At 75.4% G+C, this 57,671-nt stretch carries 34 protein-coding genes (2 of these 34 running past the window's edge); 18 read left to right on the forward strand and 16 right to left on the reverse strand.

Annotated elements, in window-relative coordinates:
• The 3 genes from ABZ576_RS09290 to ABZ576_RS09300 form a co-directional block, all read right to left on the reverse strand.
• A protein-coding gene (locus tag ABZ576_RS09290; protein WP_360737891.1) for a non-ribosomal peptide synthase/polyketide synthase crosses the window boundary here: on the reverse strand, nucleotides 1-16,459 show its 5' portion. Its footprint begins 2,480 nt before the window's first position; 16,459 of the gene's 18,939 nt are visible here — the first part of the coding sequence; it begins with the start codon at nucleotides 16,457-16,459; its stop codon lies off the left edge, out of view.
• A gap of 569 nt (nucleotides 16,460-17,028) precedes the next feature.
• Entirely contained in the window at nucleotides 17,029-18,381 is a 1,353-nt protein-coding gene (locus tag ABZ576_RS09295) for a serine hydrolase domain-containing protein (protein ID WP_360737894.1), read from the reverse strand.
• 101 nt (nucleotides 18,382-18,482) lie between these two features.
• Nucleotides 18,483-19,691 (reverse strand): cytochrome P450, encoded by a 1,209-nt coding sequence (locus tag ABZ576_RS09300; protein ID WP_360737896.1) that lies wholly within the window; start codon nucleotides 19,689-19,691, stop codon nucleotides 18,483-18,485.
• Nucleotides 19,692-21,164: 1,473 nt separating this feature from the next.
• Here ABZ576_RS09300 and ABZ576_RS09305 point away from each other — a divergent pair.
• On the forward strand, nucleotides 21,165-23,306 hold the full coding sequence (locus ABZ576_RS09305; protein WP_360737899.1) for a SpoIIE family protein phosphatase: 2,142 nt from the start codon (nucleotides 21,165-21,167) through the stop codon (nucleotides 23,304-23,306).
• 115 nt (nucleotides 23,307-23,421) lie between these two features.
• Here the strand turns inward: ABZ576_RS09305 and ABZ576_RS09310 are convergent, their stop codons facing one another.
• Nucleotides 23,422-24,945: a S1 family peptidase gene (locus ABZ576_RS09310; RefSeq protein ID WP_360738390.1), complete on the reverse strand. Its 1,524-nt coding sequence runs from the start codon at nucleotides 24,943-24,945 to the stop codon at nucleotides 23,422-23,424.
• Between the two features lie 210 nt (nucleotides 24,946-25,155).
• Here ABZ576_RS09310 and ABZ576_RS09315 point away from each other — a divergent pair, with 210 nt between their 5' ends.
• From ABZ576_RS09315 to ABZ576_RS09335, 5 genes are all read left to right on the forward strand, one after another.
• On the forward strand, nucleotides 25,156-25,569 hold the full coding sequence (locus ABZ576_RS09315; protein ID WP_360737901.1) for a PaaI family thioesterase: 414 nt from the start codon (nucleotides 25,156-25,158) through the stop codon (nucleotides 25,567-25,569).
• Nucleotides 25,570-26,020: 451 nt separating this feature from the next.
• Nucleotides 26,021-26,239 carry a type A2 lantipeptide gene (locus ABZ576_RS09320; protein ID WP_360737903.1) on the forward strand — a complete coding sequence of 73 codons (219 nt, stop codon included), beginning with the start codon at nucleotides 26,021-26,023 and terminating at the stop codon, nucleotides 26,237-26,239.
• 101 nt (nucleotides 26,240-26,340) lie between these two features.
• On the forward strand, nucleotides 26,341-27,147 hold the full coding sequence (locus ABZ576_RS09325; protein ID WP_360737905.1) for an HlyD family efflux transporter periplasmic adaptor subunit: 807 nt from the start codon (nucleotides 26,341-26,343) through the stop codon (nucleotides 27,145-27,147).
• The gene (locus ABZ576_RS09330; protein WP_360737908.1) at nucleotides 27,144-29,366 is read left to right on the forward strand and encodes an NHLP family bacteriocin export ABC transporter peptidase/permease/ATPase subunit; all 2,223 of its coding nucleotides are present in this window, start codon (nucleotides 27,144-27,146) and stop codon (nucleotides 29,364-29,366) included. Before ABZ576_RS09325 ends, ABZ576_RS09330 begins: the two co-directional genes overlap by 4 nt.
• Before the next feature lies 1 nt (nucleotide 29,367).
• Nucleotides 29,368-32,193: an NHLP bacteriocin export ABC transporter permease/ATPase subunit gene (locus tag ABZ576_RS09335; protein WP_360737911.1), complete on the forward strand. Its 2,826-nt coding sequence runs from the start codon at nucleotides 29,368-29,370 to the stop codon at nucleotides 32,191-32,193.
• A 29-nt stretch (nucleotides 32,194-32,222) separates the two neighbouring features.
• Here ABZ576_RS09335 and ABZ576_RS09340 read toward each other — a convergent pair whose 3' ends face one another.
• The gene (locus ABZ576_RS09340; protein WP_360738392.1) at nucleotides 32,223-33,071 is read right to left on the reverse strand and encodes a ribonuclease BN; all 849 of its coding nucleotides are present in this window, start codon (nucleotides 33,069-33,071) and stop codon (nucleotides 32,223-32,225) included.
• 275 nt (nucleotides 33,072-33,346) lie between these two features.
• On the opposite strand from ABZ576_RS09340, the gene ABZ576_RS09345 reads away from it, so the two are divergent.
• Nucleotides 33,347-34,393, forward strand: coding sequence for a galactosyldiacylglycerol synthase (locus tag ABZ576_RS09345; RefSeq protein ID WP_360738395.1), 1,047 nt, complete (start codon nucleotides 33,347-33,349; stop codon nucleotides 34,391-34,393).
• A 93-nt stretch (nucleotides 34,394-34,486) separates the two neighbouring features.
• On the opposite strand, the gene ABZ576_RS09350 is transcribed toward ABZ576_RS09345, so the two are convergent.
• From ABZ576_RS09350 to ABZ576_RS09360, 3 genes are read right to left on the reverse strand one after another with little or no spacing between them, the layout of a single operon-like run.
• Complete coding sequence (locus tag ABZ576_RS09350; RefSeq protein ID WP_360737913.1) at nucleotides 34,487-35,266, reverse strand: polysaccharide deacetylase family protein; 780 nt, start codon at nucleotides 35,264-35,266, stop codon at nucleotides 34,487-34,489.
• 7 nt (nucleotides 35,267-35,273) lie between these two features.
• Nucleotides 35,274-36,194, reverse strand: a complete 921-nt coding sequence (locus tag ABZ576_RS09355; protein WP_360737915.1) for a DMT family transporter — start codon at nucleotides 36,192-36,194, stop codon at nucleotides 35,274-35,276.
• Between the two features lie 6 nt (nucleotides 36,195-36,200).
• On the reverse strand, nucleotides 36,201-37,055 hold the full coding sequence (locus tag ABZ576_RS09360) for an SDR family NAD(P)-dependent oxidoreductase (RefSeq protein ID WP_360737917.1): 855 nt from the start codon (nucleotides 37,053-37,055) through the stop codon (nucleotides 36,201-36,203).
• A gap of 359 nt (nucleotides 37,056-37,414) precedes the next feature.
• Here ABZ576_RS09360 and ABZ576_RS09365 point away from each other — a divergent pair, with 359 nt between their 5' ends.
• The 5 genes from ABZ576_RS09365 (at nucleotide 37,415) to ABZ576_RS09385 (ending at nucleotide 41,487) form a co-directional block, all read left to right on the forward strand.
• Complete coding sequence (locus ABZ576_RS09365) at nucleotides 37,415-38,920, forward strand: MFS transporter (RefSeq protein ID WP_360737919.1); 1,506 nt, start codon at nucleotides 37,415-37,417, stop codon at nucleotides 38,918-38,920.
• Between the two features lie 147 nt (nucleotides 38,921-39,067).
• Nucleotides 39,068-39,253 carry a hypothetical protein gene (locus ABZ576_RS09370; protein WP_360737921.1) on the forward strand — a complete coding sequence of 62 codons (186 nt, stop codon included), beginning with the start codon at nucleotides 39,068-39,070 and terminating at the stop codon, nucleotides 39,251-39,253.
• 271 nt (nucleotides 39,254-39,524) lie between these two features.
• Nucleotides 39,525-40,538 carry an iron-containing redox enzyme family protein gene (locus ABZ576_RS09375; RefSeq protein ID WP_360737924.1) on the forward strand — a complete coding sequence of 338 codons (1,014 nt, stop codon included), beginning with the start codon at nucleotides 39,525-39,527 and terminating at the stop codon, nucleotides 40,536-40,538.
• Nucleotides 40,539-40,583: 45 nt separating this feature from the next.
• Nucleotides 40,584-41,213 carry a HemK2/MTQ2 family protein methyltransferase gene (locus tag ABZ576_RS09380; RefSeq protein WP_360737926.1) on the forward strand — a complete coding sequence of 210 codons (630 nt, stop codon included), beginning with the start codon at nucleotides 40,584-40,586 and terminating at the stop codon, nucleotides 41,211-41,213.
• Between the two features lie 109 nt (nucleotides 41,214-41,322).
• The gene (locus ABZ576_RS09385) at nucleotides 41,323-41,487 is read left to right on the forward strand and encodes a CDGSH iron-sulfur domain-containing protein (RefSeq protein WP_360738396.1); all 165 of its coding nucleotides are present in this window, start codon (nucleotides 41,323-41,325) and stop codon (nucleotides 41,485-41,487) included.
• 208 nt (nucleotides 41,488-41,695) lie between these two features.
• On the opposite strand, the gene ABZ576_RS09390 is transcribed toward ABZ576_RS09385, so the two are convergent.
• Entirely contained in the window at nucleotides 41,696-42,127 is a 432-nt protein-coding gene (locus ABZ576_RS09390) for a protease inhibitor (protein WP_360737928.1), read from the reverse strand.
• A gap of 488 nt (nucleotides 42,128-42,615) precedes the next feature.
• Between ABZ576_RS09390 and ABZ576_RS09395 the strand changes: the two genes are divergently transcribed.
• Nucleotides 42,616-43,785 carry a lactate 2-monooxygenase gene (locus ABZ576_RS09395; protein ID WP_360737930.1) on the forward strand — a complete coding sequence of 390 codons (1,170 nt, stop codon included), beginning with the start codon at nucleotides 42,616-42,618 and terminating at the stop codon, nucleotides 43,783-43,785.
• Here ABZ576_RS09395 and ABZ576_RS09400 read toward each other — a convergent pair.
• The 3 genes from ABZ576_RS09400 to ABZ576_RS09410 all read right to left on the reverse strand — a co-directional run bounded on the left by ABZ576_RS09400 (nucleotide 43,753) and on the right by ABZ576_RS09410 (nucleotide 46,445).
• A complete protein-coding gene (locus ABZ576_RS09400; RefSeq protein WP_360737933.1) occupies nucleotides 43,753-45,453 on the reverse strand; it encodes an RICIN domain-containing protein in 1,701 nt (566 codons plus the stop codon). The two genes, ABZ576_RS09395 and ABZ576_RS09400, sit on opposite strands and share 33 nt — an antisense overlap.
• Nucleotides 45,454-45,824: 371 nt before the next feature.
• A complete protein-coding gene (locus ABZ576_RS09405; protein WP_360737936.1) occupies nucleotides 45,825-46,202 on the reverse strand; it encodes a toxin Doc in 378 nt (125 codons plus the stop codon).
• Between the two features lie 3 nt (nucleotides 46,203-46,205).
• Nucleotides 46,206-46,445: a hypothetical protein gene (locus ABZ576_RS09410; protein ID WP_014676647.1), complete on the reverse strand. Its 240-nt coding sequence runs from the start codon at nucleotides 46,443-46,445 to the stop codon at nucleotides 46,206-46,208.
• 427 nt (nucleotides 46,446-46,872) lie between these two features.
• Between ABZ576_RS09410 and ABZ576_RS09415 the strand changes: the two genes are divergently transcribed.
• The 4 genes from ABZ576_RS09415 to ABZ576_RS09430 all read left to right on the forward strand — a co-directional run bounded on the left by ABZ576_RS09415 (nucleotide 46,873) and on the right by ABZ576_RS09430 (nucleotide 52,125).
• Entirely contained in the window at nucleotides 46,873-49,254 is a 2,382-nt protein-coding gene (locus ABZ576_RS09415; RefSeq protein ID WP_360737939.1) for a SpoIIE family protein phosphatase, read from the forward strand.
• Nucleotides 49,255-49,509: 255 nt separating this feature from the next.
• Nucleotides 49,510-50,199: a DUF4232 domain-containing protein gene (locus ABZ576_RS09420; RefSeq protein ID WP_360737941.1), complete on the forward strand. Its 690-nt coding sequence runs from the start codon at nucleotides 49,510-49,512 to the stop codon at nucleotides 50,197-50,199.
• Between the two features lie 127 nt (nucleotides 50,200-50,326).
• Entirely contained in the window at nucleotides 50,327-51,580 is a 1,254-nt protein-coding gene (locus tag ABZ576_RS09425; RefSeq protein WP_360738399.1) for an SLC13 family permease, read from the forward strand.
• A gap of 29 nt (nucleotides 51,581-51,609) precedes the next feature.
• Nucleotides 51,610-52,125 (forward strand): universal stress protein, encoded by a 516-nt coding sequence (locus ABZ576_RS09430; RefSeq protein WP_360737943.1) that lies wholly within the window; start codon nucleotides 51,610-51,612, stop codon nucleotides 52,123-52,125.
• 1 nt (nucleotide 52,126) lies between these two features.
• Here the strand turns inward: ABZ576_RS09430 and ABZ576_RS09435 are convergent, their stop codons facing one another.
• Nucleotides 52,127-54,040, reverse strand: a complete 1,914-nt coding sequence (locus ABZ576_RS09435) for a ricin-type beta-trefoil lectin domain protein (RefSeq protein WP_360737945.1) — start codon at nucleotides 54,038-54,040, stop codon at nucleotides 52,127-52,129.
• 264 nt (nucleotides 54,041-54,304) lie between these two features.
• On the reverse strand, nucleotides 54,305-55,273 hold the full coding sequence (locus ABZ576_RS09440) for an aldo/keto reductase (RefSeq protein WP_360737947.1): 969 nt from the start codon (nucleotides 55,271-55,273) through the stop codon (nucleotides 54,305-54,307).
• A gap of 140 nt (nucleotides 55,274-55,413) precedes the next feature.
• On the opposite strand from ABZ576_RS09440, the gene ABZ576_RS09445 reads away from it, so the two are divergent.
• Nucleotides 55,414-56,265, forward strand: coding sequence for an endo alpha-1,4 polygalactosaminidase (locus tag ABZ576_RS09445; RefSeq protein ID WP_360737950.1), 852 nt, complete (start codon nucleotides 55,414-55,416; stop codon nucleotides 56,263-56,265).
• 127 nt (nucleotides 56,266-56,392) lie between these two features.
• On the opposite strand, the gene ABZ576_RS09450 is transcribed toward ABZ576_RS09445, so the two are convergent.
• The gene (locus tag ABZ576_RS09450) at nucleotides 56,393-56,593 is read right to left on the reverse strand and encodes a ferredoxin (RefSeq protein ID WP_360737952.1); all 201 of its coding nucleotides are present in this window, start codon (nucleotides 56,591-56,593) and stop codon (nucleotides 56,393-56,395) included.
• 12 nt (nucleotides 56,594-56,605) lie between these two features.
• Nucleotides 56,606-57,671 carry the 3' portion of a cytochrome P450 gene (locus ABZ576_RS09455; protein WP_360737955.1) on the reverse strand. The gene runs 155 nt beyond the window's last position, so the window shows 1,066 of its 1,221 coding nt (coding positions 156-1,221); its start codon lies beyond the right edge, outside the window — the gene reads right to left on this strand; it ends in the stop codon at nucleotides 56,606-56,608.

Genomic DNA, 57,671 nt, shown 5'->3' on the forward strand with positions numbered 1-57,671 from the left:
TGTCGGCGCCGGGCAGATCGGCGGGCCGTCCGGAGACGGTGGTGCCGAAGCACACCTCCCGCTCCCCGCTCCACCGCGCGAGCAGCAGCGCCCAGGCGCCCTGCACCAGGGTGTTGAGGGTGAGGCGGTGGCGGCGGGCGAACTCCTGGAGCCGGTGTGTCCGCTCGCCGTCGAGCCGCTGTGACAGCCAGGTGCCGGAGCGGGACGTGGTGCCCGGGGCGGGCCTGCGGTCGTAGGGCAGCGGGGTGGGGGTGTCCAGGCCGGCCAGTCGCGTGCTCCAGTGCTCCCGGGCGGGGCCGGTGTCACGGGTGGCCAGCCAGGCGGCGTAGTCCGCGAACGGCCTGCGCTCGGGCAGCCGGGGCGGCTCGCCGCGGGTGAGTGCGGCGTGCGCGGCCATGACGTCGGACAGGACGTGGAAGACGCTCCAGCCGTCCAGCAGGACGTGGTGGAAGGTCCACACCACGCGGACGGCGTCCGGGCCGAGCCGGACCAGCGCGAGCCGCAGCAGCGGGGCCCGGTCCAGGGCGATGCCCCGGTCGCGTTCGCCGGCGAGCAGCCGTTCCAGCTCGGCGGCGTGCCGGTCCGCTGGCATCCCGCTCCAGTCGAACTCGGTGACCGGCGGGGTCGCGTCCCGGTGGACGACCTGCAGCGGCACGGGTACGCCGTGCAGGGCGACGGACGTGCGCAGCACCGGGGTGCGGGCGACGACGTGCCGCCAGGCGTCGGCCAGCGTCCGCAGGTCGCGGGCGCCGTCCGCCACGAAGGTGATCTGCTCGACGTACAGACCGTGTGCGGCCTCGTCCAGGCCGTGCATCACCATGCCGGTCTGGGTGGGGGTGAGCGGGTACACGTCGGTCACGTCCGCCGCGGCGCCGACGAGCCGGTCGACGGCCGCCTGGTCCAGCGGTGCGAGCGGGAAGTCGGAGGGGGTGCGGCCGCCGGCGCCGGGCTCGGCGCAGTGCCGGACGATCGCGCGGAGTTCGTCGGTGAGCTCGGCGGCCAGCCGGGCGACGGTCTCCCTGCGGTGCACCTCGCGGGAGTACGACCAGGTGAACTCCAGCCTGCCGTCGGTCACCCGGCCGAGGACGTCGAGGAGGTAGGGCCGGTCCGCCGAGCGGTCCATGCCGCCGGCGAGGCCGCCGTGCGGCGCGTGCAGCAGTCCGCCCGGGGTGGTGGCCCACTCCTGGCGGCCCAGGTAGTTGAAGCTGATCTGCGGCAGCGCGGGCAGATCGGCTCCGGCCGTGGGGTGCAGGTGGCGCAGCGCGCCGTAACCGAGGCCGCCGTACGGTACGGCCCGCAGGTTCTCCTTGACGGTCTTCAGCACGGTGCCGGTGTCCGCGTCCCGGGGGACGTCCAGGGCGACGGGGTGGACGGTGGTGAACCAGCCGACGGTGCGGGCGAGGTCGGTGCCGTCGAACAGGTCCTCGCGGCCGTGGCCCTCCAGGGTCACGGCCACCCGGTCGCGGCCGGTCCAGCGGGCCAGCACCCGGCCGAGCGCGCACAGCAGGACGTCGTTGACCCGGGTGCGGTACACGTCCGGGACGTCCTGGAGCAGGCGGCGGGTCTCCTCGGCGTCGAGTCCGGCGTCCAGGCTCTCCTCGTCGGCGACCGTGTTGCCGCCCGCGGGGTCGTCGGCGGGCAGCGCGGTGCCGGCGTCCAGGGCCCGCCAGTACGCGAGTTCGGTGTCGAAGCCGCCGGCCTCGGTGTGTGCGGCGAGCCGCCGGGCCCAGGCCCGGAAGGAGGTGCTCTTGGGTGCGAGGGCCGGCCGCTCGCCGTCCCGCAGGGCGCGGTAGGCGGTGTCCAGATCCTCCAGGATCAGCCGCCAGGACACGGCGTCCACGACGAGGTGGTGGGCGGCGAGCAGCAGGACGGGCCGGCCGCCGTCGCCCGGCCGGCACAGCGCGGCCCGCAGCAGCGGCCCGGCGGCCAGGTCGAACCCGGCGGCGAGGGCGCCGGCCACCTCGCCGGGAGCCGCCCGGTGGTGCACCTCCAGGTGCGGGTCGTCGGCGCCGGGCGCGGTGCCGTACTGCCGCCACCGCCCGTCGGCGGCCCGTTCGAAGCGCAGCCGCAGCGCGTCGTGGTGCTCCAGTACGGCGGCCAGCGCGGCCCGCAGCAGCGTCTCGTCGGGGTCGGCGGCCAGGTCGAAGGCGACCGTCTGGCTGAAGTGGGCGGGGTCGCCGGCGAGGGTGTCGAGCAGCCAGTGCTGGACGGGGGTGAGCGGGGTGTCGCCGGTCACCGGGCCCTGCTCGGCCGTGACGGCCGGGTCCGGCAACCGCTCGGCGGCGGCGGCCAGTTCGGCGAGGGTCTGGTGGGTGAACAGGTGGCGGGGGGTCAGCGCGAGACCGGCCCGGCGGGCGGCCGAGACGATCTGGATGCCGAGGATGGAGTCGCCGCCGAGGGTGAAGTAGTTGTCGTCGGCGCCGACTTCGGGCACGCCCAGCACCTCGCGCCAGATGTCCGCGAGGGTCTGCTCCGCCTCGGTGCGCGGCGGCCGGCCCGTCTCCCCGGCGGCCTGGGCGGCCCACCGCGGCGCGGGCAGCGCCCGCCGGTCGAGCTTGCCGGTGGCACCGAGCGGCAGCCGCTCCAGCGGGACGACGACGGCGGGGACCAGGTGGTCGGGGAGACTGCGGGCGAGGAAGGCGCGCAGTTCGGCGGGGTCCGGGAAACCGGCCGGGCGGGACACCTCCCGGCCGGCGGACTCCACGGGACCGCTCGCACGGGCCGCCGCGCCGCCGGCGGACCCCGGCGCGTCGGCGGCACCGTGCGTCGCCCCACCGGCCGGCTCCGGCGCGCCGCCCGTCCGGGGGACGACGTAGCCGATCAGGCGGCGGTGGCCGGACTGCTCGACCACCCGGGCCGCTGCCGCGGCCACGGCCGGGTGGCGGGCGAGTGCGGCCTCCACCTCACCGAGTTCGATGCGGAAGCCGCGCACCTTCACCTGGTCGTCACCGCGCCCGAGGTAGACGAGGTCGCCGTCGGCCGTCCAGCGGACCAGGTCGCCGGTGCGGTACATCCGGCTGCCGGGCGGGCCGAACGGGTCGGGCAGGAAGCGGGCGGCGGTCAGGCCGGGCCGGCGCAGGTAGCCGCGGGCGACACCGGTTCCGGCGAGGAACAGCTCGCCGGGTGCGCCGGCCGGCACCGGGCGCATCCGCTCGTCCAGGACGTAGGCGCGGGCACCGCCGAGCGGGCGGCCGATCGGCGGGTCGCGGTCGGGGTCGGCCGGGTCGCAGGTGAAGGCGGTGGCGTAGACGGTGGCCTCGGTGGGGCCGTAGATGTTGTGCACCCGGCAGCCGGGGACGGCCGCGCGGACCTGGCGCACGGTCCTGGCGGGCAGCCCCTCCCCCGCGAGGACGACGGTGTCGGCGGTGATCCGCACGGCGTCCTCGGCGAGCAGCCGGTCCAGGGCCGAGGGCACCGCGCTGAGCAGTCCGGCCCGCCAGGGGCCGGGGCGTTCGGCGAGCGCCAGCAGGTCGCGGACGAGTTCCACGCAGCCGCCGGACAGCAGCGGCGAGAAGATCTCGAAGACCGACACGTCGAAGTTGAGCGAGGTGGACGCGACGACGTGTTCCAGGCCCCGGCCGGTGAACTCGGCCGCCGCCCAGTCGGTGAGGGCCAGCACGGAGGCGTGGCTGACGACCACGCCCTTGGGGCGGCCGGTGGAGCCGGACGTGTGGATGACGTAGGCCGGGTGGCCGGGCAGCAGGGGGCCGGACCGTTCGGTGTCGGCGACGGGCGCGTCCGGCAGACCGGCGCCGGGGTCCTCGTCCAGCAGGATCCTGGTGTACGGGCCCTCGGGCAGCCGCCCGGCGGTCTCGGCGGCGGTGATCACGGCGTCGGGCCGTACGTCCTCGAAGAGGAACGCGACGCGCTCGGCCGGGTACTGGGGGTCGACCGGCAGGTAGCCGGCACCGCTCTTCAGCACCGCGAGGAGCGCCGTGATCAGGTCGGCGGTGCGCGGCAGGCAGAGGGCGACGAAGCGCTCGGGTCCGGCACCGGCGGCGATGAGCAGCCGGGCCAGCCGGCTGGAGCGCGCGTCGAGTTCCCGGTAGGTGAGGCAGGTGTCGCCGCAGCGCACGGCGGGGGCGTCCGGGGTGCGTGCGGCCTGCCGCCGGAACGCCTCGGGCAGGGTGCCGTGCGGTGGCCGGGTCACCCGCCCGCCGAACCGGTCCACCAGCGCCCGCGCCCCGGCCGGGTCGAGCAGCGGCAGGTCGGCCAGCCGGCGGTCCGGGTCGGCGGCGATGCCGGTGAGCAGGGTGCGCAGGCTCGCGCCGAGCGCTTCCACCGTCGTGGCGTCGAAGGCGGCCGGGTCGTAGTCCAGGTTCACGGTCAGGGCGTCCCCGGGGGCGACGACCACGCTGAGCGGGTAGTTGGTCGGCTCCAGGTCCCGTTCCTGCTCCATGGTGAGGCCGTGCCGGGCCAGTGAGCCCTCGTCGAAGGGGTAGTTCTCGAAGACCACGATGGAGTCGAACAGGCCGGTGCCACCCGGTACGTCGCTCCAGGACTGCACCTGGGCCAGTGACACGAAGTCGTGCCGCCGGGCCTCCGACTGGGCCGCCTGGAGCTCGCGCAGCCAGTCCTGCAGGGGGCGGTGCCCGTCGACGTGGACCCGGGTGGGCAGGGTGTTGATGAACAGGCCCACCATCGAGGTGACGCCCGGCAGTTCGGCGGGGCGGCCGGAGACGGTCGTACCGAACACCACGTCGGTTCCCCCGCCGTAGCGGGACAGCAGCAGCGCCCACGCGCCCTGGAGGACCGTGTTCAGGGTCAGCCCGGCCCGCTGGGCGGTCTCCCGCAGCCGTGCCGAGACGTCCGGGCCGAGCGTCATCCGCACCGATCCCGAGGAGGAGGCGCGGTGGGCGTCGGCGGGCCGGCGGTCGCGGGGCAGTTCGGTGGGGGCCTGGAAGCCGGCGAGGGTGGCGCGCCAGTACCGCTCGGCCCGGTCGGTGTCCCGTCCGGCCAGCCAGCGCAGGTAGTCGGCGAAGGGCCTGCGCTCGGGCAACCGCGGCCGGCGTCCCGAGGTCAGGGCGGCGTACCGCTCGCACACCTCGTCGAAGACCTGGGCCGCGCTCCAGCCGTCGAGCAGGACGTGGTGGAAGGTCCACACGAGCCGGACCCGGTCCGCGGCCAGCCGGATCAGCATCAGCCGCATCAGGGGCGCGGCGCCCAGGTCGATGCCCGCCGCCCGGTCCTCGGCCAGCAGCCGGTCCAGGTCGCGCGCGCGGTCGTCGGCGGGCCGGCCGGACCAGTCGTGGTGCGTGACGGGCACGGTGGCCCGGTGCCGGACGACCTGCAGCGGCTGCGGGGTCTCCTGCCACACCAGGCGGGTGCGCAGCACCGGGTTGGCGTCCGCGGTGTGCTGCCACGCCTCGGCGAGGGCGTACGGGTCGGTGACGCCGTTCAGCACCAGCTGCACCTGGTTGACGTAGGTGCGGCCGTCGGGGTCGAGGAGGCTGTGGAAGAGCATGCCCGACTGCATCGGGGTGAGCGGGTACACGTCCGCGACGTCCCGGCCGTCTCCGGCGACGCGGTCCACGGCGGCCTGGTCCAGGCGGGCCAGCGGGAAGTCCGACGGGGTGCGGCCGCCCGCGTCCGGCCGGGCGCAGTGCGCGACGAGGTCGGTCAGGGCGCGCAGCATGCCCTCGGCGAGCGCGGTGACGGTCTCCTCGCGGTGTCGTCCGGGGCTGAAGTACCAGGTGATCTCCAGCCGTTCGGCCTCGATCCGGGCCACGACGTCCAGCAGGTGCGGCCGTTCGCCCTCGGGTGCCTCGGCGCCGCCCAGTCCGCCGGGCACCGCCCCGATGAGGGCGCCGCCGCCGGCGGACCAGTCGAAGCGGCCCAGGTAGTTGAAGCTGATGCCGGGCGCGGGCGTGCCGGTGAGCCGGGGGTCGCGGGTGAGGTGGCGCAGCACGCCGTAGCCGAGGCCGCGGCCGGGTACGGCCCGCAGCTGTTCCTTGACCGCCTTCAGGGCGGTGCCCCAGTCCCCGGCCGGGACGGTCAGGGCGAGCGGGAAGAGCGAGGTGAACCAGCCGACCGTGCGGGACAGGTCGACGTCCTCGAACAGCTGGTCCTCGCGGCCGTGTCCCTCCAGGCCGACGGCGACGGTGTCGCGTCCGGTCCAGTCGGCGAGGACCCGGCCGAGCGCGGTGAGCAGGACGTCGTCGACGCGGGTGCGGTAGACGCCGGGGACGCGGCGCAGCAGGTCGTCGGTGCGGTCGCGGTCCAGCCGGACGGTGACCTCGCGGACGTCGGCCATGGTGCCGGTGCCGTCGCCGTCGACCGGCAGCGGTTCGGCGCAGTGCCGTGCGGCCCGCTCCCAGTGGGCGAGGTGCGGGGTGAAGCGGTCGTGGTCGCGCAGCCGGCGGGCCCACTCCGCCACGGAGGTGGTGCGGGCGGGCAGCCGTACGGGCTCCGCTGCGGCGGCCTGCCGGTAGGCGGTCTCCAGGTCCTCCAGCAGGATCCGCCAGGAGACGCCGTCGACGACCAAGTGGTGGACGACGAGCAGCAGCCGGGCGGGCCGGGTGCCGTCGGCGGTGAACAGCCGGGCGGCCAGCAGCGGGCCCGTGTCGAGGCGGAGGCCGGCGTGGGCCGCCGCCGTGACGCGCTCCTCCTCCCCGGGGCCGTGGACCTGGAGCAGTTCGGGGACCGGGCCGTCGGCGGCGGGCACGTCCTGGTGCCAGGTGCCGTCGCCGTCCGGGGCGAACCGGCCGCGCAGGGCGTCGTGGTGGGTCCACAGGGCGGTGAGGGCGCGGCGCAGGGCGTCCTCGTCGACGGCGCCGGCCGCCTCGATGACGACGGACTGGTTGAAGAATCCGGCGCGGGCCGGGCGCGGGTCCAGGAACCAGTGCTGGATCGGGGTGAGGTCCACCGGTCCGGAGACGGGTCCGGTGCCGGCGACGGCGGCCGCGGCACCGCCGGCGGCGGCGGCCAGCTCGGCCACCGTGGGGTGCCGGAAGAGGTCGCGCGGGGTGAGGGTGAGTCCGGCGGCGCGGGCGCGCGAGACCACCTGGATGCTGAGGATGGAGTCGCCGCCCAGCATGAAGAAGTTGTCGTCCACGCCGACCCGTGCCACGCCGAGCAGTTCGGCCCAGATGGCGGCGAGGATCCGCTCGGTGCCGGTGCGCGGGGCGCGGTGGGTCCGCTCGCCGCCCGCCGACCAGTCGGGGGCGGGCAGCCGGCGCCGGTCGACCTTGCCGTTGGCCGTCAGCGGCAGCTCGGGCACGGTGACGAACGCGGCGGGCAGCATGTAGTCGGGCAGCCCGGCCGACAGGTGGGCGCGCAGTTCGGCGGCGTCCGGCACCGCGGTGCCGCCGGCCGGTACGAGGTGCGCGGCCAGCCGTTTGCGTCCGGCCTCCTCGTACAGGGAGACGACGGCCTCGGCGACGGCGGGGTGGGCGGTGAGCCGGGCCTCGATCTCGGCGGGTTCCACGCGGAAGCCGCGGATCTTGATCTGGTCGTCCGCGCGGCCGACGAAGTGCAGCTCGCCGTCGGTGCTCCAGCGCACGATGTCGCCGGTGCGGTACATCCGGGTGCCGGGCGGGCCGAAGGGGTCGGCGAGATAGCGGGCGGCGGTCGCCCCGGGCCGGCCCGCGTAGCCCCGCGCGAGGCCGGCGCCGGCGATGTACAGCTCGCCGGGGATGCCCGGGGGCAGCGGCTGGAGGGCGTCGTCCAGGACGTACGCGCGGGTGTTGTCGAGCGGGCGGCCGATGGGCAGGACGGCGGGCAGCGGGTCACCGGCGCGGAAGGGGCGGCGGGTGGCGAACGTGGTGGTCTCGGTGGGGCCGTAGCCGTCCACGACGGTCAGGCCGGGGCAGGCGTCCAGGACGCGGCGCACGACCGCGCCCGGCACCGCCTCGCCGCCCGTCCACACCTCGCGGGCGCCGCGCAGGCAGCCGGGGTCCTCCTGGGCCAGCAGGCGGAACAGCCCGGCGGTCAGCCACAGGCAGCCGACCCGCTGTTCGGTGACGGCGCGCCGGACCTGGGCGGCGTCCAGGTCGGCGGGCGGGGCGAGCACGGCCGTGCCGCCGCGCAGCAGCGGCACCCACACCTCGTAGGTGGCGGCGTCGAAGGCGTGCGGTGAGTGCACGAGGACCCGGTCGTGCCCGGCGAACGCCCGGTCCAGGGCGAGCGCGACGACGTCCCGCTGGCGCACCGCGACCCCCTTGGGGGTGCCGGTGGAGCCCGAGGTGAACATGAGGTACTGAACGTTGTCGGGGTGGACGGCCGCCGCCGGCGCGGGGCCGTCGGCCTCGGCGGTGTCGTCGACGCGTACGACGCCGTCGCCGGGCAGCACCTCGCGGGCCGTCCCCGCCCACCCGGCGTCGGTGAGGAGCAGGCCGGCGCCGGCCTCGGCCAGCATCCGGCGCAGCCGCCCGGCCGGCGCCCTGCCGTCCAGCGGCACGTACACCCCGCCGGTGCGCACGAGTGCCAGCTGGACGACGATCAGCTGGGCGGAGCGGTCCATCAGCACGCCGACCGGGTGTTCGGGCCGCACGCCGAGCCCGGCCAGCCGGGCCGCCAGCCGGGCCGCGCGCGCGTCGAGTTCGCGGTAGGTGAGGCGCTCGTCCCCGGCTTCCAGGGCCACCGCGTCGGGGGTGCGGCGCACCTGTGCGGCGAAGAGGCCGGCGACGGTGGTGCCGGGCAGGTCGGTGGCGGTGCCGTGCCAGGCGTGCAGCACCTGCTCGCGGCGGTGCGGGGCGAGCAGCGGGAGCCGGGCGGGCGGGCGACCGGATCCGGCGGGCATGCCGGTGAGCAGGACGGTCAGGTACTCGGCCAGCCGCTCGGCGGTGCCGGTGTCGAACAGGTCCGGGTCGTAGCCGAGGCGCAGCGCCAGCTCGGTGCCGGGGTAGGCGGTCAGGCTCAGCGGGTAGTTGGTGGTCTCGACGCCCTCAAGGCCGCTCAGGCGCAGTCCGTGGGCGGCGGCGAGGTCGTCGTCCACCGGGTAGTTCTCGAAGACGACGATGCTGTCGAACAGGCCGACCCGCTCCGGGAGTTCCGTGAACGACCGCATCCGGGTGAGCGGCAGGTGGTCGTGGCGCCGGTCCTCGCTCTGGTCGTGCTGGAGCGCGCGCAGCCAGTCGAGCAGGGTGCCGTGGCCGGGGACGGCGACCCGGGTGGGCAGGGTGGTGATGAACAGGCCGGTCATGGCCTCGGCGCCGGGCAGCTCGGGCGGCCGGCCGGACACGGTGGTGCCGAAGACCACCTCGTCGCGGCCCGCCTGCCGGGCCAGCAGCAGCGCCCAGGCGCCCTGTACCAGCGTGTTCAGGGTCAGTCCGGAGGTCCGTGCCAGCTCCTCCAGCGCCCGGGTGGCGGCCGCGGGCAGCGTGACGCGGACCGCGTGCGTGGACTCGGCGCGGTGGGCCTCGCGCGGCTCCCGGTCGTAGGGCAGCGCGGTGGCCTCGGTCAGGCCGGACAGCCGGTGTCGCCAGTGCCGTTCGGCCGGGGCCGGGTCGCGCTGCCGCAGCCAGGCCACGTAGTCGCGGTGGGGCGGGCGGTGCGGGAGGGTGTCGGCGCCGCCGCCGGCGTGCCGGGCGAAGACGTCGGAGAGCACCTGGAACAGGCTCCAGCCGTCCAGGAGCAGGTGGTGGAAGGACCACACCACGCGCACCGCGGTGTCGGAGACGCGGGCGAGCAGCAGGCGCTGGAGCGGGGCCCGCCCGAGGTCGATGCCGGCCGCGCGGTCACGGGCGAGCACGTCGTCCAGCCGGGCGCGGTGCTCCTCGTCCGGCAGGTCGCGCCAGTCCAGGTGGGTGACCGGTACCCGCGCGTGGCGCTGCACCACCAGCAGCGGTTCGGGCACGTCCTGCCAGACGACCCGGCCGCGCAGCACCTCGCTGCGGTCGGTGACGTGCTGCCAGGCGGCGGCGAGGGCCTCGGGGTCGGGCACGCCGTCCAGGAGGAACGTCAGCTGCTGGACGTAGACGCCGCGGTCGTCCTGGGACAGGCCGTGGAAGAGCATGCCCGCCTGGGTGGGCGTGAGCGGCAGCACGTCGGCCACCGCCGCCGGGTCCGCGCCCGTGATCCGGTCGACGGCGGTCTGGTCGAGCGGGACCAGCGGGAAGTCGGAGGGGGTGCGCCCGGCGGCTCCGGGCCGGGTGGCGTACCGGGCCAGGTCCTCCAGCGCGTCGGCGTGGCGGCGGGCCAGGCCGTCGACCGTGTCCCGCCGGTGCAGCCGCTCCGAGTAGAACCAGGTGAACTCCAGGCGGTCGTCCGTGAGCCGGCCGACGACCTCCAGGACGTGCGGGCGCTCGGCCGCCGGATCGGCGTCGAGCTCCAGCGGCCGTACGGTGCCCCGGTAGAGGCCGTCGCCGTCCTCGGGCAGCCCCATCCGGCCCAGGTAGTTGAAGCTGATGTGGGCACTGGCGGTCCGCGGTGCCGCACCCGGGCCGGCCGTCCGGCGCAGCACGTCGTGGCCGAGGCCGTGCCGGGGTACGGCGCGCAGCTGCTCCTTGACCTGCTTCAGTACGGCGTCCCAGCCGGCGTCCTCGGGGACGGCCAGGGCGAGGGGGTACCGGGTGGTGAACCAGCCGACCGTGCGGCTGATGTCCAGCTCGGGGAAGAGCTCCTCGCGGCCGTGTCCCTCGACGTCGACCAGCACCCGGTCCCGTCCGCTCCAGGCGCACAGTGCCCGTCCGAGGGCGCTGAGCAGGACGTCGTTGGCCTGGGTGCGGTAGGTGTCGGGCAGGGTGCGCAGCAGGGCCGTGGTCGCCTCGGGGCTCAGCCGTACCGTGACCTCGCGCTGGGCGGCGTAGGTGTTGGCGCCGCCCGGCAGGTCGGCGGGGAGGGCGGGTTCGGTGCCGCCGGCCGCCCGGGCCCAGTACTCCCGCTCGTCGTCGAAGCCGCCGCCGGCCGCGTGGGCGTCCAGCCGGCGCGCCCACTGCCGCAGCGGTGACGACTTCGCGGGCAGGGCGGCGGCGCCGTCGGCGCCGGTGCGGCGGGCCCGGTAGGCGCGGTCCAGGTCCTCCAGCAGCACGCGCCAGGAGACCCCGTCGACCACCAGGTGGTGGACGGCGAGGTGCAGGACGTGCGGGCGGCCGGGTCCCCGGTCGTGCAGTACGGCCCGCAGCAGCGGTCCCCGGGCGAGGTCGAAGGGGCCGAAGTGGGGGGTGTCCCGGTCCGGGCCCGTGTGCCGGGTGAGCGGGACGCGGGGTGTCCGGCCGTCGACGAGCCAGCGGGTCCCGGGGGCGGTGCCGTCGCCGGTGAAACGGGAGCGCAGGGCGTCGTGGTGGGCGACCAGGTCGTTCAGCGCGTCCTCCAGCGCCGCCGGGTCCAGGTCGTCGGGGAGCGCGACGGACAGCGCCTGGGCGTAGTGGCCGGCGCGCTCGGCGGCGGTGGTGAACAGCCAGTGCTGGATGGGCGTCAGGGGGGCCGGGCCGGTGGCCGGCTCGGGTGCGGGCGCGGTCTCGCGCGGGCCGGCGGCGTCCGCGCAGCGGGCGAGGGCGGCGACCGTCTGGTGCCGGTAGACGTCCCGGGAGGTGAGCGGCAGGCCCTCCTGCCGGGCGCGGGCCACCACCTGGATGCTGAGGATCGAGTCGCCGCCGAGTTCGAAGAAGTTGTCGTCGACGCCGACCCGTTCGGCGCGCAGCACCTCGGCCCAGATCGCGGCGAGCGCGCGTTCGGTGGGGGTGCGGGGCGCGACGTGCCGTACGGCGCGCACGGCGGGGCCGGGGTCGGGCAGCCGGCCGCGGTCGAGTTTGCCGTTCGGGTTGAGCGGCAGGCCGTCCAGCACGACGACGGTCGACGGCACCATGTAGTCGGGCAGGGTACGGCCGAGTTCCCGGCGTACGGCCTCGGCTTCCACCCGCTGTCCGGCGGCCGGGACCACGTAGCCGACCAGGCGCCGGTGGCCGTCGTCCTCGGTGGTGGCGGTGGCCGCCGCCTCGGCCACGCCCGCGAGGCCGCGCAACGCCTCCTCCACCTCGCCCAGTTCGATGCGGAAGCCGCGCACCTTGACCTGCTGGTCGGTCCGTCCGACGTACTCCAGCAGGCCGTCGGCGCGGCGGCGCACCAGGTCGCCGGTGCGGTACATGCGCTCCCCCGGCGCGCCGTACGGGTCGGCGACGAACCGGGTGGCGGTGAGTCCGGGCCGGTTCAGGTAGCCGCGGGCCAGGCCCGCGCCGCCGAGGTACAACTCGCCGGTGACGCCGACGGGTTGCGGGCGCAGGGCGTGGTCCAGGACGTAGCCGCGGGTGTCCGCCACCGGTGCGCCGATGGGCGGGGCCTGCTCCGGCAGCCGGTCGTCGGCGAACCAGGCGGTGGCGTACACCGTGGCCTCGGTGGGGCCGTAGATGTTGGCGATCCGGCAGCCGGGCAGGGCGGCGCGCAGTTCGTGCAGCGTCTGCGCGGGCAGCGCCTCACCGGCCAGGACGACGGTGTCCGCGGTCACCGGTGCCGTACCGCCCGCGATGAGCCGGGAGACGACGGACGGGACGCCGCTGAGCAGCCCGGCGCGCCGTGGGCCGGTGCCGTCGGCGAGGGCCGGCAGGTCGGCGACCACCTCGACGGTGCCGCCCGCCAGGAGGGGGCAGAGCAGCTCGAAGACGGAGACGTCGAAGTTGAGGGAGGTGGCGGCGACGACATGGCCGAGCTCGGCGGCGCCGAACCGCTCCCCCGCCCAGGCGGCCAGCGCGGCGACGCTGCGGTGGGTGACCACGACACCCTTGGGGCGGCCGGTGGAGCCGGAGGTGTAGATGACGTAGGCGGGGTGGTCGGGCAGCAGCGGGCGGAGCCGGTCGGCGTCGGTCAGGTCCGTGTCGGGCACGGCCGGGCCGGCGCAGTCCTCCAGGAGCAGCGGGGCGCAGTCCGGGGGCAGGGCGGAGGCGGTCTCCCGGGTGGCGACGACGAGGGCGGGCCGGGCGTCGGCGAGCATGAGGCGGACGCGCTCGCCCGGGTAGGCGGGGTCGACGGGGAGGTAGCCCGCGCCGGACTTGAGTACCGCCCACAGCACGGGCACGAGGTCGGCGGAGCGCGGCAGGCAGAGCGCGACCAGGGTCTCGGGGCCCGCGCCGCGTGCGACGAGCTGCCGGGCCAGCCGGTTGGCGCGCCGGTCGACCTCGGCGTAGTCCAGCCGGACCGGGCCGCAGACGACGGCGGTCTGGCCGGGGGTCCGGTCGACCTGGGCGCGCAGCAGCCCGGGCAGGGTGCGGTGTCCGGTGTCCCGGTGGGGTCGCGCGGGCGGGTTCCAGTCGTCCACCAGCGTGCGCTGTTCGCCGGCCGAGAGCATGGGCAGTTCGGCCAGGGTGCGGCCCGGGCCGTCCGCCATGGCCGTCAGCAGGCGGTGCAGGTGTCCGGTGAGGCGGGCCACGGTCGCGGCCTCGAACAGGTCGGTGTTGAACTCGGCGGTCAGCAGGCAGCCGCCGTCCGCTTCCGGGGTGAACTCCAGGACCAGGTCGAAGCGGGCGGCCGGGCGGGGCAGCGGGTGCTCCGCGCAGCGCAGGCCGCCGGAGAGCGGCGGCACGGGGAGGGCGGACTGCTGGACGACGAGTGCCTGCACCAGCGGGGTGCGGCTCGGGTCGCGCGGCGGGGCGAGTTCCTCCACCACCCGGTCGAAGGGCACCCCGTCGTGGGCGAAGGCGTCCAGCACCGTGGTCCGCATGCGCTCCACGAACCGGTCCACGGTCGCCCGCTCGTCCACGTCGGTGCGCAGCACCACGGTGTTGGCGAAGAAACCGGGCACGTCCTCCAGGTCCCGCCGGCCGCGCCCGTTGGTGACCGTGCCGAAGGCGATGTCCCGCTGTCCCGAGTAGCGGGCGAAGAGCAGCGCGGAGGCCCCCGCGAACAGGGTGAACAGCGTGGTGCCGCGCCCCGCGGCCAGCTGCCGCAGCCGCGTCACCAGGTCCGCGGGCAGGGTGTGCCGGTGGGCGGCTCCGGCGGTGGTGCGCACGGCGGGCCGCGGCCGGTCGGTGGGCAGCTCCAGCTGCTGGAGGCCGGTCAGGTGGCGTTTCCAGTAGGCCAGGTCGGCGGTGTCGGCGGCACCGGCCCGCTGCCGCCGCTCCCAGACCGCGAAGTCCGGGTACTGCACGACGGTTTGCGGGAGGCCGTCGGGCTCGCCCGTGGTCTCCGCGTGGTACAGGGCGGCGAGTTCGCGGGTGAGGATGCCCACCGACCAGCCGTCGGTGACGATGTGGTGCTGGGCCAGGAGCAGCAGGTGGTCCTCGGCGGCGAGCCGGACGAGCAGCGCCCGGGTGAGCGGGCCGGCCGCCAGGTCGAACGGGCGGCCGAGCTCCTCGGTGAGCAGCGCCTCGGCGGCCTCGGCGCGGCGCGTGTCGGGTACGGCGGTGAGGTCGGCCGTCCGCAGCGGCAGGTCCGGCCGCGCCGCGACACGCTGCGCGCCCTGGCCGTCGGCCGTGGTGAAGGTGGTGCGCAGGGAGGCGTGCCGGGCCGCGAGCCGGTGCAGGGAGCGGCGCAGCGCCTCCGGGTCCAGGGCGCCGCGCAGCCGCAGGGAGACACCGGTGTTGTACTCGGTGCCGCCCGCGGTGAGGTCGTCCAGGTACCACAGGCGCCGCTGGGCGCTGGACAGCGGGAGGGTGTCCGCGCGGGGGGCGGGCGGGATCGGCTCGGGGGGTGCGGCGGCCGACGGGTCGCCGAGCAGCGGGGCCAGGGCGGCGATCGTGCGCGCGGTGAACACGTCCCGCACGGTCAGCCGTACGCCCAGCTCCTCCCGGATCCGGGACAGGGCACGGGCGGCGAGGATCGACTCACCGCCCAGGTCGAAGAAGTCGTCCGTCACACCGACCGCGTCGACACCCAGGACGTCCGCCCAGATCGCGGCGAGCGCCCGCTCCTGTGCCGACCGCGGCGCCACCCGCCCGGACACGACCGCGCGCTCGGGCGCGGGCAGGGCCCGCCGGTCGATCTTGTGCTGCGCGGTGAGCGGCATCCGGTCCAGCACCACGACGGCGGACGGCACCAGGTGAGCGGGAAGCAGCCTGGCCACGGCGGCACGGAGGGCGACGGGGTCGAGGGGCGCAGGAGGGGTGGGGGCGGGGGCCGGCGGGGCGGTGGGCTGCGCGGAGGCGGACCGCACCTCGCCGGGCGGTGTGGCGGTGGCCGGGGTCTGTCCGGACGGGGTGACGTAGGCGACGAGGCGCTGGTGGCCCGGTTCGTCCTCGCGCACCACGACCACGGCCTCGCCGACGGCCCCGGCCCCGGCCCGGCGCAGGGCCGCCTCCGTCTCCCCCGGTTCGATGCGGAAGCCTCGGATCTTCACCTGCCGGTCCAGCCGGCCCAGGAACTCCAGCTCCCCGTCGGCGGTCCGGCGCACCCGGTCCCCGGTGCGGTACAGGCGGCCCCCGGGCGGACCGAAGGGGTCGGCGACGAAGCGCGCGGCGGTCAGCCCCGGGCGCCCGAGGTAGCCGCGGGCCACCGCGTCGCCGCCCACGAACAGCTCGCCGTCCGCGCCGGGCGGCACCGGCCGCATCGCGGAGTCGAGGACGTACACCCGGGTGTGCGGCAGGGCGTCACCGATCGTCGGGGTGCCCCGGCCGGCGGTGAGCGGCCCGGTCCAGGTGGCGACGATGGTGGTCTCGGTCGGGCCGTAGGAGTTGATCATGCGGCGGCCGGGTGCCCAGCGGTCGACCATCCCGGCCGGGCACGCCTCGGCGCCGACGATGAGCGTACGCAGGTGGCGCCCGGTGCCGTCTGCCGGATCGGGCAGGGTGGCCAGTGCGGCGGGCGGGATCAGGGCGTGGGTGATGCGGTGCTCGTCCAGGACCGCGGCGAGCTCGTCGCCCAGCCAGGGGCCGTGCGGTGGTACGACGAGCGTGGCGCCGGCGAGCACGGAGACGAACAGCTCCAGGACGGAGGCGTCGAAGCTGGGCGAGGAGAACTGCAGGACCCGGTCGCCGGGCCCGACGGCGTACCGCTCGGCGGCGGCCGCGGTGAAGCCGCCGATGCCGCGGTGGGTGACCGCGACGCCCTTGGGCGTGCCGGTGGAACCGGAGGTGTAGATGACGTAGGCCGCGTGGTCGGCGTCGGCCACGGCCCCGTCCCCCGGCCCCGCCTCCTCCTCCGCGCCGGCCTCCGCGCCCAGCAGTTCGCCGAGCCGGAGCGGATCGTCCAGGATGACGGCGGGCGCGGCGTCGTCGAGCATCAGCGCACGTCGCTCGGCGGGGTAGGCGGGGTCCACGGGCAGGAAGGCGGCGCCCGCCCGGGCCACGGCCAGTTCCGCCGCTATCAGCTCCATGGAACGCGGCAGGACCAGGGCGACCACCTGCTCGGGCCCCGCTCCCCGCCGCACCAGGTGTGCGGCCAGCCGGTCGGCGCGGTCGGCCAGTTCACGGTAGCTCCAGGTCCGCCTGCCGTCGGTGAGAGCCGGTGCGTCCGGGGTACGCGCCACCCAGGCGGTGAACAGCTCGCCGAGCGTCGGGTACGCCGGGGCCGCGGCGCTCTCCGGCGCGCCGGCGGCGGGGCCGGTGTGCGGCAGGGAGGACGCCGGTGCGGGCTTGTCGTGCAGGTCCGTCATGGGTGAAGTCCTTCGGAGAGCGGAACGGTGCGACGCGGGCGGGCGGCGGCCTGACCGTGGGGGCGGTACGCCAAAGCGGGGTGGCACAGCGGGTGTTGCGTGGCGGTGCGGCGGTGCCGGGATGCGGCGGTGCCGAGGTGGGGCGGCGGCGAGGTGGGGCGGTGCGGAGTCGCGGCGGAACGGGACCGGGGCGGCTGGGCGGCGCGGGCACGGGGCGGCCCCCGCGGCGGTCCGGCCGGCGACCGGACCGGGCCGGCCGCCGGACCGCCCGGCAGGCCGGTGACTCGAGCCACCGGCCAGGGAATCGGGCAGGGTCTGGAGCGAGCCGACCCCGGACCGGAGACCGGACCCGGGCAGACCCGGGCCCACCCGGCACCGGCACCGGAGCGGACCGGCCCCGGACCGAACCGGAACCAGACCAGAACCGCACCAGAACCGGACCAGTACCGGGCCGGAGTCAGAACCCGAATCGGAACCGGAACCCGAGCCCGCCCCCGGAGCGGAACCCCTGCCCGCACCCGTGACCGCGCCCGCCCTCCGGTGCGGGCCGGAACCGCCGTGACCGTCGTTCAGCCGTCGTCGGTGCGGCGGGCCATGCGTCCGGAGATCTGCACGCGCTCGATCCTCCCGGTGGCCGGATCGCGGTGGAAGCGTCCCCCGGGTTCGGGCCGCCCCGTGGCCGGGTCGAGCAGGTCGCACGACAGGTCGGCGTAGCAGCGCAGCGGAATGGGCACATCGCCGTCCACGGACAGCGCCGGCGCGCCGTCCGGGCCGGGCGTGACCAGGTACGTCGTGGTGCCGTTGCGGTAGGTGCCCACGCAGTCGGGCAGGGCGACCGGCCGGCCCCGGCCGGTGGGCCGTGCGCCGGCGGGCACGGGTATGCCGGTGAGCAGGGCCGTTTCGTCGGCGAGTGCGTGCCAGAGCGCGGTGGCGCCGCCGGCGTTGCCCGTGAAGGCGACCACCACCCCGCTCTCCGGGTCGGCGCGCAGGTGGCAGGACGTGCCCTGGGCGTTGCCGTCGTGGCCGTACCACACGTGGCCGTCCCGCTGGTAGAGGGCGAGTCCGGCGCCCCAGCCGTCGGCCAGGGCGCCGGGGCGGGCGGCGGGCTCGGCGCGTCGCATCTCCTTGGCGACGGCGGGCGGCAGCAGGTCGGAGCGGCCGATCAGCGCGTTGCCGAACGCGGTCAGGTCCAGTGCGCCGGCGAGCAGCGCCCCGGCCGGTGCCTCCAGTGGCGCGAGGTTCTGCCGGGCCGGACGGGCCTGCCCGGTCGCGGTGTTGACGGCGTGTCCGGCGGCCACGGGGCGGGCCGGGGCGGTGTCCGTGACGAAGGCGGGTACCACGCCCAGGGGTTGGAGCAGCAGCGCCCGGACCGCCTCCGACCACGTCATGCCGGTGACGGTCTCCACCAGCCGGCCGGCGGCGACGTAGCCGGCGTTGGAGTAGGAGAAGTCGGTGCCCGGCGCGAACAGCGCGTCACGGGCGGTGCAGACGGTCGCGAGGTAGCGGGTCGCGGTGGTCGCGGCGGCGGTGTCCGAGTCGGGCCCGGTGGGCAGGCCGCCGGTGTGGCTGAGCAGGTGACGTATGGTCACCTCCGGTAAGTCCCCCAGCTCCGGGAGGTGCGCGGCGGCCGGTTCGTCGAGGTCGACGTCGCCGTCGTCGGCCAGGAGCATGACCAGCGCGGCGGTGTAGGGCTTCGTCAGCGATCCCAGCGGGACCGCGGTGTCGTCGGTGAAGGGGGTGCCGGCCGTGACGTCGGCCGTACCGGTGTGCAGGGCGATGACGTCGGTGCCGGTGTCCACGACGAATTGGGCGCCGGGCACCCTGTGGGTCCGGGCGAGGGCGTCGAGGCGGTCCTGGAGGTCCCGGCGCACCAGGGAAGGCGTCCGGGAGGCGGCCGGAGCGGCGGGGGTGGTGTACGGCATGAGAAGGGGACTCCCGTTGGTGGGTCTCATGTGCGGGTGTGCCGGTCCGGCCCGTGGACGAGCGGAGTGCGGGGCCGGCCGGGGGCGCGTCGCGCCCGGGCCTATGGTCTGGCGACCTCGACGGGCAGGTGCCGTACGCCGATGATGACGGCCGGGTTCTGGTAGGCCACGTCCTGGTACGAGGGGATCGCCAGGCTGCGGAATCGTTTATTCAGCATGCCCAGCGCGATCCGGGCCTCCAGTCGGGCCAGCGGCGCGCCGAAGCAGAAGTGGATGCCGTGTCCGAAGGTCAGGTGGGGGTTGGGCCGGCGCGTCACATCGAAGAGGTCGGGCGTGTCGAAGTGCGCGGGATCGCGGTTGGCGGCACCCAGGTGCACCATCAGCAGGCTGTCCGCCGGGATGTCGTGACCGCCGAGGACCACGGGCCGGGTGACCCTGCGGCCCAGCTCCGGGAAGGGCGGCAGCCAGCGCAGCACCTCCTCGACGGCGGACGGGATACGCGCGGGGTCGGCGCGCAGCGCGGCGTCCGTGCCGGGGTGCCGGTCGAAGGTGACGAGGGCGTTGCCCAGCAGCGCGGTGGTGGTGATGTGACCGGCGACCAGCAGGAGGGCGACGAAGCCGACCATCTCCTGGTCGGCGAGGCGGACTCCGTCCACCTCGGCGGCGATGAGCCTGCTGGTCAGGTCGTCGCCGGGAGCGGCACGGCGGGCGCGGATGTGCTCCAGCATGTAGCCGTTCATCTCGCGCACGGTGGGGGCGATGGCCTCCAGCGCCCGTTCCAGGTCGGCCATGTCGGGCGCCTCGCCGAGCTGGTCGCCGCCGAAGAGCACGCTCGCCCACTCCTGGAAGAGGCGGTGCTCCTCGGCGGGGATGCCGAGCAGTTCGGCGATGACGATGATCGGCAGCGGATAGGCCAGCGCGTCGACGAGGTCGAACCGGTCCCGGTCGGCGACGGCGTCCAGCAGCCGGGCGCACACGGCCTCGATGCGGGGTTCCAGACCGTGCACGACACGCGGGGTGAACGCCTGGCTCACCAGCGTGCGGAGCTTGCGGTGTTCCGGCGGGTCCATGCCGACGAAGTTGCCCTGCCGGAAGGTCTCGAAGTCGGACTGGGTGGGGGCGAGGGCGGAGAGGTCCGAGGAGTACGTCGCCGGGTCGGAGAGCACGGTCGCGGCGGTCTCGTGGTCGAGCACCTGCCAGACGCCCTGGGTCTCGTCGTACCGTACCGGCCCGGCCTCGCGTAAGTTCCGCCAGCGGTCGGGTAACTCCTCCAACAGGGCCCGTTCACCCGTCGGTTGGCTGCTGATCACCTTTTCTCCTTGCTGGCGCGTGCGGGCACGGAGGAGTTGCCGGGGCAGGGGGATGCCGCGGGCCGGCGACGGCCGGGGCCGCGGGCGGTCCGGGCACGACTGCACCACCGCTGCCGGGACGTCCGGGCGGAGGGTACGCGTGACCCGTGGTGCTTCCTCGTGCGGGGCTTGGCGGTCAGGTGCCGCCGGTCTGGTGCCGGATCGGGCCGGGGACACCGGGCACAAGCGGAACTCGCCCCGTGTACCTGACCCTCGTCGTGTGCGCCGCCCTCAACACATGCGGGGCAGGACCCGACGGCCGTAGGGCCGGCCGCGGCTCCTCAGCGCACACTGCCGTGCGGCGCACCAATCCGACATAACCCATCCCCTCGGCGATTCCTCCCGCGCGGTGACCGCGCGGGACCCTCCCGGTGTCGTGAACGGTCCGCGGAGCCGACAGCTCCGCCAGTCCGAATCGAGGTGTGAGAATACGCAGTCGCCGTGCATGCCGCCCCACGATTGGCATGATGCGCACTCCGTGGCACCTTCGTTTCGATGGAACTCGGCCACAGTCTTCACGGTGAGTCACGCGTAAGCAACCCCCTGAAGTTGAACGCAGAGTACTCTGGTGGTGCATTTGCGTCATCATCCGGCAACTTCAGCCGTCCTCTCGCGCGCACGAGGCAGCGGCCGGATCGTCGCAGCCGCGTGTGCCCCGGCGCCTCGTGCGTAAACCGAGCGCGCGAGAAAAACTTCACGCCGGAGGCCGGACGAGCGGCCCCCGGCCCCAAGGGCCCTGCCCGGCCGGTCCCGTGCCGCTGCGCGCAGAAGATGGCCGAACCCGCCCCTGATCTGGGGGGACGATTCGGCCAACGGACGCCGCGGGAACCGCTTTCGCAGACCGCACCGGACCGCCCCCGGGGAGCGCGCCGGATCGCGCCATCGCCCGCGACGGCTCACCATCGGCGTGTCGCATCGCCCCGCGGCCGGCCTCCAGAACCAGACCGGCGCCGGCCCGAGGGGACGGGATCCGCGGCTGCGACGTAGGGATTCGGCCATCCCGGCGCGACAGGGGCGCACGGGACGACCCCGTACACCACCCGTGCTTCCCCTGTGCGAGGTCCGTTCCGCCGCCGTGCACCCGGCCCGGCGGACCGTCGCACCGGCGCACCCGGCGGTCCCCGGACACGGCGAAACGGGCAGGTCGGCCGGGGTCGGCCGAACCGGGGACGGGGAGGTCGGGCCGGCCGTGCACGGCCGCTGTCCGGCCGCCGGGACACGCGGGCGGCGCCGCCCCCCTTCCCTCGTGTCCCGGCCGACGCGCCCGTGCGGTCGGCGCCGGTGCATGGAGACGGCCGGGCGGGGTAGGCGTAGCCGACCCCCGAGCAGGGGCGCGAACCGCGCCTCGTCCAGCGCTCGCCGTGCGCCGGGCGCCGCCGCGAGGGAGTCTTGTGCCCGGGGCGCGACGCACGGCCGTACGAGGAGGTGGTCGGTGTGTCCGACGGGTCAGGGCCGAGACCGGCACCGGCGGCCGACGGGGCGCCGGCCGGTCTGCCTGTGCTGTCGCTCGCGCTGGCCTCGATGCTGGAAGGGGTGCACGCGCACTCCGGCGCGGTCTACCTGCTCAGGCCCGACGAGCCGGTGCTGGAGATGGCGGTGCACGCGGGCATGCCCCGGGCGTTCGCGGCGCCCTGGGAACGGGTCGGGGTGAGCGCGCCGATCCCGGTCGCGGAGGCGGTGCGCGAGCGGCGGCTGGTGTGGGTGGGCGGCGAGGAGGAGATGGCCCGCCGCTATCCGCGTATCGCGGTGGTGCTGCCGTACCCGTTCGCGCTGGCCGCGGTGCCCGTGGCGACACAGGAGACGGTGTACGGCGCGGTGTTCGTGACCTGGCCGGGTTCGCATCCGCCGACGCTGTCCGAGCGGGAGCGGGACCACCTGACGGCGGCCTGCGGTCGGCTGGCGCTGCGGCTGGAGCGGGCCGCGCGGGAGAACCGGCCGTTCGGCCGGGAGCCGGACGTGCTGGCGACACCCCTGACGGGGGTGGCCGACACGCTGGGCTCGGCCGAGGCGGCGCGGATGGTGTCCCGGCTGCCGTACGGACTGGTGTCGCTGGACGTCCACGGCCGGATCTGCTTCGTGAACAAGGCCGCCGCCGAACTGCTCGGCAGACCGGCCGGGGAACTGCTCGGCACGCTGCCCTGGGTGGCGGTGCCGTGGCTGAACGACCCCGTGTACGAGGACCGTTACCGGGCGGCGCTGCTCAGCCAGCAGACGACGTCGTTCGTGGCGATGCGCCCGCCGGGCGAGTGGCTGTCGTTCCGCTTGTATCCGGGCACGACCGGGCTGAGCGTGCGGATCAGCCGGGCCCGGGCGGTGGCGGACATGGCGCGCGGCGCCCCGCGCACTGATCCGGGCCCGTCCCGGCTGGTGACGATCTCCCAGGTGCTGAGCCTGGCGGGCGCGCTGACCGAGGCGGTGAGCGTGCAGGACGTGGTGCAGCTGGTCTGGGAGGAGGTGGCGCCGGCCGTCGGCAGCCAGGCGCTGGTGATGCTGCGGGCGCAGGCGGGGCGGTTGCACGTGCTCGGGCACCGCGGGTACGCCGACCGGCACGTCGTGGAGCGGTTCGACGGGCTGCCGCTGTCCGAGCGCACCCCGGGCACGCAGGCGCTGAACTCGGGCGTGCCGGCCTTCTTCGCGTCGCGCGGGGAACTGGAGCGGCTGTACCCGAACCGGCACGAGACCCCCGACGGCTTCGCGGCCTGGGCGTACCTGCCGCTCATCGCGTCCGGGCGGCCGGTCGGCAGCTGTGTGCTGGCCTACGCCGAGCGGCACGTCTTCCCCGCCGACGAGCGGGCCGTGCTCACCTCGCTCGGCGGGCTGATCGCGCAGGCCCTGGAGCGGGCCCTGCTGTACGACGCCAAGCACCGGCTGGCGCACGGTCTCCAGCAGGCGCTGCTGCCGCACTCGCTGCCACCGCTGCCCGGCATCGAGGCGGCGGCCCGCTACCTGCCGGCCACCCAGGGCATGGAGATCGGCGGCGACTTCTACGACCTGGTGCCGGCCCGGCCGCTGGCGGCGGCGGTGATCGGGGACGTCCAGGGGCACAACGTGACCGCGGCGGGGCTGATGGGGCAGATCCGCACCGGCGTCCGGGCGTACACGACGGTGGGACAGGCACCGCACGAGGTGATGAGCAGCACCAACCGGCTGCTGATCGACCTCGCCGCCGACCTGTTCGCGAGCTGTCTGTACCTCCGGCTCGACCCGGCGCGCGGGCGGGCGGTCATGGCCCGGGCCGGACATCCGCCGCCGCTGCTGAGACGGCCGGACGGGCGGGTGCGGGTGCTGGACCTGGCCGGCGGTCCGCTGCTCGGGATCGACGCCTCGGCCGTGTATCCGACGACCGAGGTGTCCCTGGCGCCCGGCTCGGTGCTCGTGCTGTACACCGACGGCCTGGTGGAGTCGCCCGGCGTCGACATCGAGGACGCGCTGGCCGGCCTGTGCGAAGTGCTCGCGGAGATCGGCGACCAGCCGCTGGAGGCCCTGGCGGACCAGGTGGTCCGGTACGGCACGGCGGCGCGGGAGCGGATGGACGACGTGGCGGTGCTGCTGCTGCGGGCCCGCGGCGGCGGCTGAGGCGCGGCGGCCGAGGCGTACGGCCGCGGTCCGGCCCTCCCGCCGGAGGGCCGGACCGGGCCCCGGCGGCCGGAAAGAGGGGGAGGCCGCCGGGGAGTACGGGGTGCCGGTGACTTCAGTGACCGCCGGCCGGGGACGACGCGCCGTCCTCGGCCGTACCGGTGCCGGTGCCGGTGCCGGACTGGTCGCCGGCCGAGCCGGCCGGGTCGGCCGGGTCGGCCGGGTCGGCCGGGTCGGCTGGGTCGGCGCCGCCGCCGACCGGGTCACCGCCCGCGCCGGCCTGGTCACCGGCACCGGCCTGGCCGCCTTCACCCGCCTGGTCACCGGCGCCCGCCTGGCCGCCTTCACCCGCCTGGTCACCGGCGCCCGCCTGGCCGCCCTCGCCCGCCTGGTCACCGGCTCCGGCCTGGCCGCCCTCACCCGCCTGGTCACCGGCGCCCGCCTGGCCGCCCTCGCCCGCCTGGTCACCGGCACCGGCCTGGCCGCCCGCTCCGTCGCCGGTGTCGCCGAGGGTGGCGCCGGTGGCCTGGAGGGCGGTGGTGACCGGCTGGAAGAAGGTCTCGCCGCCGCTGGTGCAGTCGCCGCTGCCGCCGGAGGTCAGGCCGAGGGCCTTGCCGTCCTGGGTGAACAGGGAGCCGCCGCTGTCGCCGGGTTCGGCGCACACGTTGGTCTGGATGAGACCGTTGACGGTGTCGACGCCGTTCGGGCTGGTCTCGCTCTGGAAGTTGACGGTGGCGTCGAGCCCGGTGACCTGGCCGTCGCGCAGACCGGTGGTGGACCCCATCCGGAACACGTTCTCGCCGACCGTGGCGTCGGCGGCCTGGTTGATCTGCACGGTCTGGCCGTTGCCGGTGTCGACCTCGCTCGGCGCCCGAGTGGCGGCGTCGTTGTACTTGACCAGCGCGAAGTCGCTGCCCGGGAAGGTGGCCTGGTCGACGGTGGCGATGGGCTGCCCGTCCGCGGAGTCGGACCAGTCCTTGGCCGCGACCCCGCAGTGACCGGCCGTCAGGAAGGCGGGGCTGCCGTCGGAGGCGGTGACGTTGAAGCCCAGGGAGCAGCGGACGTTGCCGCCCTGCGCCTGGGAGAAGATGGCGTCGCCGCCCGAGACGAAGGGCTTGAAGGTGCCGGAGGACTTCTTCAGGGTCGCCATGCCGGAGCCGAGGCTGCGCACCGTCGACTCCAGCCGGTCCCACCGGGCGCCGGTGACGGTGCTGTCGGCGGTGACGAGGACCTTGTCGGTGCGCGGGTCGACGGCCCAGGAGGTGCCCGGGATGGTGGCCTTGGCCTTCAGCGTCCGCGCGGCCGCCTTGAGTTCCGCGGCACTGTTCTCCACCTGGCGGACGACCGCGCCCGCCTTCTTCGCCTGGACGATGACGTTGTTGTCGCCGTCGACCACGTTGACGACGAGCTGCTGCTTGCCGCTGTCGTAGTAGGAGCCGGCGAACGCGTCGCCGAGGATCTTCTCCAGCCGTGCGGCGAGGTCGGAGGCGTCGCCGGCCCTCAGGGTCCGCGCGTCCGTCGCGCCGGCCGCGCTCGCCCCGCTCTGGTCCTGGGAGGCGTTGGCGTGGGGCAGCAGGAGGGCCGCCGCTCCGAGCGCCGCGACACCGCCCACCGCTATCGCGGCCTTGCGCTTGGGCATTCGCTTGTGACTCAAACCTCTCGACCTCCTGGGGACGGGGGTCTGCCGCTGAGGGCAGTTCGGATCGGGCTTCGTATCGCGGCGCCTGGATGGCCGTACGTACGCACCGGCCGCGCGGTGTGTTCAATTCCGTTTCACACCGGACGCTTTCGTGCCGGGAATCGGCCACGCTCCGCGTGGCGCGGCGGGCGGCCGGGAACAATCCGCCCCATGACGATGACCGCCGCCGAGGCCGACAAGATCCTCTCCGCTCGTTTCGCCCCCTGGGTGCTCGATCTGGGGCTGACCGTCGAGGCGGTGGGCGAGGACCGGGCCGTGCTGCGTCTGCCCTGGTCGGACCGGTTGGCCCGGGAGGGCGGCGGCATGTCGGGCCAGGCGCTGATGGCGGCGGCCGACACGGCGACGGTCATCGCGGTGTCGGCCGCGCGGGGCGCCTTCGTGCCGATGACGACGGTGCAGCAGTCGACGTCGTTCCAGCGGGCGGTGACCGGTGCGGATGTCCTGATCGAAGCGGTCCTGACCAAGCTGGGCCGCCGGATGGCGTTCGCAGACGTCACGTTGAGCGATGCCGGATCGGGCGCGCTCGCCGCCCGGGCGAGCACGGTCTACGCGATCATGGGCTGACACGCTCGGCGACCGGTCGATCACAGTCAGCTCAAGACGCTAACCGGAATCCCCCCTTCAGGGAATCTGCACACCGGCTACCCAGGCGCCTCACCGGCACCGGCGGTTCTGCACATCCGCACCCCCCGGGCGACACCTTTGGCGAGGAGTGCCGGATTCGCATCGCGGCGGGCAAGGCGCGCGCCGCGACGATGCCGTGCGGCATGTGAAGGAGTCGCCGACAAGACGTGCGCACGCCTGCACGGATACGCCCCTTCGCCAGCCAAGTGCCCAGGTGAGAGCCCTGATTGATTGGAATCGCGCCCGGCGTGCGTGCTTTGATCCATCGCACCGCGGGGTCCGGCGGGCCCCCGGAGACGGGTGCCCGGCGCCCGCGGTCGCGGCCGTCCGTCTGTCCCCAGAGGGGGCCGCTCTCCCCCTTGTGAATATCCATATGAAGGGAAGTTCCACCATGAACTCCACCCCCCAGGTCGAGACCGTCGAGATCTCGGACGCCGAGCTGGACAACGTCTCCGGCGGTCTGTCCTCCAACACCCTGAACAGCACCCTCGGCACCGTGAACGAGATCGCCCCGGGCGTGACCGGTCTGGTCAACACGGTCGTCGGCACCGTCGAGGGCGTCAGCGGCCTGCACACCGCCCCGATCAACGGCCTGGTCGCCGGTCTCTGATCGCACCCCGGTGTCACCGGAGTCCCGGAGCCGTCCCTCGGCTCCGGGACTCTCGGATGCCCTGAAACAGTCGCGTCTCCCCCACAGGTGAGGGAAGTCCCGTGCAGTTCCGCCAACAGGCCCTCGCCAAGCTCCAGTCACCGGAGGAGCTGGACCTCCCGGTGCGGCTCGCCCGCCCGCAGGGCTGGCTCGCGCTCGGCGTGACCGTCGTCGTCATGGCCGCCGCCTCCGTGTGGGCGGTGACCGGCTCGGTCGCCTCCACCGTCGCGGCGCCGGCCGTCCTCACCCACGGGCAGGGCAGCTACCTGCTCCAGAGCCCCGTGTCCGGGCAGGTCACGGCCGTCCTCGCCCGGCAGGGCGAACGGCTGCCGGCCGACGCGCCCGTCCTCAAGGTCCGCACGGCGGACGGCGACACGGTGGTGCGGAGCGTCGCCGCGGGCCGGGTCACCACGCTCGCCGCCACCATCGGCCAGATCATCCGGACCGGCACCACCATCGCCGCGGTCGAGAAGGTCGCCCACGCCTCCGACCCGCTGTACGCGACCGTGTACGTGCCCGCCGAGAACGCGGCCGCCGTCCCGGTGCACGCCCCGGTCGACCTGACCGTGTCCTCCGTACCGACGCAGCGGTACGGAGTGCTGCGCGGCGAGGTGGCGTCGGTGGACCGTACCGCGCAGTCCGCCCAGTCGATCTCCGCGTTCCTCGGGGACAGCCAGCTCGGCGAGCAGTTCACCCGGGACGGCCGCCCGGTGGCCGTGCTGGTGAAGCTCGGCAGGTCGCCGTCCACGAAGAGCGGTTACCGGTGGTCGACCGCGGACGGGCCGCCGTTCCGGCTGGACTCCATGACCCTCGCCACCGCTTCCGTCCGGCTCGCCGACCAGCGTCCCGTCGATTGGCTGCTCCCGTGAACACCGCCCAGCGATCCCGCGGCCGCAGACGCGCGGCCCCCGCCCGGCGACCCGCGCCCACGTCCCGCACCGGCACGGTGCGCACCCCCACCGTCCTCCAGATGGAGGCCGTCGAGTGCGGCGCCGCCTCCCTCGCCATGGTCCTCGGCCACTACGGCCGGCACGTGCCGCTGGAGGAGCTGCGCATCGCCTGCGGTGTCTCCCGCGACGGCTCACGCGCCTCCAACCTGCTGAAAGCCGCCCGCGGTTACGGCCTGACGGCCAAGGGCATGCAGATGGACCTGGCCGCCCTCGCCGAGGTCCGGGCACCGGCCGTCCTGTTCTGGGAGTTCAACCACTACGTCGTCTACGACGGCATCGGCCGCCGCTTCGGCCGGCGCGGGGTGTACATCAACGACCCCGCCAAGGGCCGCCGTTTCGTCCCCATGGAGGAGTTCGACGGCAGCTTCACCGGTGTGGTGCTGGTGATGGAGCCGGGCGAGGACTTCACCCGGGGCGGGCGCCGGCCGGGTGTGCTCGGCGCCGTGCCGGCCCGGCTGCGCGGCACCGCGGGCGCCCTCCCGGCGGCGGTGCTGGCGAGCCTGCTGCTGGTCGCCGTCGGCGCGGCCGTCCCCGCGCTCAGCCGCACCTACATCGACATGTTCCTGATCGGCGGGCAGACCTCGCTGCTGGGCGTGCTGTTCACCTCGATGGCCGCCTGCATCCTGCTCACCCTGGTGCTGACCTGGCTCCAGCAGGCCAACCTGCTGCACGGCCGGATCATCTCCTCCACCCTCTCCAGCGCCCGCTTCCTGCGCCACCTGCTGCGGCTGCCGGTGACGTTCTTCGCCCAGCGCTCCCCCGCCGACCTGGTGCAGCGCCTCCAGTCCAACGACCAGGTCGCCGAAACCCTGGCCCGCGACCTCGCGGCGGCCGGCGTCGACGCCGTCGTGGTCGTGCTGTACGCGGTCCTGCTCTACACCTACGACCCGCAGCTGACGCTCGTCGGCATCGGCGTGGCCCTGCTCAACGTGGCGGCCATGCGCCTGGTCGTACGGCTGCGCGCGACCCGTACGGCCAAGCTGCGCGCGGACACCGCCCGGCTGACCAACACCGCGTACACCGGCCTCCAGCTGATCGAGACGATGAAGGCGACCGGCGGCGAGGACGGCTACTTCCGCAAGTGGGCCGGACAGCACGCCACGACCCTGGAGGAGCAGCAGCGGCTCGGCGTGCCCAGCGCCTGGCTCGGCGTGGTGGCGCCGACGCTCGCCACCTTCAACAGCGCGCTGATCCTGTGGATCGGCGGGCTGCGCGCGGTCGAGGGGCACATCTCGGTCGGTCTGCTGGTCGCCTTCCAGGCGCTGGTCACCCGCTTCACCGCCCCGCTCACCCGGCTCAACGGCGTGGCGGGCCGCATCCAGGACTTCGCGGCCGACGTGGCCCGGCTGAAGGACGTGGAGAACTTCCAGGCCGACCCGCTCTACGCCCGCCCCGGCGGCGGCGACTCGGCCCGGCGGCTGCACGGGCACGTCGAGCTGGAGAACATCACGTTCGGCTACAGCCCGCTCGACAAGCCCCTGCTGACCGGCTTCGACCTGACGGTGGGTCCGGGCCGGCAGGTGGCCCTGGTCGGCGGTTCCGGCAGCGGCAAGTCCACGGTCTCCCGGCTGATCTCCGGTCTCTACACCCCGTGGGACGGGGTGATCCGGATCGACGGCCGGCGGCTGGAGGACATCCCGCGCGGCACGCTCGCCGCGTCCGTCTCCTTCGTCGACCAGGACGTCTTCCTCTTCGAGGGGTCCGTCCGCGACAACGTGGCGCTGTGGGACCCGTCGATCCCGGACGAGGCGGTGGTGGAGGCGCTGAAGGACGCGGCCGTGTACGACGTGGTGATGCGCCGGCCCGGCGGCATCCACAGCACGGTCGAGCAGGACGGCCGCAACTTCTCCGGCGGTCAGCGCCAGCGGCTGGAGATCGCCCGGGCGCTGGTGCGGCGGCCGAGCATCCTCGTGCTGGACGAGGTGACCAGCGCCCTGGACGCGGAGACCGAGCTGGTCGTGATGGACAACCTGCGGCGCCGCGGCTGCGCCTGCGTGGTGATCGCGCACCGGCTGAGCACGGTCCGCGACAGCGACGAGATCGTGGTCCTCCAGCACGGCGTGGTCGTGGAGCGCGGACGGCACGAGGAGCTGGTGGCGCGCGGCGGCGCGTACGCGGCACTGGTCAGGGAGCGGTGAGATGACGACGGTTCAGGAGGGGTACGACGGGGACCTCGTCCTCGGCGCGCTCGGCTCGCTGGGCGCCCGGCTGGACTGCGCCGGGCAGAACCGGCTGGACCTGGAGGGCCCGCAGGTGCTGTGGCTGGTCGCGGCCGGGGCGCTGGACCTGTTCGCGGTGGACGCCGTCCAGCAGGGGCACTGGCACCACCTCGGCCGGCTGGAGCCGGGAGCGCTGCTGCTCGGCCCGGTCACCGGCCCCCAGCACACCCTGGTGGCCCGCCCGGTCCGGGACTGTGCCGTCCACCGCGTCAACCTGCGCGAGCTGTACCAGCCCGCCCCCACGCAGACCTGGTCGTACGACGAGTACGGCAACCCGCAGTACGTACCGCCCACCACGAGCCCGCTGGAGTACGCCCTCGCGCTGGGCGTCGGCCGCGGCCTGTCCGTCCTCTTCCAGGCCCCGCTGGCCGAGGACCGGACGGCCACGCCCGCCGACGACGACGTGTTCTGGATGCAGGTGCCGCCGGGCAGCGTCCAGTACGGCTCGCTGTACGGCGCCGAGGCGGCCGCCGATCTGCTGATGGACCCCGCCCTGTGGCAGAGCATGGTCGACCAGCAGTACCGGCTGCTGACCGCGCTGGACCGCTGGATCGAGCAGCTGGAGCGCACCCACGAGACACGGACGGCCGCCGGCATCAAGGCCGGTGAGGCGGTCCGCGCCCAGGCCGACCGGACGCTGCTGGCCTCCATCGGGAAGCGCTCGGCCCGCCGGGCCACGGCCGCCGACGCCGACGCCACCTACGCGGCCTGCCGGATCGTGGCCGAGGCGGCCGGGATCGAGCTGGCCGAGTCCGCGCGAAGCGGCACCGAGAGCGACCGGCTGGACCCGGTGGAGCGGGTGGCGCTGGCCTCCCGGGTGCGTACCCGTGCCGTGCGGCTGAGCGGCCGCTGGTGGCGGGAGAACGTCGGCCCGCTGGTCGGCCGGCGGGCCCTGTCCCAGGCGCCGGTCGCGCTGCTGTGGCGGCGCGGCGGTTATGTGGCCGTGCATCCGGGCACCGGCCGGGAGACCCCGGTGGAGAAGGCGAACGCGGAGGAGTTCGAACCGCGCGCGGTGATGTTCTACCGGCCGCTGCCCGACCAGCGGCTCGGGCCGCTCGGGCTGCTGCGCTTCAGCCTGCGCGGCACCCGCGGGGACCTGCTGAGCCTGCTCCTGGCCGGGCTGGTGACGGTCGCGATCGGGGCGCTGGTGCCGATCGCGACCGGCAAGGTGCTCGGCGAGTACGTACCGCGGGCGCAGGAGGGCCTGATCGTCCAGGTGTGCCTGGCCGTGATGGTGAGCGGGGTGGTCGCCGCGGCGTTCACCCTGCTGGAGAACCTGTCCATCCTGCGGCTGGAGGGCCGGATCGAGGCGGCGCTCCAGCCCGCCGTCTGGGACCGGCTGCTGCGCCTGCCCACCCGCTTCTTCACCCAGCGCTCGACCGGTGAACTGGCGAGCGCGGCCATGGGCATCAGCGCGATCCGCCGGACGCTGGCCGGTGTCGGCCCGGTGGTCGCCCAGTCGGTGACCGTCGGAGCGATGAACCTGGGTCTGCTGCTGTGGTACAGCGTGCCGATGGCGCTCGCGGCGATCGGCATGCTCGTCGTCATCGGGGCGGTGTTCGGCGGGCTCGGGCTGTGGCAGGTGCGCTGGCAGCGGCGGCTGGTGGTGCTCGGCAACAAGCTGAACAACCAGGCGTTCCAGACCCTGCGCGGGCTGCCCAAGCTGCGGGTGGCGGCGGCCGAGAACTACGCGTACGCGGCGTGGGCGCGGGAGTTCGCGCGCAGCCGGGAACTCCAGCAGAAGGCCGGCCGGATCAAGAACCTCACCACGGTGCTCGGCGCGGTCTACCTGCCGGTGTGCACCCTGCTGATGTTCATGCTGCTGGCGGGCCCGGCCGAGGGGGCGATGTCGGCGGCGGACTTCCTCGCCTTCAACACGTCGGTGACCATGCTGCTGACCGCGGTGACCCAGCTGACCGGCGCGTTCGTGTCGGCGGTGGCGGCGCTGCCGCTGTTCGAGGAGATCAAGCCGGTGCTGGAGGCCACGCCCGAGGTGCGCAGGGCCAGCACCCGTCCGGGCCCGCTGTCGGGCGCGCTGGAGGCCCGCCGGCTGTCCTTCCGGTACGCCGACGACGGCCCGCTCGTGCTGGACGACGTGTCGTTCGCGGTACGCCCCGGCGAGTTCGTGGCGATCGTCGGCCCGAGCGGCTGCGGCAAGTCCACGCTGCTGCGCCTGCTGATCGGCTTCGACAAGCCGGTCTCCGGCAGCGTGCTGTACGACGGCCAGGACCTCGCGGCGCTCGACCGGTCGGCGGTGCGCCGGCAGTGCGGGGTGGTCCTCCAGCACGCCCAGCCGTTCACCGGCTCGATCCTGGACGTCATCTGCGGCACCGAGCCGTACACGCCGGAGGAGGCGATGGCGGCGGCGGAGCTGGCGGGGCTCGCGGAGGACATCCAGCGGATGCCGATGGGGCTGCACACGATCGTCTCGGCGGGCGGCGCGGTCTCCGGCGGCCAGCGGCAGCGGCTGATGATCGCCCAGGCCCTCATCCGGCGCCCGCGCATCCTCTTCTTCGACGAGGCGACCAGCGCGCTGGACAACGACACCCAGCGCATCGTCATCGACAGCACCCGCAAGCTGAACGCGACCCGGATCGTCATCGCCCACCGCCTGTCGACCGTCCTGGACGCCGACCGGGTGATCGTGATGGAGGACGGCAAGGTCGTCCAGCAGGGCACACCGGCGGAACTCCTCGCGGACACCGGCGGCCGCCTGCACGAGCTGGTGCGCCGCCAGCTGGCCTAGCCGGGGGCCCGGCATGACCGGCGGGCCCTCTAGGGGGTGTCCCGCGCCGCCCCGTCGGCCGGCGCGTCCGGCTCGTCGTCCGGCGCGTCCGGCCCGTCGTGGTGGTGGGACGGCATCCAGTGGTGCTCGGTGAACCAGCGGCCGAACAGGGCACCGCCGTAGATGACGAAGCCGACGCCGATGAGCCAGGACTCGACGACGAGCACGGTCCCGACGGCGCCGTAGCTCAGGGCGTTGGTGACGATGAGCGGGGTGAAGACGAGGTAGGAGAAGGCCCGCAGCCCGGCCAGGCCGATGACCGTGGCCAGCGCGCCCGGCAGCAGCGCGCGCCAGCGGACCTGGCCGCCCAGCAGGAAACGCTGCCCCCACCAGAAGAACAGCACGCCGCTGGCCGTGGACAGGGCGATGCGCTGGTCGCCGTGCAGGGCCGTCTTCGTCGTCACCTCCTGGTAGAGGTAGGCGGTCAGCACCACCAGCCAGGTGGCCTGCCGCCAGACCCGGTGCCAGGGGCCGGAGGCCAGGCCCCAGATGCGTTCGTAGGCGTTCTGCACACTGCCCCCGAAGGCCACGCCGAAGACGGCGAGCAGTACGGCGCTCCAGACGCTGGTGGTGCCGATGACCTTGCGCGGCGGGCTGATGACGTCGGTGAGCACGTGCGCGGACCGGCCGGACAGGCCCATGCCGTCGGTGAGCCAGGAGGCGAAACCGCCGCGCACCAGCGGGTCGGCCGCGGCGACCACGATCAGCAGCGGCGCCAGCGTCACCAGGGCCAGGGTGGCGAACCCCATGGCCCGGTGCATCAGCTCCAGCTCCCGGCCGTGCGCGAACAGGGCTCCGACGCGCAGCCATTCCCACGCGCGCAGCAGGCCGCGCCGCAACCGCCTCACGGCTCCTCCCGTGCTCGCCGCCCGCACACTCTTCCGTGCGTCCTTCGGTGCCGACGCATCCAGCCTGGCACGCGCCGGGCGACTCGCAGCCGGAACGCGGGCAGCGGCGGCGGCTCCGTGCTGCGGACGGGTGACCGTGCGGTCCGGCGACACGGCGGACGGGTCCGCCGTTCGCGGACCGCCGCACGGGAGAATCGGGACCTGTGCGCACCACCGACCACGAGGCGCCGGGCGGCCGGCGGCGACCGCTGATCCTGAGCGCGAGCATGGGGGCCGGTCACGACACCGTGGCCGCCGAGCTCGCGCGGCGGGCCGCGGCCCGGGGGCACGAGGCCCGGACCGTCGACGTCCTGCGGCTGCTGCCGTACGGCCTGGGCACGGGGCTGCGGCGCGGCTACCACGCGACGGTACGGCACCTGCCCTGGGCGTACGCCGGGGTCTACGGCGCGTTCCTGCGCCCGGGTCCCGGCCGGCGGCCCAGCGGGGTACCGCTGGCCCGGCTCGCCGCCGACCGGCTGACCGACCTGGTGGAGCGGACGGGTGCCGACGTGGTGGTGTCCGTGTTCCACCTGGCCGCGCAGCTCACCGGTCATCTGCGGGCCCGGGGCGGGCTGCGGGTGCCGAGCGCGGTGTTCGTGCTCGACTTCGCGGTGCACCGGCAGTGGCTGCATCCGGGCAACGACCTCCACCTGTGCCTGACGGACGCGGCGGCGCGTGAGGTGCGCCGGGCGGTGCCCGGGCCCGTGGTCACGACCGGGCCGGTGGTCGCGCCCGCCTTCCGCGCGCCCGCCCCGGGGGCGGCCCGGTGGCGGGAGCGGTTCGCCGGGCGGGCGCCCGGCCGGCCGCCGGTGCTGCTGTCGGCCGGGGCCTGGGGGGCGGCCTCCCGGCCGGCCGCCACCGCCCGGCTGCTGGCGGCGGGCGGTTACCTCCCGGTGGTGCTGTGCGGCCGCGACGAGCGGCTGCTGGCGCGCATGTCCCGGGAGCCCGCCGCCCTCGCCCTGGGCTGGGTCGACGACATGCCCGGGCTGCTTGCCGCCTGCTACGCCCTGGTGGACAACGCCGCCGGGCAGACCGCCGTCCAGGCCCTCGCGACGGGCTTGCCCGTGGTCGGCCACCGCCCGCTGCCCGGCCACGGGGCGGACGGGGTCCGCCGGATGGCCGAGGCCGGCCTGTCGGAGCTCACCGCCGACGGCCCGTCACTGCTGAGGGCACTCGCCGGACTCCCCGAGGGCGGCCGCGCGCGCGAGACCCGCGTGACCCGCGGCCACGCCCTGTTCCGGCACGACGCGATGGAGTGCGTGGCACGACTGTGAGCGGGGCCCGCGGGCTGCCGGCCGGACTTGGGCCCGCTGGACGAGCGTGACAGGGCGGCACCGCTCGCGAGATCGGCGCGTACACGTCCCCCGTCACCCCGTCGCGGCCCCCGACGGAACGGCCCCGCGGGCCGGGTGTGGTGCCGGGATGTGCACGTGCAGCGGGCCGACCGTGAGGCCCGCCGCGTGGCAGTCCCGGACGATGAGCGGGAGCGCGCCCAGCGCCGCGTGCCAGCAGCCGGGGGCCGAGAGCCGGTCGGAGTCGTGCAGCAGGACGGTGCCGCCGCCGCGCAGGTCCGCGGCGACCCGGGCCCGTACGGAGGCCGGTGTGGCGTCGGCCGTCCAGTCCCTGCCCCACGCCGACCACAGCACCGTCCGCAGACCGGCCCGGCGGGCGGCGCGCGAGCGGCTCGCGGTGAGGATGCCGTACGGCGGCCGGTACCACCACGGGCGGTGCCCGGTGAGCTCGCGCACCAGGCGGACGGTGCGGGCCACCTCCTCGGCGTCGCGGGCGAACGCGGGCCGCCAGGGCCGGTCGTGGGTCCAGCCGTGCACGCCCAGCTCGTGTCCGCGCCGTACCGTCTCGCGGATCACGGCGGGGTGGCGTGCCGCGTGCTCGCCGAGCACGAAGAAGGTGGCCCGCACACCGAGCTCGTCCAGCGCGTCGAGGAAGCGCGGGGTCGACACCGGGTCCGGTCCGTCGTCGAAGGTGAGTGCGACGTGCCGGCGGTGGCCGGTGCCGGCGAGCCCGGGGAAGAACGGCAGCCGCACGCCCGGGAGCCAGGTGGCCGCCGGGCCGATGTGGAGGGCGGCGACGCCGGCCGGGACCAGGACGGCGGCCGTCCGCCAGGAGCGGCCGGACACGGGGGACATCGGTGACCTACCTCCTCGGGGTGCGGGGCGCGGCGGCGGGGCCGGGACGCGCCGCCGGGCCGTCGGCGTCCCACTGGCCGCCGACCGACGGGGCGCGGGCCAGGCCGACGCTGCCCGCGCCGATCAGGGCGACGCCGATCAGCTCGGGCAGCACGGCCAGGCCGAGATGGATCCGTTCGGCGAACAGCACCCAGCCGAGAGCGACGCTGGTGAGTGCGTCGCCGAGGGTGAGCGCGGGCTGGGAGGCCGTCAGCGACCCGGCCGCGAGCGCGCCCTGGAGCACCACGAAGGCGACGAGTCCGGCGGCCCCCGTGGCGTACGGCGACCAGTGCCCGAACATCGCCGCCGGGCCCTGTCCGAGCCGTCCCACGGCCTCCTTGAGCAGCGCCGCGGTGGTGGCGAAGGCCACCGCGGAGGCGAGTCCGAGCAGCGCGGCCCGGGACGCGCCCCGCGTCGGACGGGCGACCGCCAGGAGCAGGACGACGACGCCGAGTGCCGCGCCTCCGCCCAGCAGCCAGTCCCCCGGCGCCGCGGTCTGCCGGCCGGCCGACGGGGCGGCCGCCAGGAGGAACAGCGCCAGCCCGCAGGCGAGGGCGAGGAACGCCAGCCAGGTCCGGGCGTCCGGGGGGCGCCGGAAGACGACGCTGCCCACGGCCAGCGTGAACAGCAGCTCGGTGGCGAGCAGCGGCTGGACCAGGGACAGGCTGCCCACGGCCAGTGCCCCGGCCTGGAGGAGGCTGGACAGCGCCAGCAGACCGGCGCCCGCCAGCCAGGAGCGGCGGCGCAGCGTCCGGCGGAACCGGCGTACGGCGGACCCCGCCCCGCCGCCCTCGTCCTGTTCCTGCACGGCGGCCCGGCGCTGCAGGACCGAGGCGGACGCGTTGGACAGCGCGGCCAGCAGGGCGAGCACCACCGTGAGGACGGTCATGACCGGTCACCCGTAGCGGGCGGCGAGCCGCCGGTAGATCCCGGGAGCAGCGCCGCGCACCCGGGCGGGCAGGCGCAGCCAGCCGGGCACGTACACCTCGTCCCGGCCGTGCAGGACGGCGGCGCGGACCGCGTCCGCCACGCGCTCGGCGGGCACGGGCCGCGGCCAGGACCGCGTGTAGGGGGTGCCCCGCCGTTCGAAGAAGGGCGTGTCGACCACGCCCGGTACGACATGGCTGACGCCCACCCCGGTGCCGCGCAGCTCGTAGCGCAGCGCGTCGGCGAAGGTGCCGAGGGCGGCTTTGGCCGCGGAGTAGACGGCTTCGCCGCGCACGCCCACGCTGCCGGCGAGGGATCCGATAAGGACGACGCGTCCCGATCCGGCCGCGACCATGTGGGGCAGCAGGGTGCGCACCAGGCGCAGGGTGGCGAGCAGGTCGACGCCGACGACCTCGTCGATGCGCTCGGCGGGCATGCCGGTGAAGTCCCCGGCCCAGCCCACGCCGGCGCCGGCCACCAGCAGGTCCAGTCCGCCGAGGCGGTCCAGGGCGAGGTCGGCGAGCCGGCGGTCGGCGCCCGGCCGTGCCAGGTCCGCGGGCAGTGCCACCGCTCCGGCGGTGGCGGCCACCTGCTCCAGTCGGGTGACGTCGCGTCCGCTCAGCGCCAGCCGCCAGCCGCCCTCGGCGGCCAGCCTGCGGGCCACGGCGGCGCCGATGCCCGAGGAGGCGCCCGTGATCAGGGCGGTGCCGCCCCGGCCGGCGCGCTCCCGGCCGGTCCGCGGCTGACGAGCGGCCTGCGCGGCCGAGACCGGCACCGGCCGGGTGCCGTTCGACGGTCCTGTGGGGAAGGGGGCATGGGGCATGGTGACGACCTCACTGCGACGGCGTGCACGGGCTCGCGGACTCGGGGCCGAACCTTCGCGGTGTTTCCAGGGCGCCACAGACTGGAACAGCGCGCACGGCGGGGCGCCCGCCACCCGGGGCGCGACCCCCGGCCGGAAGGCCGGCACACAACGGTCATTGCCGTCACCGACCGCCGTCGCCGGCGTCGCCACCGCCGTCGCCACCGTCGTCGTCCGGAATACATCACGCGTAAAAGAAACGTTGCCGTTTCGCGAGAAGTACTCTACGCTCGACGTGTACGAAACGGTTTCGTTTACGAGCCGTCTGTCCCGCCGTCCCCGCACGGCCTCCCCGAACGACTTCCCTGGAGTGGTTCCGCATGCCCGAGAAGACCCTGGCCGAGAGCTCCCGAGCCCAGGCGGCGGCGATAGCACACGGCGCGGCCTCGCCCAGGCGGTGGTGGATCCTCGCCGTCATCGCCGTCGCCCAGCTGATGGTGGTCCTCGACGCCACGATCGTGAACATCGCCCTGCCGTCCGCCCAGACCGACCTCGGCTTCTCCGACGGCAGCCGGCAGTGGATCGTCACCGCCTACGCGCTGGCCTTCGCCTCCCTGCTGCTGCTCGGCGGCCGGATCGCCGACCTGTTCGGCCGCAAGCCCGCCTTCCTCGCCGGTGTCGTCGGCTTCGCCGCGGCCTCCGCGCTCGGCGGCGCCGCGAACGGCTTCACCATGCTGGTCGTCGCGCGTGCCCTCCAGGGCGCCTTCGGCGCGCTGCTCGCCCCGGCCGCGCTGTCGCTGCTCAACACCACCTTCACCGACGCCCGGGAGCGGGCACGCGCGTTCAGCGTGTACGGCGCGATCGCGGGTGCCGGCGGCGCGGTCGGCCTGCTGCTCGGCGGGGTGCTCACCGACGCGCTGGACTGGCGCTGGACGCTGTACGTGAACGTCGTGATCGCGGTCGTCGCCTTCGCGGGCGGCTGGATCCTGCTGGGCAGCCACCGCGACGCGGCGGACGCCAAGCTCGACGTGCCGGGCACGGTGCTGGTCGCCACCGGTCTGTTCGCCCTGGTCTACGGCTTCTCCAACGCCGAGACCCACGACTGGGACTCGCCGCTGACCTGGGGCTTCCTGATCGCGGGCGGTGTGCTGCTGGCGGCCTTCGCCTGGTGGCAGACCAAGGCGGCGCACCCGCTGCTGCCCCTGCGCATCCTCCTCGACCGCGACCGGGCGGCCTCCTTCCTCGCGGTGCTGATCACCGGCGCGGGCATGTTCGGCGTGTTCCTCTTCCTGACCTACTACCTCCAGCTCAACCTCGGCTTCAGCCCCACGAAGACCGGTCTGGCGTTCCTGCCGATGGTCGGCGCGCTGATGGTGACCGCGCAGGTCGCGACCACGGTCCTGCTGCCCCGGATCGGCCCCAAGGTCGTCATCCCGCTCGGTTTCGCGATCGCCACGGCCGGCATGGCGTGGCTGACCGGCATCGGCCTGGACTCGCACTACCTGAGCGCCGTGCTGCCGCAGCTCGTCCTGACCGGCGTGGGTCTCGGCATGGTCATGCCCCCGGCCATGCAGCTGGCCACCAGCGGGGTCGCCGCCGAGGACGCGGGCGTGGCCTCCGCGACCGTCAACGCCATGCAGCAGGTGGGCGGGTCGATCGGCACGGCCCTGCTGAACACCCTCGCGGCGAGCGCCGCCACGGACTACCTCGCCGGCCGGGACGCCACCGACCGGGTGGCGGGGGCGCAGGCCACGATCGAGAGCTACACCACCGCCTTCTGGTGGTCGGCGGTGTTCTTCGGCGCGGGCGCCGTGCTCGCCTTCGTGCTCCACCGGCGCGGTGTGCCGGCGCAGGACGCCGGTGCCGCCCCCGTCGTCCACATGTGACCTGGCCGCCGTCCGGGCCCGAGGGGCCGCCGTCCGCAGGGAGACGGCGGCCCCTCGCCCTGTCCCGCGGGACACCGCGGGACGCTTGGGACCGCTCCGCCGGGTAACTCGCAGGGGAGATCGCCCTGACGACGGAAAGGAGCCGCCATGCCTGGTGGGAACGAGCGCGACGGTGCGAACGGCCCCGAGGACCGGCCGGAGACGGCCCTGGAGGAGGTGCTCCGGGAGGTCGAGGAGGCCGAGAAGCGCGACGAGGACCGGTCCGCCTCGGGGGAGGCCGGTGACGGCATCACGCCGAACACCGGTGCGCAGGAGCAGGCGAACGGCAACTGAGCCCAAAGGGGCGGCGCAGCACGGAGTGGCCGGCCCGCGCCCGGGAGCCCGGCCCGGCGGCGCCGCGCCCGGTGGTCCCCGGCGCCCGAGCCGCTCCGCACGGGTGCGCGGCTTCCGGCGCGGTACGCGGTGAACGCCTGCCCACGAGCCGCTCCGCACAGGTGCGCGGCCGGCCGGTGCGGTGGGGCCGGCCCGGGTCCCGGGCATGCCCGGCGCCGGCCGCGCCCGTCCACCGATCACTGCTTTGCGGCGGTCCGGGTACCCGAGCCCCATGAACCACCACGCGCGAGGACCCCAGCTGCCCCCGTCCCGCGGCCCGCTGTCCGCCGCGGTCGCCGCCTACCTGCACGGCACGGGCCCCCTCCCCCGCCCCGCGGACGCCGGATCCGCCGACCCGTACGGCGACGATCTCCAGCTCGCCCTCTACCTGTGCTACGAGCTGCACTACCGCGGCTTCGCCGGTGTGCCGCCCGAGACCGAGTGGGACCCGGAGCTGCTGCGCGTCCGGGCCGCGATGGAGCACCGCTTCCTCGGCGCCCTGCGCGCCGACACCCCGGTCCACGACAGCCTGGACGACGCGCTCGCCGCTCTCCTGGTGGAGCCGCTGGAAGGCACCGGGGTCAGCCACTTCCTGCGCGCGGAGGGCGAGCTGTGGCAGCTGCGGGAGTACGCGGCACTGCGCTCGCTGTACCACCTGAAGGAGGCCGACCCGCACGCCTGGGTGCTGCCGCGGCTGTGGGGCCGGGCGAAGGCGGCGATGGCGGCGGTGGAGTACGACGAGTTCGGCGGTGGCCGGGCCGACCGGGTCCACGCGCGTCTGTTCGCCGACCTGATGACGGATCTCGGCCTGGAGACCGCCTACGGCCGCTACCTGCCCGAGGCCCCCGCCGAGATGCTGGCCGTGGTCAACATGATGTCCCTGTTCGGACTGCACCGGGAGCTGCGCGGTGCGCTGGTGGGCCACTTCGCCGAGGTGGAGATCACCTCCTCCCCCGCCTCCCGCCGGCTGGCCGAGGCGATGCACCGCACCGGCGCCGGGCCCGCCGCCGCGTTCTTCTACGACGAACACGTGGAGGCGGACGCCGTGCACGAGCAGGTCGTCCGCCACGAGGTGATCGGCGGACTGCTCGACGAGGAGCCCGAGTTGGCGCCGGACATCGCCTTCGGGATCGACGCGACCGAGTACCTGGAGGGGCGGCTGGGCCGGCGGCTGCTCGCCGACTGGAGCGCCGGACGCTCGTCCCTGCTGACCCCGCTGCCCCGACAGCTGTCCCATACATCCTGAACACCGGGGTACCCGCGTGGTGTGATCGCTTTGGTACTTCCGGGCGTGTACGCCCCACAGGACGATACGGAGCTGCTGACCGAAGCCCTCCGTGAAGAGGCCCCGGCGCCCGGCGCCCGGGTGCTGGACGTAGGCACCGGCAGCGGCGCGCTCGCTCTGGAGGCGGCCCGGCGAGGCGCCGAGGTGACCGCGGTGGACGTGTCGCGGCGGGCGGTGTGGACGGCACGGCTGAACGCGTGGCTGAGCCGCGTGCCGGTGCGCATCCGGCACGGCAACCTCTTCGCACCGGTCCGCGACCGGACGTACGACCTCATCCTGGCGAACCCGCCGTACGTGCCGGCGCCGGACACCCGCCGCGCGCCGCGCGGCCGGTCCCGCGCCTGGGACGCCGGAGACGACGGCCGGCTGCTGCTGGACCGGATATGCCGGGACGCGCCGGCACTGCTGCGCCCGGAAGGGGTCCTGCTGATCGTGCACTCGGCGCTCAGCGACCCCGACCGCACCCTGGAGCTGCTGCGGGAGGCGGGCCTGAAGGCCGCGACGGTCCGGCGCCGGTGGATCGCCCTCGGCCCGGTGCTGCGCTCCCGGGAGGACTGGCTGCGCCGGCGCGGGCTGCTCGCGCCGGCCGACGACAGGGAAGAGCTGGTGGTGATCCGTGCCGAACGACCGCGCTGACGCCGCCGGGGCGAACCGCCCGGGCGACCCCGAACCGCAGAACTGTGCCGCGGCGGGAGGCAAGGACGCCCCGGCCCCCGCGCCGGACCCCGCCGCCCGGGCCCGCCGGATCACGGTGCAACGGCGCGGGCCCCTCCTGGTGGAAGGGCCCGTCGAGATCGAACTCGAGGACGGAACCACGGTCTCCTCGGACCGGTTCCGTGTCGCTCTGTGTACCTGCCGGCGCAGTCGCCGCTACCCGTGGTGCGACACCAGTCACAGACGCAGGGTCTGAGCAGCTGTTGAAACAGATTGTTTTTCGCCGCTCCCCGGGACGGCCCCCCACGGACCGGCCCGGGGAGCGGCTGTGTGCCCGGAGCCTGCGGGCGGCCCCACTCCGCCCGCCTGCCCCGGCGCGAGATCGCAGGCTCCCCGCTCCAGGGGCCGCACTCCCCAGTTGCGAGCCTGATCCGGTGTTCACGAGGAACCCCTGCGATCCCGGTCTAGAAGGTGAAGAGACTGCCGAAGGCGTCCCTCACACAGGTGTTGCCGAAGGTGCGCTCGTAGGAGACGCGCTTGCCCTGCCAGACGCCCTGCACCGTCACGACGACGGGGTCGTACTGCTTGGTGCACATCATGTCGCCGGTCGGCTTCAGGGCGTCCAGGTCACCGCCTGTGCCGCGCAGTTCGGCGCAGGCCTGGGCGGCGGCCGGATGGGTGCCGGAAGCCGTGGGGGCGCAGTTCAGGGTGACGGCGCGCTCCGGAGTGGCCGTGGCCGCGTCGTTGCCGTGGCCGGTGACGAGCACCAGCGCCGAGGGGGCGTAGAGCGACGACGGGGCGGCGCCCGGTGCAGCGACGGCAGCCCCGGTCAGGGGTCCGCATACGGCTGCGGCCGTGAGGCCGAGGGCCGCTGCCCAGCGCGCGGTGTTCCGCATTGTGTGCATCCTTCCGCTCGAACAGACGAGTTGCCGGCTCCATCCCGGTCGGGCACCGGAGCGGCGAGCGCCACTCTGCCGAGTCCACCGCCGAAACTCACATCGAACCCACAGCTTTCAGTAACCTTTCGTGTTGAATCAGTGGCGTGAAGTCACGGAAATCGAACGCTGTGACCCCGGAACTGTGGCGTTTCCCCTCCCTCGAAGCGGCCAGATGGCTGAAAATCAGCTGTTCGTTAATCGTCCTGAAACATTCCGACTCTGCGCGCGTCGAGCCCCTTCATGACTCGCTGTGTTCATGAAGTGATCACCGGGAGCGGGTCCGTCCGCCACCCGGCGCGGACCGCCCGCGACTCTGTCCGCCGCCCGGAACGGACCATCCCCTTCCGCCGGCCGGCACCCGCCGACGGATCCCGGGCGGTGCCCCTGCGGGTACCGATCGCTATGGTCGGGCGGGTACGCGGCCGGCGCGAGGCGGGAGGGGACGGATGGCGCGGCACTGGGCGGACTTCCAGTACGAGATCTATCTGAACGGGATGACGGGGACCGTGCCCCGGCTGCCGACCGACCTGACCCGGCTGGAGGAGCTGGCCGCACACCGGCTCGGCCCGGGCCCGGTGGGCTATGTGGCGGGCAGCGCGGGCGACGGCAGCACGGCCCGCGCCAACCGGGCGGCCCTCGCCCGGCGCCGGATCGTGCCGCGCGTACTGCGGGACGTGCAGGAGCGGGACCTCACGACCGAGGTGCTGGGGCGGACCCTCCCGGTGCCGCTGGCGCTGGCTCCCGTGGGCACGATCTCGATCATGCACCCGGACGCCGAGCCGGCCGTCGCCCGGGCGGCCGCCGCGCAGGGCGTGCCGTACATCCTGTCGTCGGCGGCGAGCACACCGATGGAGCAGGTCGCGGAGGCGATGGGCGATGCCGAGCGGTGGTTCCAGCTCTACTGGGGCAAGGACCGCGAGGTGACCCGGAGTTTCCTGGCACGGGCGAGGGCGGCCGGCTTCTCGGTACTGGTCGTCACCCTGGACACCCCGCTGCTGGCCTGGCGGCCCCGCGACCTGGACCAGGCGTATCTGCCGTTCCTGCATGGCGTGAGCACCGCCAACTACTTCACCGACCCCGCGTTCCGGGCGGGGCTCGCCAAGCCGGTGCACGAGGATCCCAAAGCGGCGGTGCTGCACTTCCTGGGCCTGTTCGGGGACGCCGGCCACACCTGGCCGGACCTGGACTTCCTGCGCGAGCACTGGGACGGGCCGATCGTGCTCAAGGGCATCCTGCACCCGGACGACGCCCGGCTCGCGGCGGACGCGGGGGTGGACGGCGTGGTGGTCTCCAACCACGGCGGCCGGCAGGTGGCCGGCTCGGTCGCGGCGGCCGACGCGCTGCCCCGGATCGCACGGGCGGCCGGCGACCGGCTGACGGTGCTGTTCGACAGCGGGGTGCGCACCGGGGACGACGTGTTCAAGGCCCTCGCCCTCGGCGCGCGGGCGGTCCTGCTGGGCCGGCCGTACGTCTACGGTCTCGGCCTGGACGGCCAGGCGGGTGTGGAGCACGTCATCCGCTGCCTGCTGGCGGAGTTCGACCTCACCCTCGCCCTGTCGGGCCACGCCGGCCCGGCCACGGTGTCACCGGCGGACCTGGTCGAGGACCCCGGCTGACCGCGCCGCGGCCCAGCGCCGGCCGGCCGATCCGTCCCGGGCCTTGACGACGACGTCGGCACCGGGACCGTCACCCGCGGCGAGGGCGAGGGTCCGGTCCCAGCGGGGCAGGAACTCGCCCCGCGCGGTGAGGTCGTAGCGCACGTCGTCGCCCCGGGGCGACCCGGCTGCGGCGCACTCGCCCAGGACCGCCACGCCGGCGTCGGCGTGCGAGTCCAGGCACAGGGCCGGGCCGGCCGCGCTGCGCAGCAGCCCGTCCGTGCCGTACGTCCACCGCTGTGTGGCCGCGGTGGAGCACCCGGTGAGGACGGCGCTCGCCCCGGCCTCCGGCGTGCCCTCGACGTCCAGGCACAGGCCGGCCGCGGCGTTGCGCAGCCGGCCGGTCCCGCCGACCGCGGGCAGGCCGGTGGTGCCGGGCTCGGGCAGGCCGGTGGTGCCGGGGCCGGGCGGGCCGGTGGAGGGCAGGCCGGTGGTCCCGGGGTCGGCGGCGGACGCCGGCGGCGGGGAGGCCGCGGAGCCGGGGGTGGTGGTGGCGACCGGGCCGGTGCCGTCGTCGCCGTCCGGCCAGACGCTCACCGCGAGGACGGTGGCGAGCAGCCCTGCCGAGGCCACGCCGAGGCCGGCGAACAGTGCCCGCGGGGACCGGGCCGGGCCGGCCGCACGCCGCGCCCGGGCACCGGCAAGGAGCCGGCCGGGCAGCCCGGACCCGCCCGGGCCGGCGCGGCGCCGGGCGCCGGGTCCGGTCAGGCGGGCCAGGAGCCCCGGCCCGCCACCGCCGCTCCGGCGGCCGCCGGAACCCCGGGAGCCGCCACGGGGGCGGGTGGGGCCCGGCGGCCGGCGGCCGGGGCGCGAGTCGAGGTAGCGGCGGGCGCCCCAGCCGAGCACGGCCTCGGCGAGCAGCACGCCCGTGGCGGCCTCGGCGAGGCCGAGTTGCCCGGCCGCGTGCCGGCAGTGGGCGCAGCCGGCCAGGTGCTCCTGGACGTCGGGCAGCAGCGCGCCGCCCCGGCGGATCGGCACGTCGAGGAGGCGGTTGTAGTAGCGGCATTCCCTGCCGGGCGCGAGCTCCCGGTGGGTGCGTACCAGGCCCTCGCGGAACTTCTCGCGGGCCTGTTCGAGCGCGGCCGTCGCGCTCCCGGCGTCCACGCCGAGCAGTGCCGCGGGCACCTCCGGTGGCTCGGCCTCGACCTCGGTGTGCCACAACAGGGCCTGTTCCGGCCGGGAAAGGCCGTGGAAGGCACGGTCGGTGAGGACGCGGTTCGCCGGTGTCGGTGCCGGCCCGACGCGCACGCCGTGACCGCCGGCGGGTGTGGCGAGGCCGGGCAGTTCGGCGGTGACCCGGTCCGTGGTGGACCAGTTCACGACCGTGTCCCGGACGGTCGCCAGCAGCCGGGGGCGCAGCGCGTCGGCGGGTTCGCCGAGCGCCAGCCGGCCGAGGACCTGGTGGAAGGCGGTGGCGGTGACCATGTGGGCGAGCGGCCCGGAGGCGGCCAGGCAGATGACGGCGTAGTCCTGGGCCGATCGCCAGTGCCGGGCCATCAGGAGGGCGGCGGACCGGGAGCCCTCCGCGTCGGAGCCGGCCCGCAGCGGACCGGCGAGCGACTCGTCGGACTCCCCGGGCCGGCCGCCGGGCGGCGGACCGGAAGGGCGCGGGGGGTGGGGGGTGTGCACGGAGCGGATTCCTTAGGCGCGTGGTGCGTCGGCGCGTGACTGCCGCTCCCGCGAGCGCGAGGAGCGGAATCGCACCGCGCTCCGAACCCTTGCACACCTTCCACACGGGCAACAAGGCGCACGCAGGACTTCGGCCGTTGTTCGAAAGGAAGTCAAACTCCGTGCGCGGCAAGGGACTTGGGGTAGGGCGGGCCGATACGCGTGCGCCCCGTGTGAAGCGTGCGCACACACCGGCCGCCCGCGCACGCTCCCGCGGCGCACGGCCCGGTGGTGGACTGGGGGCCGGTCCTCCTCGACAGGCCCCGCCCCGGCCGGCGTCCCCGGCGGCTTCCCCCGCGGCCGGGGCGGGACCGCCCGCCCGGCCCGGCGGATCAGATCTGCCAGGAGCGCAGCCGGTCGGCGGCGCCGTACACGTCGGTCTTGCCGGAGATCAGGGCGCGGGCCAGGTCGACGAGGGCGCCGTAGGGCGGGTCGATGCCGACGCCGCTGACGTACATGTAGGCCACGGCGGTCGCGCAGGCGAAGCGGGCGTTGGCCGCGGGCAGCGGCTTGAGCACGGCGAGGGTGTGCAGCAGCGCGGCGGCCCGCCAGGCCGCGTCGGAGTCCACGCCGAGCCGGGGCGGGTCCACCCGGTGCCGGGCGACGGCGGCGACCAGCGCGGAGAAGTCGTCCACGGCGGGCTGGTCGGGCAGCACCTCCTCGTGCCGCTGGAGCAGCCAGGGGACGTCGATGTGGATGACGGAGGGCATCGGTCAGGCGGCCTCGCCCCTGGCGGGACGCTCGTCGTCCGGGAAGGCCGCGGCGAACTCCTCGGCGTGGCCGGCGAAGAAGCGGCGGAAGGCCTCGGCGCCCTCCTGGAGGGCCCGGTGGCGGGCGATGTCGGCGGCGGCGGCCTCGCGCACGAGGGCCTTCATCGACGTACCGCGTTCCTTGGCGATCTGCCGCAGGTCCTCAAGTTCCCGTTCGCTGAACTCCACGTTGAGAGCTGGCATGTCCCACACGGTACCTCTCGGGTACTCACGCGTAAATAACCGGAGGTCAGGGCAGGATTGCTGCGGTACCGGACGGGTCCGGGACCGGTATCCGGAGCCGACCGGTGGCGCGGCGCTCTGCGCCGCCAGATGCAGCGCGGCGCGGCAAACCCGACGGCACGGGACGGCACGGCACGCGGTGCGGCCGCGGCCGATCAGTCCCGGACCGGTTCCGGCACCGCGGCGAACAGGATCATTCGTGGTCCGGAAGCGTTGCCGCCAACCTCGGTCACACCCCGGCCGGAACGCTCCCCGACCGGCCGCCGGGCCGGGTCCGGCCGGTCGGCGGGCGGCCACCGGTTGCCTTCACGGGAGGGCGCGAAGCACTACGCTGGAACACGAGTAGTGCCACCTGTTCACTGTGAGTGTGCGCTTGGGAGCGGCGACGATGAGCCGGGTCTATCCGTTCGACGACGCGGCGACGGCCCGGGCCGTCGTCGGCGCGGACGGAACGCTGGTGGAGTGGAACGAGGGCGCGCGCCGCCTGCTCGGCCACCCGGCGGACGCCGTTCTGGGCCGTCCCGCCGCCGACCTGCTGGCGGGTGCCGCCGCCCCGCCCGCACCGACGGGCCGGCGCTGGCAGGGCACGCTCCCGCTGCGCCACCGGGACGGCCGTACCGTCACCGTGTGGCTGCTCGCCCACCGCCGCCCGCCGTGCGGCGAGGACCCCGGGGACTGGCTGGTGGTCACCCCGCTGACCGGCGGGGAGCCGCCCGCCGCGCCCGACCCGCTCACGGAGGCCGGCCTGATCCAGTCGCCGTGCCCGGTCGCCGTCTACGACGACCGGCTGCGGCTGCGCCGGATGAACGAGGCGATGGCCGCCGTCATCGGGCTCCCCGAGGAGCGGGTACGGGGGCTCAGGCTCGCGGAGATCGGTGGCCGGCCGCAGAGCGAGGAGCTGGAGCAGAGCATGCTCCGGGTGCTGACCTCGGGCAGGCCGCGGGACCTGCAGACCCTGATGTGCGCCGGCGACGAGGGCCGGTCGCACGCCTGGCTCGCCCGCATGGCGCCGGTCCGGGACGGGGCCGGCCGGGTGCGGGGTGTGTGCCTGGCCGCGCACGACGTCTCCGACAACCACCGGGCCAGGCAGCGGCTCCAGCTGGTCAACGAGGCGAGCGTGCGCATCGGGACCACCCTGGACGTCACCCGCACCGCGCAGGAGCTCGCGGACGTGTGCGTGCCCGCGCTCGCCGACTTCGTCAGCATCGACCTGCTGGACCCGGAGGAACACGGCGGCGAGCCGCCGGCCCGCGTCACCGCGCCGGTGCAGCTGCGCCGCACCGCCCACCGGTCGGTGCTCGCGGGCGTACCGGAGGCCGTGGTCGAGACCGGGCGGACGGAGGAGTATCCGGACTTCTCCCCGCAGGCCGACGCGCTGACCGCCGGCCGGACGGTCATCACGTCGGTGGCCTCCGGCGAGATGGACCGGTGGCTGCGCCGGCACGGCCGGCACGGCGAGACGGTGCGCGCCTTCGGCCTCCACTCCTCGATGTCGGTGCCGATCCAGGCGCGCGGGCTGACCCTGGGCGTCGCGGTGCTCGCCCGGCACCGGCGCCCGGAGGCGTTCACCGCGGACGACGTGCTGCTCGCCGAGGAGATCACCGCGCGGGCCGCCGTCTGCATCGACAACGCCCGCCGCTACTCACGCGAGCGGGAGACGGCACTCGCGCTCCAGCGCAGTCTGCTGCCCCGCTCGCTGCCGCGCACGGCCGCGCTGGAGGCGTCCTCCCGCTATCTGCCGGCCGCGCGGGCCGGTGTGGGCGGCGACTGGTTCGACGTGATCCCGCTGTCCGGGATGCGGGTGGCGATGGTCGTCGGGGACGTCGTCGGACACGGCATCCAGGCCTCGGCCACCATGGGCCGGCTGCGCACCGCCGTCCGCACCCTCGCCGACATCGACCTGGCCCCGGACGAACTGCTCACGCACCTGGACGACCTGGTGCTGCGCCTGTCGGAGGAGTCCGGCGGCGACGGCAGCCCGGGCGAGGTCGGCGCGACCTGCCTGTACGCCGTCTACGACCCGGTGTCCCGGCGCTGCACGCTCGCGCGCGCCGGGCATCCGCCGCCGGTGCTGCTGCGCCCGGGCGGCCGGCCGTACCCGCTCGACCTGCCGGCCGGTCCCCCGCTGGGCCTCGGCGGGCTGCCGTTCGAGTCCGTCGAGGTCGATCTGCCCGAGGGCACCGTCCTCGCCCTCTACACGGACGGGCTGGTGCGCTCCCGGGGCCGGGACGGGGACGCCGGCCGGGAGCTGCTGTTCCAGGTGCTCGGCCGGGGCACGGAGCTGCTGGACGAGACCTGCGACCGCATCCTGCACGCCCTGCTGCCGTCCGGGAGCGCCTCCGACGACGTGGCGCTGCTCCTCGCCCGCACCCAGGGCCTGCCCGCCTCCCAGGTGGCGACCTGGGACATCCCCGCCGACCCCGCGCTGGTCGCGCCGGTCCGCAAGCAGGTCGTGGAGCAGCTGGACACCTGGGGCCTGAGCGAGGCCACGTTCACGGCGGAGCTGGTGGTCAGCGAGCTGGTCACCAACGCCATCCGATACGGCGCGCACCCGATCCGGCTCCGGCTGATCCACGACGCGAACACGCTGATCTGCGAGGTCTCCGACAGCAGTCACACGGCCCCGCACCTGCGCCGGGCCAAGAGCTTCGACGAGGGCGGCCGGGGTCTGCTGCTGGTCGCCCAGCTCACCCAGCGCTGGGGCACCCGGCACACCCCGGAGGGCAAGACGATCTGGGCGGAGCTGCCGCTGTTCGAGGAGGACGTGTAGCGCTCTGGACGCCGCCGGCCGGGGCCGTACCCGCCCGCGGGCCTCCTGCGCGCCGGGACGCGATGTGCCGAATGGCCGGAAAGAGCCTGCCCGACGGCGCGAATGGGCCTGTCCCGGGTCAGGACGGGGAACACGATTCCCCGTGTCCCGAACTTACCCGGCGACCCGCGCATCGGGCGGTGACGACGGCGCACCCGGCGCCGTGGGCACGCGTCCCGCTCGCGTGCCCTGACACCCCCAGGAGTGTGGAGCGACATGGTGTACACCCCCCGGTCATCGCGGCGCCGGACCCTGCTCGTGGGCACGGTCGCCGTGCTGGGCCTCCTGACCGCCTGCGGCAACGGCCCCGACGCGCAGGCGCGCCCGTCCGCCACGGTCTCCGGCACGGCCGCGCCCGCACAGGACGGCACCGCGGGCGAGGCCGCCACGAGTTCGGCCCCCGCCCGCACCGCCGCGTCCTCGGCCCCGGGGGCGACCGGCTCCGCGGGCGGCGGGGCGACCACGTCCACCGGCACCGCCGCCGCGGGTTCCCGCTGCCACACTGCGGAACTGCGTGCCTCCGTGGGCCGCAACGACCCGGGTGCCGGGCAGGAGAACTTCCCCGTGGTGCTCACCAACACGTCCGCCCGGACCTGCACCGTGCGTGGCTACCCGGGGGCGGCCTTCGTGACGGCCTCCGGCAGCCGGATCGGCGCCGACCCCCTGCGGGAACCGGACTCCCCGGCGACGGTCACCCTGCGCCCCGGGCAGAGCGCCTGGGCCGGGCTGACCTTCTCCAACCCGCAGGTCAGCGGGGCGAAGTCGGCCACGCCGGCCGCGCTGCTGGTCACTCCGCCGGACGAGCGCGACCCGCTGAAGGCGGCCTGGACGGGCGGACCGGTACCCGTCTCCGGTAACGCCTCCTCCGTCCGCCTGACCGTGCTCGACCCGGGCACCGGCCCCTGACCGGATCCCGTGGTGCGGGCGGCTCGGCGGGGTTCCCCGGCACGGCGGGCAGCCTGCGTCGCGGCGTACGACGCGGCGTCTGTTTTCATGGGCGGGCCCCCTGTGATCTCCGTGGAAGGACCCCGCCCTGAACACCCCGCTCGCCGAGGCACTGTCCGCCGCTCTGCTGGTCGCCGTGCTGGCCTGGGCCGTCGTACGGCCCTTCGGGTGGCCGGAGGCGGTCATGGCCGTGCCCGCCGCCGGCATCGCGGTCGCGGCCGGCGCGATCCCGCTCGAACACGCCCGGGCCGAGGCCGAACGGCTCGGCCCGGTGGTCGGCTTCCTGGCCGCCGTCCTGGTGCTCGCCCATTTCTGCGATGCCGAGGGACTGTTCCGGGCGTGCGGGGCCTGGACGGCGCGGTGGGCGGCGGGCCGGCCGGTGCGGCTGCTGACGGCCGTGTTCGCGCTGGCGTCGGCCATCACCGCCGTGCTCAGCCTCGACGCGACGGTCGTCCTGCTCACCCCGGTGGTCTTCGCCACGGCCGCGCGGACCGGCGTACGGCCCAAACCGCACGTGTACGCCTGCACGCACCTGTCGAACACGGCGTCGCTGCTGCTGCCGGTGTCCAATCTGACGAACCTGCTGGCGTTCGCGGCCAGCGGGCTGAGCTTCACCCGGTTCGCGGCGCTGATGGCGCTGCCGTGGCTGGCCGCGATCGGCGTGGAGTACCTGGTGTTCCGGCGTTTCTTCGCCCGGGACCTGACCGCGGCCGCCCCGACGGGCCGGGACGCCGGCGCCGCGCCCCGGTTGCCGCTGTTCGCGCTGGTGACCGTCGGGGGCACGCTGGCCGGGTTCGTGGTGGCGTCGGCGTTCGGTGTGGACCCCGCGTGGGTGGCCGCGGCCGGCGCGCTGGTGCTGGCCGGGCGGGCGCTGCTGCTGCGGCGGGCGAGCCCGCTGACCGTGGTGCGGGCGGCGGCGCCGGGCTTCCTCGCGTTCGTCCTGGCGCTGGGTGTCGTGGTGCGGGCGGTGGTCGACAACGGCCTCGCGGACGTGCTCGGCCACGTGGTGCCGGACGGCACCGGGCTGCCCGCGCTGCTCGGCCTCGCGGCGCTGGCCGCGCTGCTGGCCAACCTGATCAACAACCTGCCCGCGGTGCTGGTCCTGCTGCCGCTGGCGGCGCCCGCCGGGCCGGGGGCGGTGCTCGCCGTGCTGCTGGGCGTGAACATCGGCCCGAACCTCACCTACGCCGGATCGCTGGCCACGCTGCTGTGGCGGCGGATCGTGCACCAGCACGAGCACGACGTGGACCTCGGCGAGTTCACCCGGCTCGGACTGCTCGCCGTGCCGTCCTCCCTCGCGGTCGCGGTGGTGGCACTGTGGGGTTCGCTGCGGATCCTGTGACGCGCGCGTGAGCCGGAGGAGGCCGAGGGATGCGAGTGATCGCCTGGCTCGTGGAGGGCACCTGGCCGGCCTGCGTGGACGCGGTGCGCGCCCACGCGCCGGACGACGCCGAGGTGGTGCTCCTGCATGTGAGCGGCGCCGATGTGCCCGGGGTGGCGCACGGCGCCTTCGCGGGGCTGTTCGGCCGCGCCCATCCGCGCGGGCACCGGGACGAGGGCTGGGGCAGCGATCCGGGTGACCGGGTGGAGGCGCTGGGCGGCACGTCCGCGGCCGCGCTGCTGGACACCGCGGCCGAGCGGCTGGGCCGCCCCTGCGCCCGCGAGGAGCGGTCGGGCCGGGTCGAGCGGGAGGTGGTGGCCGCCGCCGAGGGGGCCGGTCTGCTGGTGCTGGCCCGGGACGGGGACCGGTCCCGGCTCGGCCCGAAGAGTCTCGGCCCGGCCGTCCGGTTCGCCGTCGACCACGCGCCCTGCCCGGTGCTGCTGGTGTGGCCGGAACCGGCGCCGGGGCTGGCGACGATCCCGCCCCCGCCGCCGCACCGCCCCTGACTCAGCGGCGGTGGCGCCCGCCGCCGCGTGCTCTGCCGCCGCCCCGGTCGCAGTACTCCGGGTACGCCGTGCACGGGTCGGCGGTGGCGGTCGGCGGGGGCGCCGGTGCGGACCCGGCCGTGGCCGTGGTGGGCTCCGGCGTCGTGGGCCCGGACGGCTCCGTGGTGGCCCGCGGGGAGCCGCCGGGGGACGCGGCGGCCGTCGGGACCGGGGCGCCGTGGCCGTCCCAGCCCACGTTCTCGATCCGCAGATCCGGCTGGGCGGTGTCGACGGCCCAGCGCTGGGCGGTCCCCGCGGCGCGGTTCTTGAGCACCAGGGCGCCGGAGCCGTCGGTGGCGGCGGGGGTGAGGGCCAGCCGCCGGTCCGCGCGGGGCACGAGGACGCCCTGGGGGGTGAAGTCGTAGCGGAGGGTGGGGGCGGCCTGCCCGGTGGCCGCGCAGGGCGCGAGGCGCACGGAGTAGCCGAGGCGGGAGTCCAGGCACAGACCGGGGTCGGCCGCGTTGCGCAGCAGCCCGTCGCTCTCGTACGTCCACTGCCGGGCGGGGGCGGCGGAGCAGTCGGCGAGTTCCGTCTCGGCACCCTCGACGGCCTTCTCGCCGACGACGCCGACGCACAGGCCGGAGGCGAGGTTGCGCAGTCCGCCGCGCAGGGTGCCGTGCCCGGCGGTGTCCGCCCCGGCCGCCCAGGAGGCGCCCGGGGAGGGTGTGTCCCCGCCCGGTGTCCGGGAGGACGGGCCGGCGGCACCGGTGGGCGGGGCCTCGCCGGGGCCGAGCGCCGACCACAGCACCAGCGGCAGGACGACCAGACCGCTGACGGTGGCCACGGCCAGGGCGAGGTTGCGGCGCCGGGCACGCCGGGCGGCGCGGTGGGCGGCGCGGCCGGGGGCGGCGGGAGGCGGGGAGCCGGCCGGCCGGGTGCGCGGGCCGGCCGCGCCGCGGGCGGCGGACCGGCCGCGTGGGGCGGTCCCGCCGCGGCGGGACCGGTCGCGGGCGGAGCCCGCACCGCGGTCGGCGGGTTCTGCCGGGCCGGCTGTCCCGGCGGCGGTGGGCACGGTGGGCTCGAACGGTTCTCCGGGGAGGGGCGCCACGGTGGCGGGAGCCGGTGCGGGGGGCTCCTCGGCGCGCTCCGCCCGGGACTCGACGTAGTCACGGGCGCCCCAGCCGAGGACCGCCTCGGCGAGGGCGAGGCCCAGGTCGTCGTCGAAGAGGGCGAGTTGGCCGGCGGTGCGGCCGCAGTGGGCGCAGCCGGCCAGGTGCTGCCCCAGGTCCGGGTCCATGCCGCTGCCGCCGCGCCGGAAGGTGACGTCGAGCATGCGCAGGTAGCGCCGGCACTCGGCCTCGGGGGCCAGTTCCCGGTGGACCTGGAGGCACTCCTCGCGGAGCCGCTCACGGGCGCGGCTCAGTTCCACGCGGACGCCGTCCTCGTCCAGACCCAGCAACGCGGCGGGAACGCCGGGGGGTTCCGCCTCGACCACGGTGTGCCACAGCACGGCGCGGGAGGTTTCGGGCACCCGCTGGAACGCGCGGGACAGCAGCCGCCGGCCGGGCGGCGGCAGCAGCCGGGCCGCGGCGCGCTCACCGCTGCCGTCGTCCGCGCGCAGGGCGGGGTGCAGGAGTTCCCGCCGGCCGTCGGTGTCCCACTCGGCCGCGATCCGGCGGACGGTGACCAGCACCTCGGGCCGCCAGGCGGCACTCGGGCCGGTCTGCCGGAGCGAGGCGCCGAAGAGGCGGGTGAAGGCGGCGGTGGTGAGCATGCCCGCGGCGCGCGGGCCGTCGGCGCACAGCCGGGCGTAGGCGAGGGCTGCCGCCCAGTGCCGGTCGAGGAGTTCACCGACGGGGTGGAAGGCGGGTGACGGTCCCGTCCAATTCCTCAGTTCGGCGCTCAGTCTTTCGTCCGACGGGCCCGCCTGGCTCACGGTATTCCTCCGAACGCATTACCTGGAAAAAGTCCATACCAAAAGATATGGCGAGGGGGCAGGGCAGCGAGAACGGCCCACCCGAGGCGGCACACTTTTACACAACCGCGCACACGCGAACAAGGGATCTTCGGATTCTCCGTATTACCGTCGGCCATTTTTCCCTTATTGACGAACAGTCAAAAGCTGTCGGCTTTTCCGCGGCACCGCGGTACGCGGTCCCGTGCGGCGCGCGGGACCGCGCCGCACGGGACCGCCGGCCGGTCAGTGACCGCTGACCGCGCGCGGGGTGTAGGGCTGCTCCAGCTCCTCGATCTCCTCGGCGGTCAGCCGGAGCCCGACGGCGGCCACGGCGTCCTCGATGTGCTGCGGCCTGGCCGCGCCGACGATGGGGGCGGCCACCGTGTCCCGGTGCAGCAGCCAGGCGAGGGCCACCTGGGCGCGGGGCACGCCCCGCCGGGCCGCGATCCGGCCGACGGCGGCGACGATCGCGCCGTCGCTCTCCAGGTACAGCCGGCTGCCGAAGTCGTCGGCGGCGCTGCGCTCGGTGGCCGTGCCCCAGTCGCGGGCGAGCCGGCCCCGGGCGAGCGGGCTCCACGGCAGCACGGCGACGCCCTGGTCCGCGCAGAGGGGCAGCATCTCCCGCTCCTCCTCGCGGTAGAGCAGGTTGTAGTGGTTCTGCATGGACACGAACTTCGTCCAGCCGTGCCGCTCGGCGGTGTACTGCGCCTTGGAGAACTCCCACGCGTACATCGAACTGGCCCCGATGTAACGGACCTTGCCCGCCTTGACCAGATCGTGCAGCGCCTCCATCGTCTCCTCGACCGGTGTGGCGTGGTCGTAGCGGTGGATCTGGTAGAGGTCGACGTAGTCGGTGCCGAGGCGGCGCAGGCTGTGGTCGATCTCGGTCATGATGGCCTTGCGGGACAGGCCGGCGCCGTTCGGCCCCGGCCGCATCCGGCCGTTCACCTTCGTCGCCAGCACGATCTCGTCACGGTCGGCGAAGTCCCGCAGGGCCTTGCCGACGATCTCCTCGCTGGTGCCGTCGGAGTAGACGTTGGCGGTGTCGAAGAAGTTGACGCCCGCCTCCAGCGCCTGCCGGATCAGCGGACGGGACGCCTCCTCGTCGAGCGTCCACGCGTGCGTGCCGCGGTCCGGCAGCCCGTAGGTCATGCAGCCCAGACAGATCCTCGAAACGTCCAGGCCCGTCGAACCGAGCTTCACGTACTGCATCGTTGCTGCTCCTGCCTTCGCCGACGATGGTCGGCGCCGAGCCTACGACGTGGCCGGGGGCGGACTTGACGGCTCTCGCGTGCGGGCGCTTTGATCTCGGAACGTGCCGCGCCGCCCGGCGTGGGCAGGATGGAGCGGACTTGCCCCCCACGGGTGTTCACCGCGCCGGGAGGCCGCGTTCGGCCCTGGGCGCCTTGTCGGCAGCGCTGCTCGTCGCGGTGACGGCGCTGGCCGGCTGTTCCTCCGGCGACGACGGGCGGGGCGGTTCCGCGAAGCCCGCCGCGGTGCGACTGCCCCCGCGGGGCGCCGGGTTCGACTACCAGATCGGCGGTGCCTATCCCCCGCCCGTCGGCGTGCGGATCGTCAGCCGCGACCGGTCCGACTCCCCCGCCCGGGGCCTGTACAACATCTGCTACGTCAACGCCTTCCAGGCCCAGCCCGCCGAACGCTCCTCCTGGCCTGCCGACCTGCTGCTGCGCGACGCGCACGGCAGGGTCGTCATCGACGAGGACTGGAACGAGCCGCTGCTCGACATCCGCACCCCGGCCAAGCGGGAGCGGGTGGCACGGCGGGTCAACCGGTGGATCGACGGCTGCGCGGACAAGGGCTTCGACGCGGTGGAGCCCGACAACTACGACAGTTACACCCGCTCGCACCGGCTGCTCGGCGCGGCCGACGCGATCGCCTTCATGACCCTGCTCTCCCGGCACGCGCACTCCCGTCAGCTGGCCATCGCGCAGAAGAACACCGCGGAACTGGCCGGGCGGCGGGGGCGGGCCGGGCTGGACTTCGCGGTGGCGGAGGAGTGCGGCCAGTACGACGAGTGCGAGGTCTACGCGAAGGCGTTCGACGACCGGGTGGTGGACGTCGAGTACACCGACGGCGGGCTGCGCGCGGCCCGCGCCCGCTGGGGCGACCGGCTGAGCGTCGTGCGCCGGGACCGGGACGTCTCCACCCCGGGCACCGCCGCGTACGTGCGCAAGGTGCGCTGAGGGGTGCCGCTCGTGAGGGGTGTTCCCCGTGAGGGGTGTTCCCCGTGAGGGGTGTTCCCCGTGAGGGGTGTTCCGCGCATCCGTTCCGCCGGCCGGGCGGGCCGGCGGAACGGGTGTGCGCGGTCGATCAGCCGGCGCTGTCCCGCACGGTGATCGCGCTGACCGGGCAGGCGTGGGCCGCCGCCCGGACCATCGGATCGCCCGCGCCGTCCTCACGGCCGGGCAGGAGGGTGCTGTAGCCGTCGTCGTCCTGGGTGAAGACGCCCGGCGCGGCCAGGGCGCACTGCCCGGCGCCGATGCAGACGTCCTTGTCGATGTCGATGTGCATGAGCGAAGCCTCTTACCAGGCCACGGGGAGTTCCAGCATCCCCTGGATCGTGTCGCCGGGTTTGAACGGAATGTCCTCCGGCGGAGCGGCCAGCCGCAGTCCGGGCAGCCGAGTGAACAGGCTGCCGAGCGCGATCTCCAGTTCCGCGCGGGCCAGGTTCTGGCCCAGGCACTGGTGGATGCCGAAGCCGAACCCGAGGTGGTGGCGGTCGGGCCGGTGGAAGTCGAGCGCGTCGGGGTCGTCGTACACCGCGGTGTCACGGTTGATCAGCGAGGTCGCGAAGAGCACGCCGTCCCCGGCCCGGATCGTGGTGCCGTCGATCTCGATGTCCTCCAGCGCCACCCGCAGCAGCCCGTCGGCGATGGACAGCATCCGCATCAGCTCCTCGACGACGGCGGGGAGCAGCGTCGGGTCGGCGCGCAGCTCGGCCAGCCGCTCGGGGTGCTGGAGCAGGGTGTAGGTGCCGAGGGAGATCATGTTGGCGGTCGTCTCGTGGCCGGCGACCAGCAGGATGATGGCGAGCGACACGAGGTCGGCGCGGTCCAGCTCGCCCTCGCCGAGCCGCTGGCGGACGAGGTCGTCGAGGATGCCGTCGCCGGGCTCGGCCTGCTCGGCCTTGGCGTCGATCAGCCCGCCGAGGTACTCCTCCAGCCGGTCGCGGGCGTCCTCGGTGTCGTCGGCCGTCGGGCCGCGCAGCAGCCTGCGGGACTGCTCCTCGAAGAACTCGTGGTCGGCGTACGGCACGCCGAGCAGGCCGCAGATCACGGTCGACGGCACGGGCAGCGCGAAGGCGGAGACCAGCTCGGCGGGCGAACCCCGCTCGATCATCGCGTCGAGCAGCCCGTCCACGACGCGCTGGATCCAGGGGCGCAGCCCGGCCGCGCGTTTGACCGTGAACGGCGGGATCAGCATCCGCCGCTGCCGCTGGTGTTCGGGGTCGTCCACCCCGAGCAGCGCCACCGACCGCCGCCGGGTGGCGGCGAAACGGGCGGTGGGCATGGGGAAGCCGGGACGGCGGCGGTCGGTGGACAGACGGGGGTCGGCGAGCAGGGCGCGGGCCGCGGCCTGGGCGGTGACC

Source organism: Streptomyces sp. NPDC013455, assembly GCF_040632975.1.
Lineage (GTDB): Bacteria > Actinomycetota > Actinomycetes > Streptomycetales > Streptomycetaceae > Streptomyces.

Excerpts from the sequence above, each read along its gene's own strand:
- ABZ576_RS09295 (WP_360737894.1), bottom strand. The coding sequence starts at position 18,381 with ATGCCGTACACCACCCCCGCCGCTCCGGCCGCCTCCCGGACGCCTTCC.
- ABZ576_RS09310 (WP_360738390.1), bottom strand. The coding sequence starts at position 24,945 with ATGCCCAAGCGCAAGGCCGCGATAGCGGTGGGCGGTGTCGCGGCGCTC.
- ABZ576_RS09315 (WP_360737901.1), top strand. The coding sequence starts at position 25,156 with ATGACGATGACCGCCGCCGAGGCCGACAAGATCCTCTCCGCTCGTTTC.
- ABZ576_RS09320 (WP_360737903.1), top strand. The coding sequence starts at position 26,021 with ATGAACTCCACCCCCCAGGTCGAGACCGTCGAGATCTCGGACGCCGAG.
- ABZ576_RS09335 (WP_360737911.1), top strand. The coding sequence starts at position 29,368 with ATGACGACGGTTCAGGAGGGGTACGACGGGGACCTCGTCCTCGGCGCG.
- ABZ576_RS09345 (WP_360738395.1), top strand. The coding sequence starts at position 33,347 with ATGGGGGCCGGTCACGACACCGTGGCCGCCGAGCTCGCGCGGCGGGCC.
- ABZ576_RS09350 (WP_360737913.1), bottom strand. The coding sequence starts at position 35,266 with ATGTCCCCCGTGTCCGGCCGCTCCTGGCGGACGGCCGCCGTCCTGGTC.
- ABZ576_RS09355 (WP_360737915.1), bottom strand. The coding sequence starts at position 36,194 with ATGACCGTCCTCACGGTGGTGCTCGCCCTGCTGGCCGCGCTGTCCAAC.
- ABZ576_RS09360 (WP_360737917.1), bottom strand. The coding sequence starts at position 37,055 with ATGCCCCATGCCCCCTTCCCCACAGGACCGTCGAACGGCACCCGGCCG.
- ABZ576_RS09365 (WP_360737919.1), top strand. The coding sequence starts at position 37,415 with ATGCCCGAGAAGACCCTGGCCGAGAGCTCCCGAGCCCAGGCGGCGGCG.
- ABZ576_RS09370 (WP_360737921.1), top strand. The coding sequence starts at position 39,068 with ATGCCTGGTGGGAACGAGCGCGACGGTGCGAACGGCCCCGAGGACCGG.
- ABZ576_RS09375 (WP_360737924.1), top strand. The coding sequence starts at position 39,525 with ATGAACCACCACGCGCGAGGACCCCAGCTGCCCCCGTCCCGCGGCCCG.
- ABZ576_RS09390 (WP_360737928.1), bottom strand. The coding sequence starts at position 42,127 with ATGCGGAACACCGCGCGCTGGGCAGCGGCCCTCGGCCTCACGGCCGCA.
- ABZ576_RS09395 (WP_360737930.1), top strand. The coding sequence starts at position 42,616 with ATGGCGCGGCACTGGGCGGACTTCCAGTACGAGATCTATCTGAACGGG.
- ABZ576_RS09405 (WP_360737936.1), bottom strand. The coding sequence starts at position 46,202 with ATGCCCTCCGTCATCCACATCGACGTCCCCTGGCTGCTCCAGCGGCAC.
- ABZ576_RS09410 (WP_014676647.1), bottom strand. The coding sequence starts at position 46,445 with ATGCCAGCTCTCAACGTGGAGTTCAGCGAACGGGAACTTGAGGACCTG.
- ABZ576_RS09415 (WP_360737939.1), top strand. The coding sequence starts at position 46,873 with ATGAGCCGGGTCTATCCGTTCGACGACGCGGCGACGGCCCGGGCCGTC.
- ABZ576_RS09420 (WP_360737941.1), top strand. The coding sequence starts at position 49,510 with ATGGTGTACACCCCCCGGTCATCGCGGCGCCGGACCCTGCTCGTGGGC.
- ABZ576_RS09430 (WP_360737943.1), top strand. The coding sequence starts at position 51,610 with ATGCGAGTGATCGCCTGGCTCGTGGAGGGCACCTGGCCGGCCTGCGTG.
- ABZ576_RS09440 (WP_360737947.1), bottom strand. The coding sequence starts at position 55,273 with ATGCAGTACGTGAAGCTCGGTTCGACGGGCCTGGACGTTTCGAGGATC.
- ABZ576_RS09450 (WP_360737952.1), bottom strand. The coding sequence starts at position 56,593 with ATGCACATCGACATCGACAAGGACGTCTGCATCGGCGCCGGGCAGTGC.